Genomic DNA, 53687 nt, shown 5'->3' with positions numbered 1-53687 from the left:
CGATATCAATGCACGGTTGGCGCGGGGCGAGATGCCGCAGGGCAGCTGATCCCGAGCGTTAACGAAGAAGGCCCGCTTGATGCGGGCCTTTTTTTGGAGTTGGGTGTTTCTGCGCCGCATTTGCGTGTTCGGATGTATTGGGTTTCGCCCCCTCGGGCGAGTCACTTCTTTCAAACGCCAAAGAAGTAACCAAGAAGGCTTGCCCCGGACATCCGGTTTTTCGCTTAGGCGAAAAATTCCCTCGTTGCAACGAAGTTTCAGGGGCACGCTGCGAAGGGCCGTCCCTGGCCCATCGCAGCTCTCGCGACATCCATGTCGCTCAACCCCCGAAACTACGCTCCAACGAGGCCTCCTGAACGGGGCATTCGGCGTGTGCGGACATTTCTCTGGAAGACTTCAAAGCCAAAGCCAAAGCCAAAGCAGAGCCAGAGTGAGCATGGATAGCTCCCTCTCCCTTCAGGGAGAGGGTTGGGGAGAGGGTGGTTCAGCGTTCTTCCAGAGCGCTTGCGAGCAAGCCCACTCCCAGCCGTTACTTCCCCTGACCTAGGAGCAGACTTCGTCCGTGATTGCCTCGCCGACCTGAGAGGGCGGCTTGTCAGCGGGATTCAGTTCACGACGTTCCGCACAAACCGCACCAGCACATCCCCATGGTTCTGGTAGGAAAACGGCTGGTTGCTCTTGAACACATGAAACCCACCGGCCTCGACTTCCACCGTCTCCTCGGCGAGGACAATGGTCAGCCGGCCCTCGATGACATAGGCCATGTCATGCCAGCCTTCGGCGTCGGGCTCGGCGTTGTAGCGGTCGCCGGGGGCGAGTGCCCAGTGCCAGAGTTCCGCCTGGCGCGTGGCAGGTGTGCTGGCGAGGAGGGTGCCGCGGCTGTCGGGCTGCTGGCCGCCCCAGGCGACGGCGTCTACGCGGGTCAGGCCGCCGGTGGCCGGTGGGCGTACCAGGTCGGCGAAGGTCACGTGCAGCGCGGCGGCGATGCGGTCGAGGGTTGCGAGGCTGACGTTGTTGTCGCCTCCCTCGATGCCGACCAGCATCCGCCGGCTGACGCCCGAGGCCTTGGCCAGCGCGTCCTGGCTGAGACCGGCGCTACGACGGTGCGTCTTCACGTTATCGGCGACGTGGACCAGCACGCTGGGACGTTCAGAAGGGGTGGGCAGTATATTGCTCATTCTGGCCTTTTTGCGCATTATGTTGCGCATAACAGTCAATCAAGATTTTCCCACCGTTGCAACGCCTGTCCTGGTCCGCATCATGCCTCGCTCTCGCTTTCTTTCCACTGTCTTTCCCATCCTCATCCTGATCGTGTCCATGGCCTCGATCCAGACCGGTGCGTCCGTCGCCAAGAGCCTGTTCCCGGTGCTCGGCGCGGAAGGCGTGACTTCCATGCGCCTGATCTTCGCCGCCATCCTCCTGCTGGCGATCCTGCGGCCGTGGCGCACCTCCCTGCGCGGCAAGCCGCTCAAGCCGCTGTTCATCTATGGCGTGACGCTGGGCCTGATGAACCTGACCTTCTATATGGCGCTGCAGACCATCCCGCTGGGTGTCGCCGTGGCCCTGGAGTTCACCGGGCCGCTGGCGGTGGCGCTGTTCTACTCGCGCAAACCCATCGACTTCCTGTGGATCGCCATCGCGGTGGTCGGTCTCGGCCTGCTGCTGCCGATCGCTGACTTCGGCAACGGCATCGACCCCAAGGGCGCCGCGCTGGCGCTGGGAGCGGGGGTCTGCTGGGGGCTCTACATCATCTTCGGCCAGCGCGCCGGCAACGACCTGGGCGCCCAGGGCGCGGCGCTGGGCATCACTATCGCGGCGATCTGCGTAGCGCCGATCGGCCTCGCGCACAGCGGCATGGCGCTGTTCGATGTCAGCCTGTTCCCGGCGCTGCTGGGCGTGGCGATCCTTTCCAGCGCGTTGCCCTACACCCTGGAAATGGTTGCGCTCACCCGTTTGCCTGCACGTACTTTCGGCACCCTGATGAGCATCGAGCCGGCATTCGGTGCGCTGTCCGGGTTGTTCTTCCTCGGCGAGCAACTGACCTCGCACCAGTGGATCGCCATCTGCGCCATCATCGTGGCCTCCATTGGGACGACGCTGAGCAGCCGGCCGAAGCCGGCGCTGGTCGCTGACTGACGGCTCCTCAGAAGGTATCCGGCGAGCCGTTGGTAGGATGGGTGGAGCGCAGCGATACCCATGCTGTCCGTGCACGGGATTGATGGGTATCGCTGCGCTCCACACCATCCTACGCAGTGTTTTTCCTGCAGGACTCCCAAACGAAAAAGCCGCCCAAGGGCGGCTTTTTATGTTTCCGGCACTATCCCGCCACGCGCCTCTCGTTCAGCACGATCTGCCGCTTGGCGCTGCGTGACAGGCGGATGCACAGCATCACCGCCGCACAGGTCAGGCCGACGATCAGGCCTTCCCACAGGCCGCGCGGGCCGGTGGGCTCCTGCAGCCAGTGGGCCAGGCCGAGGCTGTAGCCCACCGGCAGGCCGATGCCCCAGTAGGCGAACAGGGTCATGATCATGGTCGCGCGGGTGTCCTGGTAGCCGCGCAGGGCGCCGGCGGCGGTGACCTGCACGGCATCGGAGAACTGGAACAGCGCCGAGAACACCAGCAGCGTAGCGGCCAGGGCCAGCACTTCCGGGTCCTGGGTGTAGAGCCCGGCGATGTGCTCGCGCATCAGCAGCATGCCGCTGGCGGAAATGCAGGCGTACGCCAGCGCCGCGCCCATGCCCACGCCGGCGGCGAAGCGCGCATCGCGCGGGGCGCCGGCGCCCAGCGACTGGCCAACGCGTACCGTCACGGCCATGGCCAGCGAGTAGGGGATCATGAATACCAGCGCGCTGAAGTTCAGCGCCACCTGGTGCCCGGCGACGACCTTCTCGCCGAGCTCGCCAATCAGCAGGGCGATCACCGAGAAGATGCTGGATTCGGCGAATACCGCGATGCCGATGGGCAGGCCCACCGCCACCAGGCTGCCGATCACCTTCGGCTGCGGCAGTTCCCAGTGGCTGAACAACTGGCTCGGCTGGTAGACCTTGGCCCAGTTCACCCAGAACAGCATGCCCAGCAGCATGAACCACATCACCGAGCCGGTAGCCCAGCCGCAGCCGGGGCCGCCCAGGGCCGGGAAGCCAAGGTGGCCGTAGATCAGCACGTAGTTGATCGGGATGTTCAGCATCAGCCCGCAGATGCCCAGCACCATGCTCGGCCGGGTGCGGCCCAGGCCGTCGCTGTAGCAGCGCAGCACGTGGTACAGCGCCACCGCCGGCAGGCCGCAGGCGATACCGCGCAGGTAGAAGCAACTGGGCTCGATCAGTGCTTCCTCGACCTTCATCGCCCGCAGTACCGGCTCGGAGAGCAGCCACAGCGTCGCGCCCGCCAGTGGGCCGACCAGCAGCGCCAGCCACAGCGCCTGGCGTACCAGCGGGCCGGTCCCGGCCTGATCGCCGGAACCGTAGCGCTGGGCCACCTTGGCGGTGGTGGCGAGCAGGGTGCCGGTCATCAGCAGGAACACCGGAATCCAGATCGAGTTGCCCAGCGCCACGGCCGCGAGGTCACGCGGGCCGACGCTGCCGGCCATCACCGCATCGACGAAGCCCATGGCGGTAGTGGCCAGCTGGGCGATCATGATGGGCGCTGCGAGGGTCAGCAGTTCCTTGAGTTCGGTGGCGGTGCGCCGTCCGCGGGAGACGGGCTGGGCGAGGCTGGTCACGGCTTTCCTTGGTGAAAGAAATTGGCGGGAAGCCGACCAGTTTAAGGGCTGACGGGCCAGTCAGGAAGTCTTGCCTGCGCCGCGCGGGACCGCGCGCAGGGCTGAAGGATCGGCGCTGACGCAGGGCGCATAACGCGCCAGCGTTATCCGCCTTTAGGGGAGCGGCGGATAACCTGTTCCAGGTTATGCGCCCTACATGGCTGTGCGGGACCGCGCGCAGCAGCGCTGGTAAAGTACCCGCAGCCGATTTCTGGAGTCAGCCCATGCGTATCCTTGCCGATGAAAACATTCCCCTGGTCGAAGCCTTCTTCGGTGCACATGGCGATATCCGCCGTCTGCCCGGACGCGGCATCGACCGTGCCGCCCTGGGCGATGCTGAAGTGCTGCTGGTGCGCTCGGTGACGGACGTCAGCCGCGAGCTGCTCAAGGGCAGCCAGGTGAAATTCGTCGGCACCTGCACCATCGGCACCGATCATCTCGATCTCGATTACTTCGCCGAGGCCGGTATCGCCTGGTCCAGTGCGCCGGGTTGCAATGCCCGTGGCGTGGTCGACTGGGTGCTGGGCAGCCTGCTGGCGCTGGCCGACGTGCACGGCGCGAAGCTCGCCGAACGCCGCTATGGCGTGATCGGCGCTGGGCAGGTGGGCGGTCGTCTGGTGGACGTGTTGCGCGGCTTGGGCTGGGATGTGCGCGTCTGCGATCCGCCCCGCGCGGCTGCCGAGGGCGGCGATTTTCGCAGCCTGGAGGAAGTGCTGCGTGAGTGCGACGTGATCAGCCTGCACACGCCGCTGACCCGCGACGGCGACAACCCGACCCGCCACCTGATCGACGCCGCGCGCCTGAAGGCGCTGCGCCCCGGCACCTGGCTGATCAATGCCAGCCGCGGCGGCGTGGTCGACAACACCGCGCTACGCGTTCACCTGGAATCCGGCGCGAATCTCGATGTGGCGCTGGATGTCTGGGAGGGCGAGCCGGAGGTCAATGTTCGCCTGGCCGAACTCTGCCGTATCGCGACGCCGCACATCGCCGGCTACAGCCTCGACGGCAAGCTGCGCGGTACGGCGCAGATCTACGAGGCGTTCTGCGCCTGGCAGCAGCGCGCGCCGGAAGTCGATCTCGACGACCTGCTGCCCGCGCAATGGCTGGCCGAACTGAGCCTCAAGGAAGAGTGCGACCCCGACTGGGCACTGGCGATGCTCTGCCGTGCGGTCTATGACCCGCGCAGCGACGACGCCAACTTCCGTCGCAGCCTGGTAGGCGATACCAAGACCCGGCGGGCGGCCTTCGATGCGCTGCGCAAGCATTACCCGCCGCGGCGCGAGATCACCGGGCTATGGGTGGACATCCAGGGTGATTCGCCGCGCCTGGAAAGCCTGCTGACCGCCTTGGGCGCCAACCGGGTCGGGGAGTAGGACGGACGCGCCGCCGCACCGACTGTCAGCGGCGTGGCTGCTCGCAGGTCTTGTCCAGTTCCTGGCAGGCGCGCTGGATCATGTCTTCGGTGATCGGGACCTCGCGGCCCTGGGCATCGATGATCGAGCCGCCGACCGGCTGCTGCGGGTTGCGCGGGGCGGGGCGGGGAGTGGGTTCACGGTGGGTTTGCAGGCTCATGGCCAATCTCCTCTACATCAGGTTCGTTGCAGTCTAGGCAGATCAGATGAAAGCCCGGTGACAGAGGCTGCGCGCGGCAGCGCCGAAGAACCGTCACCGAAGACAGACGACCAATGCCCTCGCAGATTGCATGCCAATCGCGTGGTCCCCGGTCGTTTGCTTGTCGTTATAGTGAGTGGAACCGTCGCTTCCCTGGTCCGACCCGGCATTGCGCCGGTGGTTCGAAGAAGTTTCCCTCGAGGTTGAGTATGGACAGGATTCGCATAGGGCTGATCATCAATCCGCTGGCCGGTATTGGCGGCCCGACGGCGCTCAAGGGCAGTGACGGGGTGGCCGATCTGGCCCTGGCGCGCGGCGCGCAGCCGCGGGCAGCGGAGCGCACCCGCGTGGCACTGGAGCATCTGTTGCCGGTGCGCGAGCGCCTGGAGTTCCTCACCGTTCCCGGCGCCATGGGCGCCGAGCTGCTGGCGAGCATGGGCTTCGGCCACCGCCTGGTCGGCGTGCTGGAAAAGCAGCAGAGCAGTGCGGCGGATACCCGTCACGCCGTACAGGCGCTGCAGGATGCAGGCGTGGCGCTGATCCTCTTCGCCGGTGGCGATGGCACCGCGCGGGACGTGGCCGAAGTGGCCCGCGAGGGCCAGCCGGTGCTGGGCATTCCCGCCGGGGTGAAGATCCATTCCGGCGTCTACGCCATCAGCCCGCGTGCCGCTGGGGAACTGGCGCGGCGGCTGGTCGACGGCGGCCTGGTGCGCCTGACCCAGGGGGAAGTGCGCGATCTGGACGAAGCCGCGCTGCGCGAAGGCCGCGTCGCCGCGCGCTGGTACGCCGAGCTGACGGTGCCCGAGGAAGGCCACTTCATGCAGCACGTGAAGCAGGCCGGCATGGAAACCGAGGAACTGGTGCTGGCCGATCTCGCCGCCTGGCTGGAGGACAGCTGGGATAACGACGTGCGCTACGTCTTCGGCCCCGGCTCGACGCTGCATGGGCTGGCTGCCGACCTGCACCTGGACACCACGCTGCTGGGCGTCGACGTGATCGAGAACGGTGAAGTGATCGCCCGCGATGTCACCGAGGCGCAGTTGTTCGAACTGGTGGATGGCCACCCGGCCTTCCTGCTGGTGACGGCCATTGGTGGCCAGGGGCATATCCTCGGCCGTGGCAACCAGCAGATCAGCCCACGGGTGCTGCACGCCATTGGCATCGAACGGCTGCGGGTGATCGCCACCAAGCGCAAGCTCGGCACTCTCGAAGGCCGGCCGCTGCTGGTGGATAGCGGCGACGCCGAGCTGGACGCAAGCTTCCCCGCGGCCGTGCGCGTGTGGGCCGGATACAAGGAAGAACTGCTCTATCCGCTGGGCTGGGGCAGCGAGGGCTGAAACCGCTCGAAGGCACGGTGGTGATTACCCGCGTTGCTGATCTAGACTCCTGCACTTCGTGAAAACGGGACGAGGGAGCAGGGCCATGCATTCGGGCGGTTGTCTGTGCGGCGCAGTGCGTTTCGAGATCGATGGCGAACTGGCGCCTGTCCAGGTCTGCCATTGCAGCCAGTGCCGCAAGGCCCAGGGCGGGCCGTTCGCCACCAACATTCCCGTGGACCGCGCGGCCTTCCGTCTGCTCAGCGGCGAGTCGCAGCTGGGCGAGTATCGCGCTTCCCCCGATAAGAAGCGCGTGTTCTGCCGCACCTGCGGCTCGCCGATCTACAGCGCCCGCGATGCCCTGCCGGAGACTTTGCGGGTGCGTGCGGGAACCCTGGACGAGCCGGTACGGACAAAGCTCGAAGCACATTATTACGTCGCGTCCCGCGCCAGCTGGTGGCCGCTGGAGGACAATCTGCCCCGTCACGAGGGTGCAAAACCAGGATGAATAAGCTGGCGCAGCCGCCAGCACTCAGGGAGTAGCAGGGTCAGTGGGAATGGAACGGAAATTTCGCGTGCTGGTGCTCGGTGGCTACGGTAACTTCGGCAGCCTGATCGTTCGGCGTCTGAGCGGTATCGAAGGAATCCGCGTACTGGTCGGCGGACGCGACCAGCGCCGCGCCAATGAACTGGCCGCGCAGGTGGGCGGCGAGGCGGTGTGCCTGGACATGAACCAGCCGACCCTGGCCGGCCGCCTCAACGAGCTGAAGGTGGACCTGGTGATCTCCACCGCCGGCCCCTTCCAGGGACAGGATTACCGCGTCGCCCGTGCCGCCATCGGTGCCCGCGCGCATTACATCGACCTGGCGGACGCGCGCCAGTTCGTCTGCGGCATCCATGAACTCGACCGCGCTGCGCGCAGCGCCGGCGTGCTGGTCTGCAGCGGTGCCAGCTCCGTGCCTGCACTGGCCGCCTCGGTGATCGACGAACTGCTACCGCGCTTCCAGCGGCTGGACAGCATCCACCATGGCATCAGCTCCTCGGCGAAGATTCCCGGCCAGGCCACCGTGTCCGCGGTGCTCGGTTACTGCGGCAAGCCGTTGCGGCAGTGGCGCCAGGGGCGCTGGCAGGACGTGCACGGCTGGCAGGGGCTCAATCGCCACCGTTTTCCCGCTCCCCTGGGCCAACGCTGGCTGGCCCATTGCGATGTGCCGGACCTGGACCTTTTCCCGCAGCGCTATGCCGGCGTGCAGGACGTGCGTTTCTCCGCCGGCCTGGGCCTGCGGCTCACCCAGTTCGGCACCTGGGGCCTGTCCTGGCTGGTGCGCGCCGGTCTGGTGAAGGATGCTGCGCGACTGGGCGCCGGCCTGCACCGCATGGCCGTGGCCATGGAGCCGCTGGGCGATGGCCGCAGCGGCATGTTCGTCCAGCTGCACGGCCTTGACGGCGACGGCAAGCCCCTGGCGCTGTGCTGGGAAATGCTCGCGCAGCGCGACCATGGCCCGAACATCCCCTGCATGGCCGCGGTGGCGCTGGCGCGCAAACTGGCCGCCGGGCAGCTGCGCCAGCGTGGCGCCACTCCCTGTATCGGCCTGCTCAGCAAGGATGAGTACGTGGCTGAACTGGAGGGCCTGGATATCTCCCACGGCCTGCGCGAGCTGGCCGCGCATTGAGCACCGGGTGTTGCCCTGGCAACAGTCGATCAGCAACGCTGTTGCCTGAGTGACATGGATTACCCCGGAAACCCCGCTCAAGTGCCCTGAAATCGCACATTTCCTTGTTGTTACGGCCCTTTCGGGGGTTGGTACGGCCCTTGCTCAAGGCTTCTGTACCTAGCGCAACAGTCAACAGGGAAAACCCATGACCAGCCCCATCAAAGTGGTCGCCGTTTCCGGCGGCACCTATCGCCCCTCGCGCACCCTGGTGCTCACCCAGGCCGTACTGGACGCTCTCGGCGAGCAGCTTCCGGTAGACGCTCGAGTGATCGAACTGGCCGACATCGCCCGCCCGCTGGGCGCCGCGCTGTCCCGCCAGGAACTCTCTGCCGAGCTGGAGGCCACCCTGCGCGAGATCGAGACCGCCGACCTGCTGGTCGTCGCCTCGCCGGTCTACCGCGGTTCCTATCCGGGCCTGCTCAAGCATCTGTTCGACCTGGTGGACATGAACGCCCTGATCGACACCCCGGTGCTGCTCGCCGCCACCGGTGGCAGCGAGCGCCACGCGCTGGTTCTCGACCACCAGCTGCGCCCGCTGTTCAGCTTCTTCCAGTCGATCACGCTGCCCATCGGCGTGTACGCCAGCGAGGCGGACTTCGCCAACTACCAGATCACCAGCGACACCCTGCGCGCCCGCATCCAGCTGGCCGCCGAACGTGCCGCACCGCTGTTCGCCCGCCCGCAACTGCGCAAGACCGCCTGAGGAGCCCTCCATGAACGTGTTCTGGTTCCTGCCCACCCACGGTGACGGCCACTTCCTCGGCACCAGCGAGGGCGCGCGCCCGGTGTCGCTGCCTTATCTCAAGCAGATCGCCCAGGCCGCCGATTCCCTCGGCTACTACGGCGTGCTGATTCCCACCGGCCGCTCTTGCGAGGATTCCTGGGTAGTCGCCTCGGCCCTGGCGCCGCTCACCGAGCGCCTGCGCTATCTGGTGGCGATCCGCCCGGGGATCATCTCGCCGACCGTCTCCGCGCGCATGGCGGCGACCCTGGACCGCCTGTCCGGCGGGCGCCTGCTGATCAACGTGGTCACCGGTGGCGACCCGGACGAAAACCGTGGCGACGGCATCCACCTCAGCCATGCCGAGCGCTACGAAGTCACCGACGAATTCCTGCGTATCTGGCGCCGTGTGCTGCAGGGCGAATCGGTGGACTTCGCCGGCAAACACCTGCAGGTGGAGAACGCCAAGGCGCTTTATCCGCCGATCCAGAAGCCCTACCCGCCGTTGTACTTCGGTGGCTCCTCAGCCGAGGCCCACGACCTCGCCGCCGAGCAGGTGGACGTCTACCTGACCTGGGGCGAACCGCCACAAGCGGTCGCGCAGAAGATCGCCGACGTGCGTGAGAAAGCCGCGAAGCAGGGCCGCACTGTGAAGTTCGGTATCCGCCTGCACGTGATCGTCCGCGAGACCGCCGAGGAAGCTTGGCAGGCCGCCGACAAGCTGATCGCCAACATCTCCGACGAGACCATCGCCAACGCGCAGAAGTCCTTCGCCCGCTTCGATTCCGAAGGCCAGCGGCGCATGGCCGCGCTGCACGGCGGCCGGCGTGACCAGCTGGAGATCTACCCCAACCTCTGGGCCGGCGTCGGCCTGGTGCGCGGCGGTGCCGGCACCGCGCTGGTGGGCGACCCGCAGCAGGTCGCCGAGCGCATCAAGGAGTACGCGGACCTGGGGATCGACAGCTTCATCTTCTCCGGCTACCCCCACCTGGAAGAGGCGTATCGCTTCGCCGAGCTGGTCTTCCCGTTGCTGCCCGAACCCTATGCGAGCCTCGCCGGGCGCGGCGTGACCAACCTTACCGGGCCCTTCGGCGAAATGATCGCCAACGACGTGCTGCCCGGACGCAAGGCCGGCTGAGCCCCACCCATGACGTGCCGGGCAGGAGCCCGGTACGCATTCAATCGAACAAAGAGGAAGCGAGCGTGAACGCCAAGACGCGTCTCGACGCACAGACACCCGGGCAAATAGCCCAACGCCTGGCCGCCGGTTTCGCCGAAACCGCCGCCGAGCGCGACATCCGTGGCGGCACGCCGAAGGCCGAGCGCGATGCGCTGCGCCAGAGCGGCCTGTTGTCGCTGATCATCCCCAGCGAGTACGGCGGCCTGGGCGCCGACTGGAGCACCACGCTGGACATCGTTCGCCAGTTCGCCGTGGTCGATAGCTCCATTGCCCATGTGTTCGGCTTCCAGCACCTGATGCTGGCCACCGTGCGCCTGTTCTCGCGCCCCGAGCAGTGGCAGCCGTGGTTCGAGCTGACCGCGCGCAACCAATGGTTCTGGGGCAACGCCCTGAACCCGCTGGACACCCGCACCGTGTCGCGCAGCTTCGCCGGCTGGCGCGAATTTTCCGGGCGCAAGAGCTTCTGCTCCGGCGCCCTGGATTCGGAAATGCTCATCGCCTCGGCGCTGGACGGCGAGGGTGGCAAGCTGCTGATCGCTGCGATTCCCACCGCGCGCAGCGGCATCAGCCTCGCCCACGACTGGGATAACATGGGCCAGCGCCAGACCGACAGCGGCAGCGCCACCTTCGAGCGCGTGCGCGTGGAGGAGAGCGAGCTGCTGCTCGATCCGGGCCCGCTGAGCACGCCCTTCGCCTGCCTGCGCCCGCTGATCGCGCAACTGATCTTCACCCATGTGTTCCTCGGTATCGCCGAAGGTGCGTTCGAAGAGGCGCGGCAGTACACGCTCAAGGAAGCTCGCCCGTGGTTCCGCTCCAACGCCGCCACGGTCAGCGAAGACCCTTACGTGCTCGCCCATTACGGCGAATTCTGGGTCGGCCTGGAAAGCACCCGCCTGCTGGTGCGCCGCGCCGCGCAACTGCTGGATGAAGCCTGGAACAAGGGCGCCGCGCTGGATGCCGACGAACGCGGGCGGCTGGCCGTGGCCATCGCCACCGCCAAGGTCGCGGCCACCCGCAACGGCCTGGAAATCTGCAATCGCCTGTTCGAGGTCACCGGCGCGCGGTCCACCCATGCCGCGCTGCGCATCGACCGCTACTGGCGCAACCTGCGTACCCAGACCCTGCATGACCCGGTGGACTACAAGGTCCGCGAGTTGGGTGACTGGGCGCTGAACCAGCAACTCCCGCAACCGACTTTCTACTCATGAATGCGACCACACCCGAGGGTTTGCTGACCCTGCCCAAGTCCCCCGCGCTGGCCACTTCCATCCGCGCCACCGCGCAGGTGTTCGAGGACCCGAAATCCCAGGCGTTGCTCGACCACCTGCAACAGGTCGCGCCCAGTGAGGCCAGCGTGCTGATCATCGGCGAGACCGGCACCGGCAAGGAATTGGTGGCGCGGCACATCCATAACCTCAGCGCGCGGCGCAGTGGCCCGTTCGTGGCGGTGAACTGTGGGGCCTTCTCCGAATCCCTGGTGGAGGCCGAGCTGTTCGGCCACGAGAAGGGCGCCTTCACCGGTGCGCTGGCGGCCAAGGCCGGCTGGTTCGAGGAGGCCAACGGCGGCACCCTGTTTCTCGATGAGATCGGCGATCTGCCGATGCCGATCCAGGTCAAGCTGCTGCGCGTCCTGCAGGAGCGCGAAGTGGTGCGCCTTGGCTCGCGCAAGAGCATCCCGATCAACGTGCGGGTGCTGGCGGCCACCAACGTGCAGCTGGAGAAGGCGATCAACGCCGGGCACTTCCGCGAGGACCTCTACTACCGGCTCAACGTGGTCAGCCTGGAGCTTTCGCCGCTACGCGAGCGCCCTGGCGACATCCTCCCGCTGACCCGCCACTTCATTGCCGAGTACAGCCGGCGCCTGGGCTATGGGCAGAGCCAGCTCAGCGCCGAGGCGGCGCAGAAACTGCGCAGCTATTCCTGGCCGGGGAACATCCGCGAGCTGGAGAACGTCATCCACCACACCTTGCTCATCTGCCGCGACGGCGTGGTGCGCGCGGAGGACCTGCACCTGTCCAACCTGCGCATCGATCGCAGCGACGAGCCACGGCTGGAATCGCTGGGCGCCGAGCAGATTCTCCAGCAGGCCTTCCAGCGCCTGTTCGAGGAGCAGGGCGGCAACCTGCACGCGCGGGTGGAGGATGCATTGCTGCGCGCGGCTTATCGCTTCTGCCACTGCAATCAGGTGCACACCGCCAACCTGCTGGGCCTGAGCCGCAACGTCACGCGCACGCGGCTGATCGAGATCGGCGAACTGGTGGTGAACAAGCGCCGCGGCGCGGCGGTGATCGACCCGGAGCGGGGCGTGCGGCTGTCGATCTAGGCCTGTCTATTTGGAGGTATTCACCGCGGGCAACTGATCCACGGCAACGAAACCGGCCACTGGCCAGCCTAGACTCCGGGACCGCCCATCCCAAGCGAAAGGAGTCACCCATGCACGTGGACATCGCCATCGTCGGCGCCGGCCCCGCCGGGCTTTGCCTGGCCCGCTCGCTGTCGGGCAATGGCCTGTCGATCCTGCTGATCGACCGCCAGCCGCTGGCCGCCGTGGCCGAACCCGCCGAGGATGGCCGGGAGATCGCCCTGACCCACGCTTCACGCGCCGAGTTGCAACGCCTGGGGATGTGGTCGCGGATCGACCCGCAGGAAGTCTCGCCGCTGCGCGATGCCCAGGTGCTCAACGGTCCGTCGCTGTTCACCCTGCGCATCGAGGCAGAACAGGCCGGGGCCGAACAGCTGGGCTACTTCGTGTCGAACCAGATGATCCGCCGCGCGGCCTTCGATGCAGTGCACGAGTGCCCGGATGTCTCGCTGGTCTGCGGGCGTGCGCTGCGCTCGTTGCGTGTCGAACAGAATGGCGTGGACCTGACGCTGGATGACGACAGCCGTGTGCATGCGCGCCTGCTGGTCGCCGCCGACAGCCGCTTCTCCGAGACGCGGCGGATGCTCGGCATCGGCGCGCATATGGAAGACTTCGGCAAGACCATGATGGTCTGCCGCATGGCCCATGAGAAACCGCACCACAACGTCGCCTGGGAATGGTTCGGCTATGGCCAGACCCTGGCGCTGCTGCCGATCAACGGCGACCGCTCCTCGGTGGTACTGACCCTGCCGCAGCGCGAGATGGCGCCGTTGCTGGAGATGGACGAGAACGCCTTTGCCCACGAGATGGAACGCCGCTTCGACCGCCGACTGGGCGGGATGGAACTGCTCGGCCCGCGGCACAGCTACCCGCTGGTGGGCGTCTACTCCGACCGCTTCGTCGGCCCGCGCAGCGCGCTGATCGGCGATGCCGCCGTCGGCATGCACCCGGTGACGGCGCACGGCTTCAACTTCGGCCTGCAGAGCCAGCGCCGGCTGGCCAATGAAATCCTCGCGACCCATCGCCGTGGCGGTGATATCGGCGGCGCCTGGCCGCTGCGCCGCTACGCGATGAGCCACCGTCTGGCGACCTGGCCGCTGTATCAGGCGACCCGATTGATCGTCGGCATGTATACCGACCCGCGCCCGCCGGTGCGCCTGCTGCGCAATGCCGGCCTGCGCCTGGCGCAGAACCTGCCGCCGCTGCGCACGGCCATCGCCAGGCACCTGACGCAGGGGGCCTGAGGGCCGGCTCGGCATCGCCCTCAGCGGTACGAGCCCTGCAGGGCTGGCCCAGAGAGAGCAAAAGCGTTCGCGAGCAAGCTCACTCCTACGGATGCCGGGATATTCGGTGCGCTTTTCGTAGGCGTGAGCGTGCTCGCGAACGGCTGAGCCTGATGTCTCAGGCTGCCTCGGTCTGCCGCGCCTTCTTCTGCTCCAGCTCCCGCACCAGCGGCAGTACCTTCTCGCCGAAGTAGCGCACCTCTTCCTGGAAGTGCAGGAAGCCCGCCAGCACCAGGTCCACGCCCACGGCCTTGAGCGCGACGATGCGTTCGGCGATCTGCTGCGGCGTGCCGATCAGGTTGGTCTTGAAGCCGTCGTTGTATTGCACCAGGTCTTCGAAGCTGGACTTGGCCCAGTTGCCTTCGCCTTCCGGTGACGCCGCCCCCGCCTGTTTCGCCGCATGGCCGAAGGCATTCACCGCTTCCGGGTCGGCCTTGTCGATGATCTCGGCGAGCACCGCTCGGGCTTCTTCCTCGGTGTCGCGGGCGATGACGAAGGCGTTCACCCCGATCTTCACCGAGTGGCCGTTGGCGGCGGCCTTCTCGCGGATGTCATCCACCTGGGCCTTGATGCCTTCGACGCTGTTGCCGTTGGTGAAGTACCAGTCGGAGACGCGCGAGGCCATGTCCCGCGCGGCCCGCGAGCTGCCGCCCTGGAAGATTTCCGGATGCGGCCGCTGGATCGGCTTGGGTTTCAGGGTGTAGTCGTGGAAGCGGTAGAAGTCGCCCTTGAAGGTGAAGTTGTCCTCGGTCCAGATGCCTTTCAGGGCGCGAATGAATTCCTCCGAGCGACGGTAGCGCTCATCGTGTTCCAGCCAGGGTTCACCAATGGCCTGGAACTCGCCCTTGAACCAGCCGCTGACGATGTTCACGGCGATGCGCCCGGCGGTGAGCTGGTCGATGGTCGCCAGCTGCTTGGCGGCCAGCGAGGGCGTCCAGGGGCCGGGGAGGATGGCGGCGATCACCTTGAGCTTTTGCGTGGCGCCCAGCAGTGCGTGGCTGAAAGCGACGGACTCGTGCTGGTTCTCGGCGCCGTAGCCGGCGGTGAAGCGAATCTGTGTCAGCGCGTAGTCGAACCCGGCGTCCTCGGCGATGCGCGCCAGTTCGCGGTTGTAGTCGATGTCCCAGTGGGTGCGCTGTTCGATCTTGCTGACGACCAGGCCGCCACTGACGTTGGGCACCCAGTAGGCGAAGCGGATCGGTGGTTGGCTCATGGCGCGACTCCTCGTTGCTGTACGGCGGCGAAGGTGCCGCAACGTGATCAGAGCGAAAGCCGTGCCACGGGGGGAAATTCCAGCCTGATCAGCAGCTTGCTGATTCGTTTGGACAGCAGCCGGTGTTTTGCCGGGAGCAATGCTGCTGGCCAGGTGTTGGCCAGGCAACAGTGACGGGTGCGACAACCGGCCCCTGAGCAGGCTTGGGGAAGGCTGTCAGAATTCCCCGTTCACCTGCTCCCAGAAGCGGGGACCTCCTGCGTGCGAATCCACAACAGAAGAAATCCAGGGGGCACCATCATGGCCATCACTTCCAGCGATATCTGCAACGCCGCCGAGGGCCTGTCCGGCTTCGTCGGCTTCAACCTCAAGACCGGCAAGTACATCGTGCGCTTCAGCGAGGATTCCTTCGGCATGGACGTGGCCGAGGACAGTATCCGTCCGGCGTGCGAGTTCGTCTGGGCACCCAGGAGCGGCGAGGTGATGACCTTGAGCAGAGAGTGCCTGCAGATCCTCGCCGAGCAGAATATCCACGACAGGCTGAACCTCAGCGAGGCGTTGCTCACCTATCTGCGCCGCACTGATCTGCCGGAGATCGCCGCCGAGCGTCGGCTGAAGTGATCACCACGCCTGGGCGCCGGGCGTTCGCAGGGGCGGGGAGCGCCGGGTTGCGCGAAGCCGGGGAGGGGTTCGCGGGCTCGCTCCTGCAGGGTACGAAATAGCAGGATACGCAGGAGCGGGCGCCGTCCGCGATAGGTCCGCATCGCGCGGAGTCCATCGCGGAAGGAGTCCGCTCCTACGCTCATTGCACCTTACTCAGCCAGTTCCTTGCGCAGGTCCGCCACCTGGCTGGCGGTCACCGGTGTCGCCGCGTTGCCCCAGGTGTTGCGCACGTAGGTCAGCACCTTGGCGACCTTGTCGTCGTCGAGGTTCCAGGCGAACGAGGGCATGGCCGGCGCCGTCGGGGCGGCGTCGGTGCTTCCGGCGCGGCTGCCGGCCAGCACCACGCGGATCAGCGAGGTGGGATCGTCGTTGTTGACCAGGGGGGCGGCGGCCAGGGTCGGGAACAGGTTCTTCACGCCCTGGCCGTTGCTCACATGGCAGGCGGAGCAGCGGTCCGCGTAGATCGCCTTGCCCGCCACCATGGCGGCGGCGTCCGCCGCCATGGGTGGGGGAGCGGCCTTGCCGGGGGCGCCATCCTTGAGATACACGGCGACCGCCATCAGGTCCTCGTCGCTCCAGTGCTGGGTGGAGTTCTCCACCGCTTCGGCCATCGGGCCGGAGGCGATGTCGAAGCGGTTGGCACCGGTTTTCAGGTACTGCACCAGGTCCTGCGTGCTCCACTGGCCGATGCCGCTGTGCGGGTTGGCGGTGATGTCCGGGGCGACCCAGCCCTGCAGGTTGGCACCGGTGAGGAAACGGTCGTTGTCATCACCGCCGATCAGGTTCTTCGGCGTGTGGCAGGTGCCGCAATGGCCCAGGCCCTCCACCAGGTAGGCACCACGGTTCCACTGCGCTGACTTGTCTGGCTTGGGAACGAACTCGCCCTGGGTGAAGTTCAGCCAGTTCCAGCCGATCAGGCTGGTGCGCACGCTGAAGGGGAAGGGCAACTGGTTGGTTTCCACCGGGTTGCGCACCGGCTGCAAGGTCTGCAGGTAGGCCCAGAGCGCCCGGTTGTCCTCGCGGTGTACCTTGGTGTACGCGGTGAACGGCATGGCGCCGTACAGGCGTTTGCCGCCCCAGCTGTGACCGGTGGACATCACCGCCTGGAAGTCCTCGAAGCTCCAGCGTCCCAGGCCGGTGTCTGGGTCCGGGGTGATGTTGGCACCGACCAGTTTGCCGAACGGTGTCTCGATGGCCACGCCGCCGGCGAACGGCGCGCCGCCGGGCAGGGTGTGGCAGGCGGTGCAGTCGCCGACGACGGCGAGATAGCGACCTTTTTCCACCAGGTTGTAGGAGTCCGCGCCCGTTCCTGCACTGGCTTGCTGCAGGTTCAGGCCCAGCAGGGCGAGGGTGCCGATGCGAAGGAGAGTCTTCATGCGCTGATCATCTCCCCGGGGCGTTTCAGGTATAGCCGGCGGATTGCATCGGCGGCCTTGAAGGCCAGTGCGCCGACAGTGCCGGTAGGGTTGTAGCCGGGGTTCTGCGGGAAGGCCGAGGAGCCCACCACGAACAGGTTGGGTACGCCCCAGACCTGCAGGTGCTTGTTCACCGAACTGTTCTTCGGATCGGCGCCCATGATGAAGCCGCCGACGATGTGCGACGACTGGTAAGAGGTATTCGACCAGGGGCCTTTGCGCGGAGCCGGGACAATCTGCTGCGGGTTCATGCTGCGGGCGATCTCTGCCACCTTGTCGGTGCAGTACTGCGCCATCCGCAGGTCGTTTTCCGGGAAGTCGAAGGTAATGCGCAGCAGCGGGCGACCGTGGGGGTCGTTGTAGTTGGGGTCCAGCGACAGGTAGTTGCTGCGCGTTGTGTAGCTGCTGGCCTCACAGCCGATGGACATGTTGCTCAGGTAGCTTTCTACCGTGGCTTTCTTCCATTGGGAGCCCCAGGCAGGCGTGCCGGGCGGAACCGGCCGCGAGTCGATCGGGGCGGCGCCGATCGGGGTCACGCGGGTGCTGCCGCCGCCGACGAACCCCAGTCCGGAATGGTCGAAGTTGTCGTTGTTGAACTCGTCGATGCCCATGCCGATGGCGCCGCCACCGATGAAGGGATTGAAGTTCTTGTCCTTGAAGAACAGCTTGACGCTGTTGGCCGTCTGGTAGGCGAAGTTGCGCCCGGTGGTGCCGGAATTGGCGATCGGGTTGTAGGGCTCGCCGACGCCCGAAAGCAGCATCAGCCGCACGTTCTCGAAGATGAACGCGGCGACCACCACGATGTCCGCCGGCTGTTCCCATTCCTCTCCGCTGGAGTCGACGTAGACGATACCGGTGGCACGGGAACCGCTGCTGTCCATGGTCACCTTGAGCACTTCGGAGTTGGTCCGGGCGGTGAAGTTGGGTTTGCGGATCAGCGCCGGCAGGACGTTGACGATGGCGCTGGCCTTGGAATAGTTGGCGCAGCCGTAGTTGGTGCAGAAACCGCAGAAGGTGCAGGGCCCCATGGTCACGCCCAACTGGTTGGTGTAGCCCTGGGAGGCCAGTGCCGAGGGCACCGGGAAGGGTTTGTAGCCCAGGTTGCGCGCCGCTTCGGCGAACAGCGTCGGGGCGTAGGTCTGCGCGGTGGGCGGGTTGGGGTACTCGCGCGAGCGCGCGCCCTCGAAGGGATTGCCGCCTTCGACGAGGGTGCCGCCGAGGTTGCCGGCCTTGCCGGAAACGCCGGCGAGCCGCTCGAAGGCGTCGTAGTGCGGCTCCATTTCCTCCCAGGTGGTGCCCCAGTCCTGCAGGGTCAGCTCTTCGGGCACTTCCTTGCCGTAGCGCTCCTTCAGGTGGCTGGCCAGGCGGAATTCCTCGGGCTGGAAGCGGAAGGTGATACCGGCCCAGTGGTTGCCCGCGCCGCCGGTGCCGTTGCCGGGGTGGAACGAGCCCCAGACGCGCATCGGCAGGGCGGTCTCCGACTCCTTATTGCGCATCGTGCAGGTGTTCTGCCGGGTGCGCAGCATCAGCTCCTGGCGGCGGTTGTAGCGCAGTTCGTCGGCGGCCGAGGCGAGGTTGAAATCGCTGGCGGTGTCGCGCCAGGGGCCGCGTTCGAAGCCGATCACATCGAGGCCGGCGTCGGCCAGTTCGTGGGCGATGATGGAACCCGCCCAGCCGAGCCCGACAACCACGACGTCGGTGGAAGGTAGTTTCTTGGCCATGGCGTTGTTAACCCTTCTTGGTCCAGGCGGAGCTGCCGACGATGGAGAGCGGCACGAGATTCAGCTTCTGGTTGTGCAGGCTGATGTAGTCGCGGTAGTCGTAGCGCGCGCCGGGGAAGCCGAGCATCTTCCACGACACCATGTCGCGATTGCCGCCATAGATGGGGTCGGCGAAGAAGCCTTCCATGGTGTTGTCCAGCACCTGCTGGAAGAACGCCTTGGCGTCGATGCCGTCGAGGGTGATGGCGCCTTTTTCCAGGTCGGTCAGTACCTGGTCGCGCTGTTCGCCGGGCAGGGCGCTGAACGGCTTCTGGAACTTGCCCTGGCAGTACTTGCCCAGCGCGGCCAGGCCGATGCGGTAGCGCTCGCGCGGCACCAGTGGCGACTGGTCGGCCTGCGCGGGCGTGCCCGGCGTGAAGGGGCCGGTCATGTACAGGCGGCCGAAGTCGCCGTAATCGCTCACCAGCTGGCGGTCGATGAACACCGCGCAACCGGCGTCCTTGCCGCTGACGCTCAGGTCATCGGCGGGAATCAGTTGCTCGACAATGGCCTCCACCTCGGTGGCTTCCTCGGCGGTGAAGAACTGCCAGCCGGGGCTGTCGTAGTGCAGCGGGCCGTTATGGTCGAAGGGCAGCCATTTCGGCGTGCCGATCACGGTGGCGGCCTGGGTGCTGGCGGCGGCGCCCACGGCCAGGGAGGCGGCGGAAGACTTCAACAGCTGACGCCGGGTGAATCCCTTGGGGTGTTCGGTCATTTCGGCTCCTGAGGCAGTACCCGTCCGCTCGTTATCGAGGTGGCAGGGACGGGTAGTGCCAGGTCAGTTCACGGTGATCTGCGCTCGCGGCAGGTGCCGGATGAGCGGAGCGAGGGTGCGAAGTCGCCCCGTCGGGGCGCTGTGCAGATCGGCTGAACGGGTCCTTCGCCCAGGCGGAATCTGCGATTCGTCTTCTCCACGCGCGTTTTTAGACTAGAGGCCGTAACAGAATGTTGCAGAAATTTTCGCGGTAAATGTTTATTGCGGAATTCGAGAAAATACGCGGAATAGAGCGGTTATCTGGAGACGATGGGTTGCAGCTTCTTGTAGGAGCGAGCTTGCTCGCGAACCACCCCACTGTGGGGCCTGTTCGCGAGCAAGCTCGCTCCTACGAAGAGCAAATCGGCGCGAGGGGCGTCAGAGGAACATGCCGCCCGAGGCTTCCACGCGCTGGCCGTTGATCCAGCGGCCGCCCTCGGAGAGCAGGCTGGCGATCACTGCGCCAATGTCGTCTGGCAAGCCGACCCGGCCCAGGGCGGTGTTGCTGGCGATCTGCTGGTTCAGCTCGGCGTTGTCGCGCACCCGGCCGCCACCGAAATCGGTCTCGATGGCGCCGGGGGCGAGGATGTTCACGGCAATGCCGCGCGCGCCCAATTCTTTCGCCTGGTACTTGGTCAGCGTCTCCATGGCGCCCTTCATGGTCGCGTAGGCGGCGTAGCCGGGCAGGGAGAAACGCGTCAGGCCGCTGGAGACATTGAGGATGCGGCCGCCGTCGGCAATCAGCGGCAGCAGCTTCTGGGTCAGGAAGAACGGGCCCTTGAGCTGGATGTTCATCAGTTGGTCGAACATCTCCTCGCTGGTCTCGGCGAAGCTGGCGTAGAGGCCGATGCCGGCGTTGTTCACCAGGAAGTCGAAGTTCTGGCGGCCAAACGTCTCGCCCAGGGTGGCGCGGATCTGCTCGGCAAAGGCGGCAAAGCTGGCGCTCTCCGCTACGTCCAGGTGCAGCATCACGGCGCGGCCGCCGTGCTGTTCGATCTCGGCGGCGACGGCCTGGGCTTCGTCGGCCTGGCTGCGGTAGGTGCCGATGATGTCGACGCCCGCGGCGGCGAGGTGCAGGGCGGCGTTGCGGCCAAGGCCACGGCTGGCGCCGGTGATGAGAGCGATCTTGCGGGTCATGGCGAAGCTCCTTGTTTGCGGTAGCTGGCGGGTGGGATTAAGGGATAGCTTATTGTTCGATTGGGTGGTGATAAACCGGCTGAAATCGGAAATACTGGTCGGTATGAGCGAACAATGATCCGCGAACAACAGGCCTGCCCATGATCCGCCCCGACCTCCTGCGTACCTTCGTCCGCGTTACCGAACTGGCCAGCTTCACCCAGGCTGGCGAGCAACTCGGCCTGCCGCGCTCCACCGTCTCCGAGCACGTGCAGGCGCTGGAGGAGCTGCTGTGCACGCGCCTGCTGCAACGCACCACCCGGCGCGTCACCGCAACCCAGGACGGGCTGGTGCTCTACGAGCGCAGCAAGGACATGCTGGCCCAGCTGGACGAGTTGCAGGGCCTGTTCCGCCAGGACGACGAGGCCCTTGGCGGCCGCCTGCGGGTGGACATGCCGACGGTGATGGCGCGCAAGCTGGTAATGCCGCGCCTGGGCGAGTTCCTCGCGCGGCACCCGGCGCTGGAGCTGGAGGTGAGCTGCACCGACCGCCGAGTCGACCTGGTGCGCGAGGGCTTCGATTGCGTGGTGCGGGTCGGTGCGGTGAACGATCCGTCGGTGGTGGCGCGCACCCTCGGGCAGTTCCCGCAGGTGACCTGCGCCAGCCCGTCCTACCTTGCCGAGCGCGGCGTGCCGCAGTCGCTGGACGACCTGGCGGGGCACCAACTGATCCACTACGTCACGGTGCTGGGCGCGCGGCCGCCGGGCTTCGAGTACCTGCATCAGGGCGAGGTGCGCTACATACCGATGGGCGGAGCGTTGTCGGTGAACAACGCCGAGGCTTACGAGAGCGCGGCCATGGGTGGGCTGGGGATCATCCAGGTGCCGGTCCATGGCGTGCTGGATGACCTGGAGGCGGGGCGTCTGGTGCAGGTGCTGGGGCACATCCCGCTGCCACCCATGGAAATCTCCCTGCTCTACGCGCATCGCCGTCTGCCGCAGCGGGTTCGCGCCTTCATGCAGTGGCTGACGCAGCTGCTGGGCGAGCCCGGTGTGCTGGGTTCGCCCGTGATCGCCAGGCCCTAGCTGGCCCAGTCGGAATTCAGGATCACCTCGCAGAAGTTGCCGCGCACGAAGTCCGCATCCTTCATGGCCAGCACGTCGGCCTTGACGTTGCCGAAGGTGGTTTGCGGCTTGGCTTTGATGCCGTCGTAGAAGGCCTGCAGGATGTCCTGCTTGAACTGCCCGCCGCGCGGGTGGGCGGCGACCACGGCGTCACGCTGGGCGTCGGGGAACTGCTGATAGGCGATGCCCAGCACGTCCATCTCCACGCCGGCGGTGACCAGGGCGATCTCCGGCTTCATGTGCTGCGGGATGCCCGGCGTGGTGTGCAGGGCGATGGCCGTCCACACGGTGTCGATGTCGCTTTCGGCGATGCCATGGCTGCGCAGGAATTCGGCGGCGCAGTCGGCGCCGTCCACTTCGAAACGTTCGCACTGGCTGCAATAGCGCGGCATCAGGCCCATGTCGTGGAACATCGCGCCGGCGTAGAGCAGTTCGGCGTCGAACTTCAGGCTCTTGCGTGCGCCGGTCAGCGCGCCCCAGTAATAGACGCGGGAGGAGTGGTGGAAGAGCAGCGGGGTGGCGTTGTCGCGGACCATCTCGGTGATGGCCTTGGCGAGGCTGCTGTCGGGGACTTTGACGCCGTTCAGGTCGAGGCTCATGGCGGGCTCCGGGGCTGGGTTTCCAAGGTGCGGCGCGGGCTGCGTCGCGGTTGGTTCCATTGGAAATCCACGGCCATGCGCGGACAACGAGAGCGAGGGAGCGAATCCGGACAGCCAGCGTTCGTTTGCTGCCAAGGGGTGTCATGGTCTCGTGTCGGTGCCCCTGTTGCCCTCTCCCTAACCCTGGCTACGCGTCCCGCTCCGAAGGGCGAGGGACTGGATCGGCGCAGAGTCATACCGATACGTCAGCCGGCACGAATAGCTCCCTCTCCCTTCAGGGAGAGGACTGGGGAGAGGGAGCTTCGAACAAGAGTTTCAGGAAGCTCGATGTTTTCTCTTCACGCTCTGCTTCGAAGGCAGGAGCGCTTGATCAATCCTCCAGAAAACTTGTCGTTTTTCATCAAGAGCCGCCGCAGGCGTGCCCCTAGATTTGTCCTCGAACCGAGCCGCCGGACCATGAGCCGGCCACGCCAGAAGAAGCCGAGGAGAGTCGAACATGTCGTCCATCGAGAGCCTGAAACTGCGTACTTCCATCGACGGCTGGGACCGCCAGGACCCGGAGCAGGCCTTCACCCTGCCGTCGCGCTATTTCTTCGACGAAGCGCTGTTCAAGGCCGAGCGCGACAACATCTTCCTTCGCTCCTGGCACGTCGCCGGGCACCTGAGCGAGTTCGCGGAGGTTGGGCAGTACGTGGTCTGCGACCTGTTCGACCAGAGCATTGTCATCGCCCGCAGCCGCAGTGGGAACATCCGTGCCTTCCACAACGTCTGCCAACACCGCGGCAACCGCCTGCTGGAGGAGCGTCGCGGCAACACCGGCGGCATCGTGCGCTGCGCCTACCACTCCTGGTGCTACGAGATGGATGGCGCGCTGCGCAGTGCGCCGCGCTGCGAGCGCATCAAGAACTTCGACAAGGAAGAATTCGCCATCCCGCAGGTGCGCCTGGAGGAACTGGGCGGCTTCCTCTACTTCAACCTCGACCCGAACGCGCCGTCACTGGCCGAGCTGTTCCCTGGCGCCGACGAGGAGATGCACCGGGTGTTCCCGAACCTGGCCGACATGCGCCTGATCGAGGAGGCGGACGTAATCGTCCCGGCCAACTGGAAAGTGATCATGGACAACTCCATCGAGGGCTATCACTTCAAGCTCTCCGGGCCGTGCCACATCGACCTCGCCAAGCTGATCGACTTCAAGGGCTACCGCCTGACCAAACGCGACAACTGGTGGACCTACATCGCCCCGGCCAACCTCGAAGCAGGCGAGGCTTACGGGGTGAAACTGCGCAGCGACCTGAACCCCGACGAGTGCTTCTTCAACATCGGCATGTGGCCGAACAACACCTTCTACACCTTCCCGTTCTCCGAGTTCCTCGGCACCTTCATCATGATTCCGCTGGACGCCGAACGCTCGCTGCTGCGCTTTGGCTACTACTCGGCGAACGAGCAGACCGCCGAGGTGAGCAAGGCCTGCATGCGCTGGATGAACGAGGAGCTGGGGCCCGAGGACATCGCCCTGAACATCAGCGTGCAGAAGGGCCTGCATTCCATGGGCTACGACCAGGGCCGCTACATGATCGACGCCGAGCGCAGCAACGAGAGCGAACACCTGGTGCACCACTTCCACCGCCTGGTGTTCCAGGGCATCCACGGCGCGCAGCTCTGAGGAATGGCCATGGACTACGACTACGTCATCGTCGGCGCGGGCTCGGCCGGCTGTGTGCTGGCCAACCGCCTGGGCGCCGATCCGGCCGTGCGCATCCTGTTGCTGGAGGCGGGGCCGGCGGACAAGAGCTGGACCATCGACATGCCCTCGGCGGTGGGCATCGTGGTCGGCGGCACACGTTACAACTGGAGCTACAGCAGCGAGCCGGAGCCGTACCTGGATGGCCGGCGGATCGCCACGCCGCGCGGGCGGACCCTGGGCGGGTCGTCCTCGATCAATGGCATGGTCTACATCCGTGGCCACGCCCGCGACTATGACGGCTGGGCGGCGCAGGGCTGCGAAGGCTGGGATTACCAGCGTGTGCTGCCGTACTTCATTCGCTCGGAGAACCATGCCAGCGGCGCCGACGATTACCACGGCGCGGCCGGGCACCTGCACGTCACTCCCGGTGATATCGACACGCCGCTCTGCGCGGCATTCGTCGCGGCGGGCGAGGAGGCGGGCTATGGGCGCAGCAGCGATCTCAACGGTCATCGCCAGGAGGGCTTCGGACGGGTTGATCGCACCACGCGGCAGGGCAAGCGCTGGAGCACGTCACGCGGGTATCTGAGCGAGGCATTGGGGCGCGGTAATGTCACCGTTGCCACGGGGGCATTGGCGCTGCGGATTCTGTTCGAAGGTGAGCGTGCCGTGGGGGTGGAGTACGAGCAGAACGGCCAGGCACTGACCGCCCGTGCAAGCCGCGAAGTATTGTTGACGGCGGGGGCGATCAATTCGCCGCATCTGTTGTTGCTCTCGGGCATCGGCCCGGCGGACGAACTGCGCCAGTTGGGCATCGCGGTGAAGCACGACCTGCCCGGCGTCGGCCGGCGCCTGAACGATCACCCCGACAGCGTTGTGCAGTTCATCTGCAAGGCACCGGTGTCGATCTACCCCTGGACCCGCGCGCCGGGCAAGTGGTGGATTGGCGCGCGCTGGTTCGCCACCCACGACGGGCTGGCGGCGAGCAATCATTTTGAGGCGGGCGCTTTCATCCGCTCCCGCGCGGGTGTCGAACATCCCGATCTGCAGCTGACCTTCATGCCGCTGGCAGTACAGCCGGGCAGCGTGGCGCCGGTGCCGGACCACGCCTTCCAGGTACATATCGACCTGATGCGGCCCACCAGCCTGGGCAGCGTCACCCTGCGCAGCGCCGAGCCCCGGCAGGCACCGCGCATCCTCTTCAACTACCTGCAGACCGAGCAGGACCGCGCCGACATGCGCGCCGGCGCCCGTCTGGTGCGCGAGCTGATGCGCCAGCCGTCGATGCGCGGGCTGGCGGGCGAAGAGCTGACGCCCGGCCCGCTGGCCCACAGCGACGCCGAGCTGGACGCCTGGGCGCGGCGCGTGACCGAGACCGGCTACCATGCCAGCGGTACCTGCAAGATGGGGCTGGCCAACGATCCCGAGGCAGTGGTCGATCCGCAGCTGCGCGTGCACGGCCTGCAGGGGTTGCGTGTGGTGGACGCGTCGATCATGCCGAGCATCGTCAGCGGCAACACCAATGCGCCGACGGTGATGATCGCCGAGAAGGCCAGCGATATGATCCGGGGAATGCCGCCGCTGCCGGCGGCCAATGTCCCGGTGTGGCTGCATCCGCAGTGGCAGCACCAACAGCGCTAAGGAGAGTCGATGGCCAGTGTTGCACCGCCTTCCCGGTTCCGCCGCGAGCCTTTGCGCGTGGGCTTGCTGTTGCTGCCGTCGTTCCCTGGCCTGGGGCTGGCGGCGGTGGTCGAGCCGCTGGCGATCGCCAACTGGCTGGGCGGCGAGGCGCTGTTCGAGTGGCAGCTGCTGTCGCTGGACGGCGAGCCGGTCACCGCCAGCAACGGCCTGACCAGCACGGTCCACGAGGCCATCGACCCGGAGCGGGGCTGGGATGCCTGCTTCGTCATCGCCAGCTTCGACGTGCACAAGCATGCACGCAATCGCCCGCTGAAAAGCTGGTTGCGCCGCCAGGCAGCGTTCGGCGCGACGCTGGCGGGCATCGAGACCGGCACCGAGCTGCTGGCCGCGGCGGGAGTGCTGGATGGCTTTCCCGCGGCGGTGCACTGGGACAACCTGCAGGGCTTCCAGGAGAGTTACCCGAAGGTCCAGGCCCGCGCGCAGCTCTACACCCTCGACCGCCAGCGCCTGACCTGCGCGGGTGCCAGCGCCATCCTCGACCTGATGCTCGGCTGGATCGCCCAGCGGGTGGACGCCGACCTGTCGCGGGAGATCGCCATGCACCTGTTGCTGGGCGAAACCCGCGAGCCCGGCGCGCACCAGTTGCAGGGCCGGCAAAGCGACGCCCACGCCCACGGCGGTAAGGTGCGCCGCGCCATCGCGCTGATGGAACAGGCGCTGGAAGAACCGCTGGAATGCGACGCCATCGCCGAGCGTGTCGGCCTGTCGCGCCGCCAGCTGGAGCGACAGTTCAAGCAGCACACCGGGTTGTCGCCGCTCAAGTACTACATCGTCCTGAGGCTGGGCCGCGCCCACAGCCTGCTGCAGCAGACGCGCCTGAGCGTGGCGCAGGTCGCCGCCAGTTCCGGCTTCGGGTCGCTGGAGCATTTCTCCCGCGCCTACCGCGCGCATTTCGGTTGCCCGCCCAGTGCGGACCGCACCCAGACCTATACCGCACCGGTGATGCGCCAGCCGCTGGGGCGCGATAGCTGACGGCGGCATGCAATGACGCTTTTATAGGAGCGGAATGGCCTAGAGTTTCCCTCTGGAAACGGGGCAGGCGTCGCGAACAGAGCCGGTGGCTTTCCTAGGCAGGCGTCGACAGGTTCCTGCGCAGGTCCGCCGGGCTCATGCCGTAGGCGCTCTGGAAGTACTGGCAGAAGCGCCCGACGTTGCTGAAGCCCAGGGCCAGGGAAATCTCGCTGACCGATTGCGAACCGTCCTGCTGCAGCGCGTCATAGGCGCGCTGCAGGCGCACCTCGCGCTGGTAGGCGACGATGGAGCTGCCGACGAAACGGCGGAAGCCTTCCTGCAGGGCGCGCAGGCTGACGTTGGTCAGCTCGGCCAGGTCGCTGCCGCTGACCAGGGCGTCCGGATGTTCCTGGATGTAGTCCATGGCCAGTTTCACGTGGCGCGGCGCGATCTGCGGGGCAGGGCGCCTGAGCGCGTCGCTGTAGTTGTGCGGCCAGATTTCCAGCACCGAATCCACCAGCATTTCCTGCAGGCGTGCCGGCATCAGTGCGCTGGAATTGATCAGCAGGTCGAACTCGTTGCCGGTGGCCATGGCGACGATCGCCTTGATGCCCTGGAAGGCCTCGTTGCTCAAATCCACCCGTGGCTGGAAGCGCACCTTGTGGCTGATCGGCCGGCCCAGCAGCGTTGCCAGCCGGCGCGCGAACAGCGAGCGGCGCACCGACAGGCCGTGGTGTGCGTGGCCATCGATGAAACCCACCGAACGCACCGAGGCCTTCTCGATGGCGAGGCCGACGCGCGGTGTACCGATGGCTTCGTCGGACTGGTTGAAGACCACGCGCCCGGCGCTGGGAAAGATGAAGGTGATCTCGTCGTCGAGGTCCGGCATCTCGGTCAGCAGGTCGCCGCGAAAGCTCAGGCGGCGGAAGCTCACGCCCTCGTAGCGGCCGTAGACGCCGCCGATGGCGATGGGGCGTTCGGGGCGGGGCATGCCCGAATAGAGGTTGCCGAACAGGCGCGTGTAGAGATCGCCGAAATCGTCGGCGCTCATGCTTTCCGAACGGATCAGGAACTGCTTGCGGGAAGTGCTCGTGTCTACCGTCATGATCCGTCTTCTGGCAGCGCCGTGGGAGCCGCTCCGGCCTGGGGGCCGGCGTGCGGAATGTGGGCGAGCAAGTTAGCGGTCGCGGGTTACAAATCCGTGATGCCGGAGCGCTGCCCCTCACGCCGTATCCACCGAGGGACGTTGTCTGCGTAGCGCGCCTGACGCCAGCGGCGTTATTCGTCCTGCTGGCCGGCGGATAACCCGTTCCGGGTGATGCGCCCAGCGGGGCTTACGGTACCGCCCGCAAACAACTCCCGAGGTCGCAGGGCGCCGGCAGCGAGCGCTGGGCCGCCAGTCGCATCTGCTGCGAGCGCTCGTGGATTTCCAGCATCAGGTGGGCGGTGAACAGGCAACTGCCGATGGTCAGCGCCACGAACAGCGGAATGAGTCTGGACATGCTGGCGACCTCGTCGACCAACTGGGGTTGCCCCACGTTAGTCGCCGCAGTCGCCCGGCAAATCGTCCGCTCGGACTAGCCCAGGGTCGCCACGCTGCGCAGGATCAGGCGCACCAGCATGGTCTGCCGGGTCACCCCGGTCTTGGAGAAGGTCGAGCGCAGGTGGGCGCGCGCGGTGTTGCGGCTGATGCCCAATTCCTCCGAGGCTTCGTCCAGCGTCAGGCCGTTGGCCAGCAGCATGGCCAGCTGCGCTTCGGCCGGGGTCAGGTCGAACAGCGCCTTGACGATTTCCTGCGGGGCGCGGGACTCCTGTTCCGGGTCGCTGACGAAGATCACCACGGAGGGGCAGTGCTTGCCCTCGTTCCATTCGCTCAGTGGCACCGAGCGCACGATGATGCCCAGGTCCGCGCGGCCGGATGGGCGCTGCACGCGCATCGCCTCGACCACCGAGGGTTGTGCGCCTTTCTGTGATTGCAGCGCCTGCTTCACCAGACGGCGGAATTCCTGGCAGTCGCGCGGGGTGCCGACCTGCAGGCTGTCCGCGCTGATCTTCAGGCCATCCTTCTCGCGCAGCAGGTTCTCCGCCACCTGGTTGGTCTGCAGGATCTTGCCGGCCTCGTCGAGGATGATGGTGCCGACGGCGAACTGGTCCACCGCGCCGGCGTAGAGGTTGCGCTCGGTCTCGATGCGGTTGATCTGCGTATGCAACGCCACCGAGCGCTCCAGGTGCGGCACGAAGTAGGCCAGCAGGGCCTTGTCGTTCTCGGTGAAACCGGGCGACTCCACGCCACGGCTGACACGGATGCGGCACAGCGCGCCGTCGCTGGTGCGGATGTCGGCGCCGAGGATGTGGAACACCCCGACCGGTTCGAGGAAGTTGCGGTAGAACTCCGAGGCCAGCCACTGCTCCTTGGAGACGAACTCCTCGAGTATCACCACCTGGCCGCTGGGCAGGTCGACGAAGGGGTCGAGGTTGAAATAGTACTGGTTGTACGAGGCCACGACCTCGGCCGAGCTGCCGTTGGTGTTGACCATCAGGCCTTCGCTCTGGTCGCTGGGCGGTCGCAGGATGAAGGTGACGTACTTGGCTTCGAGGAACTGGTTGAGTTCGTTGAGGAAGGATTGCCACGGCGTACTCTCCAGGGGGCCCTGGTAGAGATTGCCGAGCATCCCGCTGAACCGGACGAGATCGAGCGACTGTGCCATCGGTAGAACCATTCTTATTGTTGTTGTAGGAAAGCGCCGAGGAGATTAATAGGCGCTTTCCGCAAAAGGCAATCGGTCCCGCAAGGCAGGGGACCGGTGGATCAGGCGGGTTCCTCCTCCAGCGCCCGCACCACGAAACTCTTGCGTTCGGCGAGGCCCGCCGGCAGCTCGGCGACGTCGGTATAGAACTGTTCGTACCACTTGCGCAGCTGGTACACCGGGCCGTCACCGTCGCACAGCAGCGGGTTGTCGACGCGGGTCTTGCTGTGCCAGATGGCCACGTCCTCGTAGAAGGCGGCGCGTGCCTGCTCCACGTAGGCCAGGGCCATGGCGCGGTTGTCCTCGGCGGACAGGCCCGGCACCTTCTTCACCAGCACGCCGTAGCGCAGGGTGAAGCTGTTCTGGTCGATGGGCACGTGGCAGTTGAGCAGGATCGATTCGATCGGCTGGCCACCCATGGCGCCGGTCATCCAGGTGATCTGGTAGGCCGGGCCGTAATAGGTGGCCACCGTGCGCAGCTCGCTGTCGCCGGACAGTCGCGCACTGCGGCCGCGCATCACCTGGGAGGCGGTGTGCGCCTCGAAGTGGTTGCTGAACTCGTCGATGGGCGCGCCGTGCACGCTCTTGAAGTGCGCCATGTCGGAGACGTTGTCCACCAGCTCGCGGCAGTTGGTCTCGATCTTCAGCTCGGCGACTTCCCACTCGGCCCAGGCCTCGTCGTAGCAGGCATCGATACGGGGAATGGCCTGTTCGGCGATGGGCGGGTTGCCTTCGGGGTCGTTCCAGACGAACAGCAGGTGGTTCTGCTCCATGACCGGCCAGGACTTGATCTTCGCCCGTGGCGGAATGCGCTTGGCGTAGGGAATGTCGTTGCACACGCCATCGGCGCCCCAGCGCCATTCATGGAAGGGGCAGCGCAGGCTGTTGCCTTCCACGCAGCCGTCGCTCAGGTCCGCGCCCATGTGCGGGCAGTAGCCGTCGAGGATGTGCAGCTGGCCATCCTCGCCCTGGAAGGCCACCAGGCGGGTGCCGAACACGTCCAGGCGGTGGGCCTTGCCGTCGCGATACTGGCTGGCCAGCCCCAGGCAGTGCCAGCCGCGCGCGTAACGGTCCTCGACTGGGCGCACTTCGATACGGTGCAACGTACTCATCTTGTTGTTCTCCCATCAGGTTGCCGCAGGCAGAAGGGCGGCACGAGCCTTGGGTGGATTCTGCAAGCCAGAGCGCTCGCGGCATCGTCTGAACGGACGAGGCCCGCTGCCTAGTCCGGGTGGACGATGCCGGCGCCGCTGTGGCCGGCGATAACGGCGGCACCGACCGACAACAACGACAAACGGTGGAACGATGAGCGAGCAGCAAGGCCGCGTGGCGGTCATCACTGGCGCCGCCAGCGGCATTGGCCGTGGCCTGGCGCAGCACGCGGCAGGCCTGGGCATGCGCATTGCGCTGGCCGATCGCGACCGCGCCGGGCTGGACGAACTGGCCGCCGAGCTGACGGCCGGCGGGTGCGAGGTACTGGCGCAGGTCACCGATGTCAGCCGCGAGCAGGACCTGTTCGCCCTGCGCGATGCGACCCTGGCGCGCTTCGGCGGCGTCGACCTGCTGTTCAACAACGCCGGCATCATGCAGACCGGCGCCAGCTGGGAGCTGAGCGAGGCGCAGTGGCGGCGCATGCTCGACATCAACCTGCTGGGCGTCACCCACGGCCTGCGCGCCTTCGTCCCGACGCTGCTGGTCCAGCAGCGGCCCGCGCATATCGTCAACACCGCATCGCTGGCCGGGCTGCTCGCCAGCCCGTTCTTGGCCGCCTATACGGTCACCAAGCAGGCGCTGGTGGCGCTGTCCGAGGTGTTGCACCACGAGCTGGTCGCCTCGGGCGCGGCCATCGGCGTCTCGGTGCTCTGCCCGGGGCCGGTGGCCAGCCGGATCATGGACTCGGACCAGGCCGGCAATGCCGCCGGGTCGCTCCTCGGCGCGCAGCTGGAGCAGAGCATCCGTGCCGGCATGCCGGCCGACGAGCTGGCTGCGCGGGTGTTCGCCGCCATCGACGAGAAGCGCTTCTGGATCCTCCCGCACCCCGACTTCAAGCCCGCGCTGCAGGCGCGCACGCAAAGCATCCTCGACGAGACCAACCCGGTCTTCCTGCTGGCCGACGTATAAGGAGTGAACATGGCCCTCGATCCCCACATGCAGGCCCTGCTGGAGCAGTTCGCCGGCGCTTTCGCGCTGGATTTCGCACAACTGGACGCCGCCACCTACCGCGGCTTCGCCGACCAGAGCCTGGTCGCCGGCGAGCCGCTGACGCTGGCCGAAGTGCGCGAGCTGCGCCTGCTGGATGACCTGCCAGCGCGGCTGTACCGGCCGAGCGCCGCGGCTGGCCTGCCACTGCTGGTGTTTTTCCACGGCGGTGGCTTCGTCGCCGGCACTCTCGACACCCACGACGACCTCTGCCGGCGCATTGCGCTGGGCAGTGGTGCGGTGGTGGTGTCGGTGGGCTATCGGCTGGCGCCGGAAGCGCCGTTCCCGGCCGCACCCAATGACTGCTGCCAGGCCGTGGCCGAACTGGTGGCGCGCGCCGCCGAGCTGGAGGTGGATGCCACGCGCCTGGCCCTGGCCGGCGACAGCGCCGGCGGTAACCTCGCCATCGCTGCCGCGCGGTTGCTCAGCCAGCGCGGCGGGCCCATCCCCGGCGCGCTGTGCCTGCTCTACCCGGTGACCGACCAGAGCTGCGGCAGCGCGTCCTACCGCGAGTTCGCCAGCGGCCACTTCCTCGAAGCGTCGATGATGCACTGGTTCTGGCGGCAGTACCTGGGGAGCTGGCCGGCGCCGCTGGATGTGCTTGCTTCGCCACTGCATGCCGCTGACCTGGGCGCGCTGCCGCGGACGTTGCTGATGAGCGCCGAATGCGACCCGTTGCGCGACGAAGGCGAAGCCTTCGCCGAGCGCGCCCGTGCGGCCGGCGCCGATGTCGAATGCGTGCGAGCCGAGGGCATGCTGCACGGCTTCGCCAGCTTCGCGCCCTTTGTGCCGCGCGCCCAGGCCTACCTCGACGACGCTGCCGCCTGGCTGCGCGACGTGCTGCGCTGAGGTGCCGGGGATGACGCTGGACAGTCCGCTGCACCTGATCGAAGCGCTGCGCCAGGGCCGGCCGGTGATACTGGTCGACGGCGAGGAGGAGGGCGGCGATGGCATGCTGGTGCAGGCTGCCGAATTCATCGATGACGCCGCGCTGAATTTCTTCGCCGTCGAGGCGCGCGGGCTGGTCTGCCTGGCGCTCACCGATGAACGCTGCGCGGCGCTCGGCCTGCGCTCGATGACCGACAGCCCGCGGCGCGACAGCCTTGGCTTCATGGTCTCGATCGAGGCTGCGCAGGGCATCAGTACCGGCATCTCCGCCGCCGACCGCGCACGCACCGTGCAGGTGGCGGTGGACCCGGCCAGTACCGCGGCCGACCTGGTCAGCCCCGGCCACATCTTCCCGCTGCGCGCATTGCCCGGCGGGGTGATGAGCCGCGCCGGGCATGCCGAGGCGGCCTGCGACCTGGCTCGGCTGGCCGGGCTGCAACCGGCAGCGTTGCTCGCCGGCATCCTCGACGAAGCGGGTGAGAATGCCCGCGGTGAGGTACTGCGTGCGTTTGCCCAGCGCCACGGCCTGCCCATCGGCGGCATCGCCGAACTGATCCACCACCGTATCCTCCATGAAGGCACCATCGCCCGCGGTGCCGAACACCGTATCGATACCCGCCATGGTCCGTTCCGCGTGTGTACCTACCACGATGCCTTCAAGGACGTGGTTCACCTCGCCCTGGTGCGCGGCCAGCTCGATTCGACCCGGCCGGTGCTGGTCCGCGTGCAGGCAGTGGAGACCCTGCGCGACCTGCTCGCCGGCGAGCCGCCGCGCGGGCCGCAGCAGTGGAACCTCGACCGCTCGCTGGCACGCATCGCCGCCGAAGGCAGCGGCGTGCTGGTGCTGCTGGCCCAGCAGGAAAGCGCCGCCGCCATCCTTGACCAGTTGGCGCGCGGGCCGGGGCTGCAGGCACCGAAGTTTGCCCAGCGCACCCTCGGTGTCGGCGCGCAGATCCTGCGCGACCAGGGCGTCCGCAAGATGCGCCTGATGAGCTTCCCGGTACCCTACAAGGCGGTCTCGGGATTCGAGCTGGAAGTCGCCGAATTCGTCCCGTTCACCCAGCCCGAGGAGGCCTGAGATGACCCCGCAGGAAGCAATCGACAAAGTCCTGGCCCCCACTCGCCTGGCCGGCCTCGCGCTGCGCAACCGGGTGATCAAGACCGCCACCTTCGAGGGCATGTGCCCGGCCGGCATTCCCGGCGCCGACCTGGCCGCGCACCACGCGCGGATGGCTCGCGGCGGTGTCGGCCTGACCACGGTGGCCTATTGCGGCGTATCGCCGGACGGCCTGACCTTCGCCGACCAGATGTGGATGCACGAAGGCATCTTCACCCAACTGCGCGGGTTGGCCGACGCGGTGCACCGCGAGGGCGGCGCCATCTCCGCTCAGCTCGCGCACTGCGGCTTCTTCAGCCGCACGCGGCCGCAGAACATTCCGCGCCCGCGTGGGCCCAGTGCCGGGATCAACCAGTACGGGCTGTTCACCGGGGTGCCGTTCGCCGGGGCAATGGGCCCGGCGGACATCCGCAAGACGCTGGCCGAGTACCGCGATGCGGCAGCGCTGGTGAAACGCGCCGGCTTCGACGCCGTGGAAATCCACATGGGCCACGGCTACCTGCTCAGCCAGTTCCTCTCGCCGGCCACCAACCGCCGCAGCGATGCCTACGGCGGCAGCCTGGACAATCGCCTGCGCCTGCCGCTGGAAGTCCTGGCGGCGGTGCGCGAGGCGGTGGGCGAGGACTTCCCGATCCTCGCCAAGCTCAACCTCAGCGATGGCTTTGCCGGTGGGCTGGAGATCGATGACTCCTGCTACGCCGCCAGGCGACTGGCCGAGCACGGGCTGAATGCGCTGGTGATGAGCGGCGGCTTCACCAGTCGCTCGCCGATGTACCTGTTCCGCGGCGAGAGCCCGCTGGCGCAGATGATCCCGCTGGAGCCCAACCCGCTGCAGCGCACGGCGATGAAATGGTTCGGCGGGCGGCTGTTCTCCAGCCTGCCGTACGCGGAGATGTACTTCCTCGACCAGGCGCGCCGGGTACGCCAGGCTACCGATATGCCGCTGGTCTACCTGGGCGGCGTGAGCCAGCGCGACAGCCTGCAGCGTGCGATGGCCGAGGGCTTCGATTTCGTTGCCCTGGGGCGAGCGCTGTTGCGCGATCCGGACCTGGTCAAGCAGGTGCGCACCCAGGGCGAGGCTTACGAAAACGGCTGCAACCATTGCAACCAGTGCGTGGCGAGCATGGCCTTGCCGGGCGGCATTCGCTGCGTGCTCAACCAGCCGGACAGCTTCGCCCACCTGTAGGCGCAGGGTTGCTTGCGAACCTGAACGTCCGGCGCCAGCCCATTCGCGAGCAAGCTCGCTCCTACAAAATCACGAGCCCCTCTCCCGCAAGTGGGAGAGGGGCTCGTGTGGTGCAGGATGAATCTTCGGCGTCAGCCGGCGCGATCTGCCCCCTCTCCCTGAGGGAAGGGCTGGGATGAGTGGAAACACAGTCACGGGTTTTTCCAGGAATAGACAGTTGCTCCTGCATCGGCTGGCTGGTACTCGCGCCTCCTTTCAGGGACACGCTGCACCGGCCCGGCCTGTAGGAGCGAGCTTGCTCGCGAACCTGTTTGAGCGGGTACTGCGACTGGCCAGTCGCGGACTGATGCCGTGTGAAAGGCAGCTGCTCCTGCGAGAGGCTTCTGCACCTGGGCTGGCCCCGTGCTCTCCCGCGTCCTGCGCCGCACTCCGCGCATCCTCGGCAGCCGCCGACCTCAGGGTTTCATGGCCTTCAATATTTCCTGTACCTGCCGCACACCCTCACGGCTGCCATTGAGGTCCGTCCCCACCACGCTCAACACCGCATACCCCTGGGTCAGCAGGTAGGCATCTTCCCGGCGCTGTCGTTCGTTCGGTGCTTTCGCGGCGCTGAGGTTTACGCGCGCGCCGCCGTCCGCGTCCGCCTGCACGGCGAAGACGATGGGCGACCAATCGCTCACCGGCGCATACACCAGTCCGCGCACCTGGGCCGCAGGGCGCGCCGGGTAGTTGAGGTTCAGACCTTGGCCGGCGGGTAGGCCGAGCAGGTTGAAGTCGCACGCTTGCTTCGTTCCGCATGCCTTCTGCACAGCCTGGCCGGCTGCGAGTGCGTGGTCGAGTACGCGCACGGCGAGGCGTGCGCTGTCGTCCAGGGCATCACGGGTGCGCTGCATCCCCGCCTGGGGATCGCGCTGCATCAGCGGCAGGTCGATCGCCGTGGACACCGCCATCGCCGGCACGCCCCGGCGCATGGCCCAGAGCGCGGCGTTAAGTGTGCCGGACATCTGGATCAAGGGACCTGCGTTGTCGCCGAAATTGCTGCCGGAGACCAGCAGGTCCGGCGGATTGTCTTTGAGCAGCAGGTCGAGCCCGGCATTCACCGCATCCACCGGTGTGCCGATGGCCATGTTCTTGCCCGGCGGCAGGGCAAAGCCGGCGGGAGCGCCGACGCAGTACTGCTGGTCGGCGAGGCGGCTGATGGCCAGCGCCTGCCCTGGAGCGACCACGCTGGCGGCGCCGATGCCGCTGTTGTCGGTGTCCGGCGCGACCAGGGTGACGCGGTGCCCCGCGGCACTCAGTTCGCGGTACAGCGCCTGGATGCCCGGTGCGCGGCAGCCGTCGTCATTGGTGAGCAGGATATTCAGCGCACTGGCCTGCTGGGCGAGGCTCAGGCCAGCCATGGCGATGGCGGCGCGGAGGAGCTTGTGCATGGAGCTTTCCTTGTTCTGCGGAGCAAAAGACAAAGCCCGCGCGGTGTCCCGCGCGGGCTTTCGAAGGCGGCCTTACTGGCCGAGTTTGCGCATGTTGGCGGCGGTGAAGTAGTTGGCGTCGTAGTCGGCGCTGTTGAGCTTGGGCGCTGGCTGTTCGTTGGCCATGCGGTCGGCCAGGTAGGAGCCGGCGATGAGGTCGTGGAATAGCGCCACCCGCGCCTGGTTCACCTGGATGTCGTAGGCGTAGACGGTGGTCTGCATATTGGTGCGCCACAGCTGGCCACGGGAGTCGTAGTTGTCGGCCAGCGCGGCGGACCAGCTGTCCTCGTCGAGGTACAGGGTGCGCTTGCCGTAGATGTGCCGTGCGCCCGGTTTCAGCGTGGCTTCCACCACCCACACGCGGTGCAGTTCGTAGCGCATGAAGTCCGGGTTGACGTGGTTGGGCGTGAGGATCTGCGAGTACTTCAGCGCCGGGTCATCGAGCTTGTAGTTGTTGTAGGGGATATAGATTTCGCGCTTGCCGAGCATCTTCCAGTCGTAACGGTCCGGTGCGCCGTTGAACAGGCGGTCCTCGTCGATGGTGCGGAAGCCGCCCGCACCTGTGGGCGTGTCATAGCCGACGGTGGGCGCACGGCGCACGCGACGGGTTCCGGGCAGGTACTGCCAGCTCTGGCGCGGGCTGGCGACCGGGTCGAAGAACTCGTTGCCGCCGATGATCTCGCCCTTGGAGCGTACCGGCTTGAGCGTGGTGATCATGAAGTGGCTCATCACGCCGCCGTCATAGCTCTGCAGCGAGCCTGTCGGCGAGCACCAGGGCGCGAGGATCTGGTAATGCACGGTCTGCAACGCCTGGTTGCCGTTGGAGTAGATCACCGCCTGGTCGTAGGTGGCTTCCTCGCTGTTGGCGCGGGCCTGCAGGGCGTGGTTCCACATCAACTCGTAGCCGTCCTTGGGGATCGGGAAGGGCGACGCACCAAAGGCGTTGCGCACGGCGTTGCCGCCGTCCACCAGCTCGGCGCTGGTGGCATTGGCCTTGATGTTGGCCTCGATCTTCTCGCTGAAGCGGAAGTCGCGGTGCGAGGGGTAGACCGGCATCTTGAACGTGTCGGGATAGCGCTTGAACAGGGCGCGCTGGCCATCGGTGAGGTGCTTGGAGTACTGCTGCATGTTCTGCGCGGTGATGACGAACAACGGCTTCTCGTCGGCATAGGGATCGGCATAGCGGCTGCCGGGGCCGTCGTACTTCACCTGGGGCGGCGCGCCGCGCCACTTGCCGGTCCACGCGGGGATGGTGCCCTCGGCATTACCGGCTTTCTCGGCGCCCATCGGGGTGAGGTCCTGGCCGAGGCGCGCGGCCTCTTCGGGGCTGACCTTGGCCTGGGCCTGGGCGGACAGGCAGGCGAGTCCGGCGGACAGCAGCAGGGCGGGCAGATAAGTCTTGCGGTTCATGGTCTGGCTCCTTGGGCTGGGTCAGAAGCTGTATTTCGCGGTGAGCGAAAGGTTGTCGCGGTCCGCCAGCGTGGTTTCGCTCGGGTTGCCGAGGAACATGTTGTAGCGGGCTTCGAGGCTGAAATTGTTCAGGTAGCGCCAGGTGGTGCCGACGGCGAAGCGGTCGTCGCCTTCGCCCAGGCCGAAGCTGCCGGGCATGGACGAATTGCCGTTGACGGCCTGGCTGAAGATGATCGGCACGCTCAGGTCCCAGCCGTTGAACACGTTGTTGTAATCCAGCGTCAGGTTGAGGGTGTAACCCCAGGCGGAGCGGTCGTAGTAGAGCTTGTCGGTGTTGGGCGTGCGGATCTGCGCGACCCCGGCGCCGGTCGGGACGAACACGTCGAAGCTGGGCGCCTTGTCGTTGTCCATCACGCGGTTGTAGCCGACCTCGCCGGTGAGCGTGGTGTTGTCGGCGAAGGGCAGGGCGCCATAGGAGTGGATGAAGGACACCAGCGCCTGGGCGACATTGGCGCGCACCGGTTGCGGCGTCAGGCCGGTGTCGACCAGCACCGGCTGGCCGTCGCGGTAGCTGATCTCGCCGCTGACGTTGGTCTCGCCGAGCATGCTGGAGAAGCTCGCGCCGTAGAGCTTGATGTCGTCGTAGAAAATCGCCCGGTAGTTGCCGGTGTTCCAGTCGCTGAGGAAGTCCAGCTGCGGGCTGTGGTCGCTGAAGCGCAGGTAGTACAGGCCGAACTCGGTGTTGTTGAGCTGCTCCACCGTGTAGGTGAGCGCGGCACCGTACTGGCCGCTGTTGCCGGGCGTGTCGTCGCCCAGGCGGCGCTGCTGGCCGGTGGAATCGTTGAAGCCGCCTTCGTCGATGTAGTCGGTGGTGGAGAAGAAGTGCCCGACCGGGGTCAGCTCGTTGCGCTTCCACTGGTACTGGTAATACAGCTGCACGCCGAGGTTGTCGGTCAGGCTGTACTGGGTGAAGACCTGGCCCACCGGCAGGAACAGCTCCTTCACCTCGATGCCCGGCGTGTTGGCCTTGGTGGCGTCCACCGGGCTCATCGCACCGGAGATGCCGAAGCCGTTGAACAGGCTCTCGCCCCAGGCCACCACCTGGTTGCCGGCGCGGGCGTTGAGGGTATGGCCGTTCAGGTCCCAGGTACCGTAGGCGTAGGTATCGAGCAGGCGCAGGTCGTCGCCGGCCTGGTCCTCGGTCTCGCCGGAGAAGTGGTCGGGCTTGGAACAGCGGCCGCCGGCGAAGCAGTTGGAGGTGCCGAAGTCGTTGTCGTTGCCGCGCTGGTAGACATCGTCATAGAAGCCGGTGGCGCGGACGAACAGGCCGTAGTCCTGGCGGAACTTGAAGTCCGCCTCGGTGAGGAAGCTGGCGCGGTTGTTGATCAGCGCGCCACGGTCGAAGGCGTTGTCACCGTCATCGCCGTTGGCGATGGCCGCGTTGCTGCCGCCGTTGGACAGCGCATGGGCGCGCTTCTCGGTACGCCACGCCAGGCTGTAGCTCAGGGTGGTATCCCAGTTGACCTGCAGGTCGTCGTTGAACTGGTAGGACAGCGCCTGCGCCTGGCTGGCGAGGAGCAGTCCGCTGGTGCTGATCGCAAGGGCAAGGGGCAACGGCGGGAAGGCGATTCTTATTCTTGTCATCTCGTCCTCTGCTCGGGCAGGCGCTGTCGGCCAGACCCGGAAACGGTGTTGGCGGGAAAGTGGCGGGGCTGACTATGTGGTCACCCGAGTGCGTCAACATCGTCCAAAAAGACTAAGCCGGCGGGACGGGGCCGGGCCGCTCTGGCGCTAGTCCCATCGGACGATGCCGGGGCTTGGCGCGGGCGCGAACAATCGCCGGGCGAGCGTGGTTTTCCGCCACGCCAGATCCCGGAGAACAAGCGCATGAACGCAAGGGCGAGCGGCCAGCGAAGCCGCGAGTGGGACATGGAATGCGACGTCCTGGTGGTGGGCAGCGGCGCCGGCGGCATGACCGCCGCACTGCGCGCCCGCGACCTCGGGCTGGAGGTCCTGCTGGTGGAGAAGAGCGACCGCTACGGCGGCACCACGGCGGTATCCGGCGGTGGTATCTGGATTCCCTGCAACCACCGGATCGCCGCCCTGGGCGGGCAGGATTCGGCGCAGGAAGCCATCCGCTACATCCGCACCGTCAGCCACGACCTGGTGGATGACGGCCGCGTCGAGGCCTATGTCGAACACGGCCGGCGGATGGTCGAATACCTGGAGGGCAGCAGCCGGGTGCGCTTCGAGGCACAGGCGGAGTACGCCGACTACTACCCGGAAGTGCCCGGCGGCAAGCCTGGCTACCGCTCCATGGACCCGCTGCCCTTCGATGCCCGCGAACTGGGCGAGGAGTTTGCACGGATGCGCGAGCCATCCCCCGGCACCCTGATGATGGGCCGCGTCGCCATGACCATGAAGGAAGCCCGCGTGCTGCTCTGCCGCGGCCCCGGCTGGGTCGGCCTGACGATGCGCATCCTCTGGCGCTACTGGCGCGACCTGCCCGCGCGACTGAGCTCGCCCCGCGATCGCTTCCTCACCCTGGGCAACGCACTGATTGCCGCGCTGCGCCGTTCGCTGCTGGATCGCCAGGTGCCGCTATGGCTGAACACCTCGCTGCAGGAGTTGATCGAGGAAGACGGCCGGGTCATTGGCGCGGTGCTGCAGCGCGAAGGTCGGGTTCTTCGGCTTCATGCGAGACACGGCGTGGTCATCGCCGCCGGCGGCTTCGAGCGCAACCAGGCGATGCGCAGCCAGTACCATCCGCAGCCTTCGAATACCCAGTGGACTGCCACGCCGCCGTACAACACCGGCGACGGCATCCGCGCCGGCCAGCAGCTCGGCGCGGCCACCGCACTGATGGAGCACAGCTGGTGGGCGCCCAGCTCGCAGGTCGCCGGTGAGGAAAAGGCCCGCGTGCTGTTCGTCGAACGCAACCTGCCCGGCTGCGTGATGGTGGACTCCGCCGGGCAGCGCTTCGTCAACGAAGGCGCGCCCTACACCGACATCGTCTACGCCATGTATGCCCATGACAGCGAGCAGGCGCGCAGCGTGCCGTGCTGGATGATCTTCGACGCCGAGTTCCGCCGCAAATACCCCTGCGGCGCGCTGTTGCCGGGCTACGCGCAACCGGACAGCCGGGTGCCGAAGCATCTGCAGGGCTACTACCACAAGGCCGACAGCATCCAGGCGCTGGCCGGCGAGATCGGCGTCGATGCCGCCGGGCTTGCGCGCACACTGGAGCGTTTCAACCGCTACGCCGCGCTCGGCCAGGACCCGGACTTCCACAAGGGTGAGTCCCTGTTCGACCGTTACTACGGCGACCCGCACGTGCAGCCCAACCCGTGCCTGGCGCCGTTGCTGAAGGCGCCGTTCTACGCGGTGAAGATCGACGCCGGCGACATCGGCACCAAGGGCGGCCTGCTCACCGACGTGCATGCCCGCGTACTGCGCGAGGACGGCAGCGCCATCGACGGCCTCTATGCCATCGGCAACTCCGCCGCCTCGATGATGGGCGCCACCTATCCCGGCGCCGGTTCCACCATCGGCCCGGCGATGACCTTCGGCTTCCTCGCCGCCGAACACATCCAGCAGCAGGCCGGGCAGACCCGCGCCCAACCGGAGGTATCGCGCAATGCCTGAGTCCACTTCCCGCATCGCCCTCGTCACCGGCGCCAGCCGTGGCGTCGGCAAGGGCATCGCCGAGGCGTTGGGCGCTGCCGGCATGACCGTCTATGTCACCGGGCGCTCGGTCGAATCGGGCAACGCACGCCTGCGCGGCCAGGTGATGCACGGCAGCATCCACGAGACGGCGGCGGCCATCGACGCCGCTGGCGGAAAGGGCATCGCCGTGCAGTGTGACCACGCCGATGACGAGCAGGTGCGCGGGTTGTTCCAGCGCATCGACGCCGAGCACGGCCGCCTCGACCTGCTGGTGAACAACGTCGCCTTCATCCACGAACAACTGATCGATCCCGGCCCGTTCTGGGAGAAGCCGCTGGAGCTGGTGGACATCCTCGACATCGGCCTGCGCTCGGCCTACGTCGCCAGCTACCACGCCGCACCCTTGCTGCTGCGCGCACCGAAGGCCCTGGTGGCGTTCACCTCATCCTTCGGCGCCGGCTGCTACATGCACGGCCCGGCGTATGGCGCGCAGAAGGCCGGCGTGGACAAGCTCGCGGCCGACATGGCCATCGACTTCGAAGGCACCGGCGTGGCGGCGCTGTCCCTCTGGCTCGGCCCGCAACTGACCGAGCGCACCGCCATTGCCGGCCAGGCCCGCGCCGAGCAGTACGAAGCCTTCCTCGCCATGGCCGAGACGCCGCAGTTCAACGGGCGGATCATCCAGGCGCTGCTCGCCGACCCGGAGCTGCCACAACTCTCCGGGCAGACCCTGGTCAGCGCCGAACTGGCGTTGCGCTACGGCATCCAGGAAGCCGACGGCCGCCAGCCACCGTCCTGGCGCGAGCAGCTCGGCGCGCCACGGGTGCAGCATCCGGCACGGGTGATCTGAACCGAGTAGTTGCGCGGCGGTAGAAAACGCCGCGGGTGTTGTGCGCCCCACGCCGGGATCCGGCGTGGGGCGTTTGCGTTCSTGGGCGGCATGCTTTTCGGGACAGSGGTTCGCGAGCAAGCTCGCTCCTACAGTGGCCACCTGTATCAGGCGTGGCTCTTTCGTAAGAGCGAGCTTGCTCGCGAACAGAACCCGCTCGCTGCGGGTGTTGTRCGCCCCACGCCGTGACCCGGCGAGGGGCGTTTGCGTTCGGGGGCGGCATGCTTTTCGGTACAGGGGTTCGCGAGCAAGCTCGCTCCTACAGTGGCCACTTGCATCATAGCGCTGCTCTTTGTAGGAGCGAGCTTGCTCGCGAACAGAGCCTGCTCGATGCCAATGCGTAGGACGTACAACGCCCGGTGTTGCACGCCGTCTGCCCGCTGCCGGTTCCGGCGATGATTGGCCAGGTGGGCTCTGCGCGCCAAAACAAAACGGGCCCCGAAGGGCCCGTCCTGGTGATGCCGGTTCCGCCTCAGGCGATCTGCAGCTTGTCGCGGAAGTAGGGGATGACCTTCTCGCCGATGTTCTTCAGCGTCTCGATCTGCGCCCACTGCGGCACGGTGCCCATCTGGCAGATGAACAGGATCTCGTCGGCGCCGGCGTCGATCAGGCGCTGCACGTAGCCGATGCAGTCGTTCACCGTACCGTAGGCGTGGTTGGGGTTCATCATCGCCATGGTCGGGTCGGAGAAGTCCACGGTCACTTCCTCGGAGGCGAAGCGCGAGCGGATCACCGCCTGGCCGTTGCCGTCGACGAAGGTGTCGTCCTGCCACTTGGCCGGGTCCGGGCGCTCGCCGCCGGCGTACCAGTAGGCGAGCGATTCCATGAAGTAGCGCTGGCCACGGACGCCGATGGCGCGGGCCTTCTCGTTGTCGTCGAGGACGATGGCCGGGCACAGCGCGGCGATGTGGCGGTTCGGGCGGAAGCCGACCTGGTTGGCCTCGTCACGGTTGTCCCAGGCCTCGTGGTAGACCGCGACCTTCTTGGCGATCTCCTCCGGGCCGCCGAAGCCCAATACCAGCGCGCCCATGCCGCGGCCGCCGGCGTTCTTCAGCGACTCGGTGTTGGTGCAGGCCAGGTACATCGGCGGGTGCGGGTCCTGGTAGGGCTTGGGATGGATCGGCCGTCGGGGAATCTTCACGTACACGCCGTCGTGCTCGATCTCGTCCTGCACGAACATCTTCGGGATCAGGTACATGGCTTCGTCGATCTGCGGCTGCAGGGTCGCCAGGTCGTAGCCGAAGGTGCCGGCTTCCTGCTGGGTGCCGCCCTTGCCGACGCCGAAGTGCACGCGGCCGCCGGACAGCAGGTCGAGGGTGGCGATGCGCTCGGCGACCTTCACCGGGTGGTTCATCGCCGGCGGCAGGCAGACCACGCCGTGGCCGATGCCGATGCGCTGGGTCTTGCCGGCGACGAAGGCGAGCATGGTTTCCGGCGCGGACATGTGCGAGTAGTTGGTCAGCGCGGTGTGCTCAACGCACCAGAAGGTGTCGAAGCCGAGCTGGTCGGCCAGCACGGCCTGTTCGACGGTTTCCTCGAAGATGCGGCGGTCGCCTTCGCGGGTGCTGTCCAGCGTCTGCGCTTCGTAGATCAGAGAGAATTTCATGGGATGCGTCCCTTGTCAGGTTTGGCGGGCCGACGGGCTCTGCCTCGTGGCCATGTTCGATGTTCGCCGGCGCCGCGGAATCGCCCGAACGGACTACGCCGAAGCGCCGGGGTGGCGGGGGAGCCGGGACGCAGGATGGGTGGAGCGAAGCGATACCCAGGCTGCTGGAACTCACCAGACCTGACCGCATGGGTATCGCAGGTTCCACCCGTCCTACGGGTGCTCCTGGGCCGGGCTCAGAGGAAGAAGTCCGTGGAGTCCTGGCCCATGCTCACGCCGCCGAGGTTCCAGGCATACTTGGCCGGGCTGTTGGCGACGTGGGCGCGGCCGGTGTGGATGTCGCGGAAGGCGCGGTTGATCGGGTGCTCGCGGAAGATGGTGGCGGCGCCGCTGTTGAACATCAGCGTGCTCGCCGCGCGGGCGCATTTGTCCGCGACCAGGGCGGAGTCGTAACGCATCTTCACCCGCTCGGGCATGCTCAGCGGCTCGCCGTCGCGGGCGCGTTGCATCATCACGTCGAAGTTGCGCAGCAGCACGGTGCGGCACTCGTCGGCGACCACCATGGCATCGGCCAGCGCCTGCTGTGCGCCGGCGTCCTGGCCCATCCTGCGGCCGTCGTTGACGCCTACGCGGGCGCGGTTGTGCTCGATGAACAGGTTCACCGCGCCCTGCAGCGCGCCGATGGCCGCCGAGGACACCGCGCGGACGAATATCTGCCCGAACGGCAGGCGGAACAGCGGTGCGCTGTTCACCGCATTGCCTGGGCTGTTCTGCATGAAGCCGTCGAGGGCGCGGTGCGTGCGGTACTCGGGGACGAAGGCGTCTTCCACCAGCACATCGTGGGAGCCGGTCGCCTCCAGGCCCATCACGTTCCAGTTGTCGAGCACCTGGTAGTCACTGCGCGGTACCAGGAAGGTGCGGTAGTCCGGCGCGCCGCCCGGCTCGCTCGGCGGCACCAGCGCACCGAGGAATGCCCACTCGCAATGCGTGCTGCCGCTGGAGAATCCCCAGCGCCCGGAGAGGCGGAAGCCGCCCTCCACCGGTGTGACCTTGCCCACCGGCATGTAGGACGAGGAGATCAGTACGCTGGAATCCTTGCCCCACACATCCTGCGCGGCGCGGTCGTCGAACAGCGCCAGCTGCCAGTTGTGGATGGCTACCACGCCGAGCACCCAGGCGGAGGACATGCAGCCCTCGGCGAGGGTCATCTGCACCTCGAAGAAGTCTTTCGGCTCCAGCTCATAGCCTTCCCAGCGCGCCGGCTGGAGGATGCGGAAGAACCCGGCTTCATGGAAGTCGCGAAGGGTTGCCTCCGGCAGTTGTCCTTCACGGGCGGCGCCGGCGGCGCGTTCGCGCAGCACCGGTACCAGCTCGCGGGCGCGCTGGCGCAGGCGCTGACGGATCAGGTCGTGGTCGAGCATCTTGTTGTTCTCCTGTGGTCGCCCGATGGGGCGGTGCTCGGTCTCCCGCGTCGGATCGCAGGGGCCTTCGCGGGCATTTGAACAACGCGGGAATTCGCCCACATCCCACAAACGGACCATATCGGCGCGCTGCTCGGGCGCGGCACCGACTAGTCCCCTCGGACGATGTTGCGCAGCGGGCACCACCACAGAATCCATCGCACTACACCTCAGTCCAACAAGAACCAGCGAGGCCCCGTGCGATGAACCAGGACACTCTGAAAGCCGACATGCTCCAGGCCATGCGCCGGCTCGCCAAGTCGGTGACCATCATCACCACCAGCGATGGCCGCGAGCGCTACGCCATGTCGGCCACGGCGGTGGATTCGCTGTCCACCGAGCCGCCGTCGCTGCTGATCTGCGTGAACCAGACCGCCTCGCTGCACCGCGTGCTGGAGGCCGGCGCGGACTTCTGCGTGAACATCCTCGGCCAGGAGCAGGAACACCTGTCGCACCTGTGCAGTGGTCCGGTGAAAGGCGAGGGGCGCTTCGCCAGCGGCGACTGGCGCACCTCCGAGTGCGGCGTGCCGTACCTGGCGGACGCGCAGTCCAGCGTGGTCTGCGAGCAGGACGGGCGCTTCACCTACGGCACCCACACGGTGTTCATCGGACGCATCCGCGAGGTTCGCAATACCCCGCGCATCACCCCGCTGATCTACGTGAACGGCACCTACACCACCGCCGTCGCCGTGCAGGCGCCGAGCGTGGCGGCGGCGGGCTGATCGCCATGACCGGCACACTGCCGATCGCCCCGCTGCGCCTGGAAGCAGGCGAGCGCCTGGCCTGGCACGCCGAGACCGACCTGCTGGTGGTCGGCTTCGGCGGCGCCGGCGCCTGTGCAGCCCTGGAGGCGCGCGAACGCGGCCTTGAAGTGCTGGCCCTGGACCGCTTCGCCGGCGGCGGCGCCACCGCGCGCAGTGGCGGGGTGGTCTATGCCGGTGGCGGCACGCCCTACCAGCGCCAGGCCGGATACGCCGACGACGCCGAGGCGATGTTCCGCTATCTGCAGGGCGAGGTGGCGGACGCCGTACAGAGTGCGACGCTGCGGGACTTCTGCGAGCGCAGTGTCGACCAGCTCGCCTGGCTGGAGCGCCAGGGCGCACGCTTCGAAGCCAGCGTGCCACCGCAGAAGACGTCCTATCCCAGCGACCGTTTCTACCTCTATTACTCGGGCAATGAAGCCGTGCCGGCCTACGCCAGCCTGGCGCAACCGGCGCCGCGCGGGCACCGCACCAAGGGCCGCGGCATGTCCGGCGCTGCGCTGTTCGCGGCCTTGCGTGCTGCGGCGCGGGAGAAAGGTGTGCAGCTCTACCGCCAGTGCGAAGTACGTCGGCTGGTGCAGGACGCCAGCGGTGCGGTGGTCGGCGTCGAGGCCTGGCGCCTGCCGCCGGGCAGCTTCGCCGCGCGCCGACATGCCTGGCTGAGCCGCCTGGCCACCGGCCTGCACCCCTATGCACCGCCGCTGGCCGAGCGATTGATCGCTGCCCTGCGCCGCATCGAGGCGCGTCATGCGCGGCCGCTGCTGATCCGCGCGCGCAAGGGCGTGCTGCTCAGTGCCGGCGGTTTCATTTTCAACCGCGAGATGCTCGCCGAGCATGCGCCGCAGTACCTGGCCGGTCTGCCGCTGGGGACGCCGGGCTGCGATGGCAGCGGCATCCGCCTGGGGCTCGGCGCCGGTGCCGCGACGCAACGCCTGGACAAGGTCAGCGCCTGGCGCTTCATCAATCCGCCGCTGGCCTGGGCCCGTGGCGTGATCGTCAATGCACGGGGCGAGCGCTACTGCAACGAAGAGGTCTATGGCGCCACCCTCGGCCACGCCATGGTGGAAGAGCAGGGCGGCCGCGCCATCCTGATCCTCGACCGTGCGCTGCTCAGGGAGTCGCTGCGCCAGGTCGGGCCGGGCAAGGTCTGGTCGTTCCAGCGCCTGCCGGTGCTGCTCAACCTGCTGTTCAACCGCCGCCGGGGCGACACACCCGAAGCGCTGGCCCGCGCCATCGGCGTGCCGGCGCAGAACCTGAAGCACACGCTGGAGGAGTACAGCCGCGCCGCGCGGGGTGAACACACCGACGCCTTCGGCAAGTCTGCGGCGATGCTTGCCGATATGGACGACGGCCCCTGGTACGCCCTGGACCTGTCCTTCGACAGCACGCTCTTCCCCTGTCCAGCCATCACCCTCGGCGGGCTGCGCGTCTGCGAGCGCAGCGGTCGCGTGCTGGACCCTGCCGGTGCAGCAATTCCGGGGCTGTACAGCGCCGGCCGCAACGCGGTGGGTGTTGCTTCCAACCTCTACGTATCCGGCCTGTCCATCGCCGACTGCGTGTATTCCGGCCGCCGCGCCGCCGTCCACGCGGCGTCCCGCGCGGCAGCCGTCATCCCCGAAACCGCCTGAAGGAAAACAAGCATGAATCGAGTACAAGGCAAGGTCTGCATCGTCACCGGCGCCGCCAGCGGCATCGGCCGCGAGGACGCGCTGCTGCTGGCCGGCGAGGGCGCCCGCGTGGTCCTCACCGACCTCAACGAGGAGGCCGGCCGCGCGCTGGCCGAGCAGATCGGCGGCGACGCGCTGTTCATCCGTCACGACATCGCCAGCGAGAGCGACTGGCAGACTGTGGTGAAGACCACCCTGGAGCGTTTCGGCCGCCTCGACGTGCTGGTCAACAACGCCGCGATCCTCGCCCTGGGCAGCATCGAGGACACCAGCCTGGAGCTGTGGCGCAAAGTGCAGACCATCAACGGCGAGGGTTATTTCCTCGGTTGCAAGTACGCCATCGCGGCCATGAAGGAGAGCGGCGGCGGTTCCATCGTCAACATGTCCTCGGTGGCGGCGCTGGGCGGCATGCCGGCGTTCTGCGCCTACTCGGCATCCAAGGGCGCGGTGGCAGCGATGACCCGTTCCATCGCCCTGCACTGTAAGCAGCAGGGCTACCGCATCCGCTGCAACAGCGTGCACCCGGACGGCGTCAACACGCCGATGACACAGGCCCTGGCCGGCGGCCAGCCGATTCCGCAGGAGGCGCTGGACGCCGACCCGATGAACCGTATGTGCGCGCCGCAGGATATCGCCAACGTGGTGCTGTTCCTCGCTTCGGACGAGTCGCGCTTCATCAATGGCGCCGAAATCCGCGTGGACAACGCCCAGCTGATCAGCGGTATCTAAGATGGGTAGCGCGCAGCCCCTGGCGCCCCAGGCATCGTGCGCCGCCGGCAGCTTCCAGCTGGAGGTGGCCGAGGTCATCGAGGAAACCGCCGATGCGCGCTCGCTGGTGCTGCGCGTACCGGCGCAACTGGCCGAGCGCTTCGCCTACCAGGCCGGGCAGTTCCTCGGCTTCCGCGTCAGCGTGGCGGGCAAGCGCCTGCTGCGTTGCTACTCCATGTCCAGCGCGCCGGGGCTCGACTCGGCGCTGCGGGTCACGATCAAGCGCGTCGAAGGCGGGCGTGTATCGAACTGGATGAACGACAGCGTTCGCCCCGGCGATTGCCTGGAGGTGCTGCCGCCTGCGGGACACTTCCACCTGGGCGCGGAGCAGCGTGACCTGCTGCTGTTCGGTGGCGGCTCGGGCATCACGCCGGTGTTTTCCATCCTGCGCGAGGCACTGGCCAGCCGCGATTGCCGCATCCGCCTGGTGTACGCCAACCGTGATGCCGATTCGGTGATCTTCCGCGAGGCGTTGCGCAGCCTGCTGCGCGAGCATGGCGAGCGCCTGCAGGTGATCCATGTGCTGGACAGCGTGCAGGGCTTTCTCGCCGCCAGCGATCTACGTCATCTGCTACGTGGCTGGGAGGATGCCGAGTGCTTTATCTGCGGTCCCGGCCCGTTCATGGATACCGTGGAGAACGGTCTGCTGGCGGCGGGTGTGCCGTCGGCGCGGGTTCACGTCGAACGCTTCGTCTCGCCGCCCGATCCGGACGAGCTGGAAGCCGCCGACGAGCAGGCCCGGCTCGCTACCGCGGGTCTGCAGGTGGAGCGGCTGACCGTCAGCCTCGACGGCGCCGAGCACGAGATTGCCTGCGCCGCCGGTGAAACCCTGCTGGAAAGCTGCCGCCGTGCCGGGCTGGCGCCACCGGCGTCCTGCGAGGAGGGCTTCTGCGGTGCCTGCATGTGCCGGGTGGAGCAGGGCGAGGTGCTGCTGCCGCGCAACGATGTGCTCAGCGCCGCTGAGCTGGCCGAAGGCTGGACCCTGGCTTGCCAGGGCCGGGCGGGCAGCCGCGAGGTGCGCGTGCGCTTCCCCGATTGAGGCCGGATAGAAGGCCGAACCGAAAGATTGCTCTCGAGTGAGGGGCGGTGCCTGCCCCCTTTTTCGCCCGGCTCTGCCGGGCTTTTTTTCTTCCTGCAGGAGCGAGCTGGCTCGCGAACGCACTCTGCCGCCTGTCCCGGTGTGTGCGGGGTTCGCGAGCAAGCTCGCTCCTACAAAAAACGGTACTGGCTGAATCTCGTGTGGGCGCCAGCGTTCTTCTCCGTGTGGGTGCCGACGGATGACCCGTTCCAGCCTGTGCGGTCTGCTCGCTCCTAGGAAAAACGGGGCTTGCGCAGCGGCTAGTCCCAATGGACGATTTGCCGCCGCCGCCGGCTCGCTAGTCTGCGGCGCAGAGCAAACCGACAACAACAAGCAGAGGTGTGCGAATGAATCGACTGCAAGGCAAGATCGCCGTGATCACGGGTGCGGCATCGGGTATCGGGCTGGCCTGCGCCCGTTGTTTCGCCGAGGAGGGCGCCCAGGTCGTCGGCCTGGACGTGGGCCAGGCGCCGGCGGACTTCCCCGGCCTGTTCATGGCCCTGGACGTGCGCGACGAGAACAACGTACAGCAGGTGATGGGTGAAGTCGTCTCGCGCCATGGTCGCCTCGATGTACTGGTCAACGCCGCGGGCGTCGCCAGCCAGGGCAGCGTTACCGCGTCGCCCACCAGCGAGTGGCAGCGTGTGCTGGACATCAACCTCACCGGCACCATGTACACCAGCAAGCACGCGGTGGCGCAGATGGTCGAGCAGCGCAGCGGCTCGATCATCAACATCGGCTCGATCTTCGGTCTGCAGGGCTGCGATGGCAACACTGCCTACAACGTGGCCAAGGGCGGCATCAACCAGCTGACCCGCTCCATGGCCATCGACTACGGCCACGCCAACGTGCGGGTCAACGGCCTCTGCCCGGGGCTGATCGAAACCCCGATGACGCAAATGGTCCGCGAGCAGGAAGCCTTCCACGCCTTCTTCGCCTCGCAGCACATGCTGTGCCGCGCCGGGCAGCCGGAGGAGGTGGCCAAGGTGGCGCTGTTCCTGGCTTCCGACGACGCGTCCTTCGTCAGCGGGCAGATGATTGCCGTCGACGGCGGCTTCTCCGCGGGCCGCCGTTTCGCGCCGCCCCAGGCCTGAGCCCGGCCATGCCAGCGGGCCGGCCCGGTGCCGGCCCACTCTCGATTCCCGTTCGTCCTGAGCTGCCCGCCATGAACTGCCCGCCGTCCGCCCTGACCATTCCCCAGCTGCTTGCCGCCACGGCGTGCACCTATGCTGGCCTGCCGGCCATCGAGGACGGCGACGTCCGCCTGAGCTACCGCCAGCTCGACGACGCACGCCGCCGCGCCGCGCGGGCGCTTCTGGCACTGGGTGTCGGCCATGGCGAACGGGTGGCGGTGTGGGCGCCGAATGTCTGGGAATGGATAGTCGCGGCGACGGCGCTGCAAAGCGTCGGCGCCGTGCTGGTGCCGCTGAACACCCGGATGAAGGGCGCCGAAGCTGCCCTGGTGCTGCGCGAAAGCGGTGCCAACCTGTTGTTCGTGATGAGCGAGTTCCTCGGCATCGACTTCCCGGCGTTGCTGGACGACGAGGAGCTACCGGCGCTGCGCCAACGCGTGATCCTGCGTGGCTCTCGGGAGCGCGCGCTGGACTGGCCAGCCTTCCTCGCGCTGGCCGATGACGTCGACGACAGCGCCCTGGAGCAGCGGCAGGCAGCGATTCACGCTGACGACCTGTGCGACCTGCTGTTCACCTCCGGCACCACCGGCAAGCCCAAGGGCGTGATGACCGCCCACGGGCAGAACCTGCAACTGGTGCGCGACTGGAGCGAAATGGTCGGCCTGCGCGAAGGTGACCGCTACCTCATCGTCAATCCGTTCTTCCACAGCTTCGGCTACAAGGCCGGCTGGCTGGCGGCACTGATGCGCGGGTGCTGCATCCTGCCGCAAGCGGTGTTCGATGTTCCCCTGCTGCTGGAGCGCGTGGCCGCCGAACGGGTGACGGTGCTACCCGGCCCGCCGACGCTGTACCAATCGCTGCTGGCCCATCCGCGCCGTGGCGAGTTCGACCTGTCCTCGCTGCGGGTGGCCGTTACCGGCGCCGCCTCGGTGCCGGTTGAGATGGTCCGGCGCATGCGCAGCGAGCTGGGCTTCGAGACCATCGTCACGGCCTACGGCCTCACTGAAACCTGCGGCTTCGTCACCATCTGCCGCCCCGGCGACGACGCCGAGACCATCGCCACCACCAGCGGCCGGGCCTTCCCCAACGTCGAGGTGCGCTGCGTCGACAGCCAGGGCTGCAGCGTGGCCAGCGGCGAGCCGGGCGAAGTGGTGGTGCGTGGCTACAACCTGATGCGCGGCTACTTCAACAATCCCGAAGCGACCGCCGAGGCAATCGACCGCGACGGCTGGCTGCACACCGGCGACGTCGGCGTGCTCGATGAGCGCGGCTACCTGCGCATCACCGATCGGCTCAAGGACATGTTCATCAACGGCGGCTTCAACGTGTACCCGGCGGAGGTCGAGCAGACCATCCTCGGCTACCCCGGCGTGGCCCAGGCCGCGGTGATCGGCATCCCCGACGAGCGCCTGGGGGAGGTGGCCATGGCGTTCCTGTTGCCGGCCTCCGGCCAGGCGATCGACCTGGACGCCTTCCTCGCCTGGTGCCGCGAGCGCATGGCCAACTACAAGGCGCCGCGCCGGGCCATGCTGCTCGATGCACTGCCGCTCAATGCCGCCGGCAAGGTGACCAAGGCAGCGTTGCGGGAGTTGGCTGCGCAGCACGCCTGAACCGCTTGTTCCCGGATATCGACGGCCCGCTTGCGGGCCGTCCTGCATTCTGCCGCGAGCCACGCGCGAGGGGCTTTTTGCGCTAGTCCCATTGGACGATGTTGGCCACCGCCCGCGCTGTTTGAATCCTCATCACCAGCCGATCCGCACGACGCATCGGCGATGACGATGAGGAGAACACCATGGATATCCGCGGACTGGGCTACGTGACCGTCCTGGCCAGCGACCTGGAGCGCTGGCGCAGCTACGCCAGCGACGTGCTGGGCATGATGGTGGACGCCGCCGCTCCCGAGGGCGCGCTGTACCTGAAGATGGACGAGCGCCATTACCGCCTGCTGGTGCTGCGTGACGAGCGCGACGGCTACGGCGCCAGCGGCTGGGAAGTGGCCGGCAAGGCCGCCTTCGAGCAGGCCGTCGCCGAGCTGGCCCAGGCGGATGTCGAGGTGGCCCGTGGCAGCGCTGCCGACTGCGCGCTGCGCAAGGTCCAGGAGCTGGCGCTGTTCCGCGATCCGGACGGCAATCGCCATGAACTGTTCTGGGGGCCGTGCCAGGACTTCCGCCCGTTCGTCTCGCCGGCGGGCGTCAGCGGTTTCGTCACCGGCGCCATGGGCATGGGCCACGTGGTGCTGCCGGCGCCGGCCTTCGAGCGCTGCCGCGACTTCTACGAGCAGGTGATGGGCTTCGGCCTCTCCGACCTGATGAAGGTGCGCTTCACCCCTGACCCGCAGGAGCCGGAGAAGCGCATCCACTTCCTCCACTGCAACAACGCCCGTCACCACTCCCTGGCGATCTTCGAGTGCCCGATCCCCAGCGGCTGCGTGCACCTGATGCTGGAAACCGCCGCCCTCGACGACGTCGGCCGCGCGCTGGATCGCGTGCACGCCAGCGGCGTGAAGCTCTCGGCGACCCTGGGCAAGCACACCAACGACCAGATGGTGTCGTTCTACATGCAGAGCCCCGGCGGCTTCGACATCGAGTACGGCCATGGCGGGCTGGAAGTGGACTGGGCGGCGCACACGCCGTTCGAAAGCACCGTGGTCAGCCATTGGGGCCACGACTTCAGCGTCGGCCGCCAGTAAGGAGCGCAACATGGACAAATGCATGA

At 67.2% G+C, this 53687-nt stretch carries 48 protein-coding genes (1 of these 48 running past the window's edge); 30 read left to right on the top strand and 18 right to left on the bottom strand.

The window, feature by feature from the left end; all coding sequences use genetic code 11:
• A partial coding sequence (locus A6723_RS32280) for a hypothetical protein (protein WP_218188779.1) occupies window positions 1-189 on the top strand: 189 nt, incomplete at its 5' end.
• A 416-nt stretch (window positions 190-605) separates the two neighbouring features.
• On the opposite strand, the gene A6723_RS08715 is transcribed toward A6723_RS32280, so the two are convergent.
• Window positions 606-1208, bottom strand: coding sequence for a helix-turn-helix domain-containing protein (locus A6723_RS08715; RefSeq protein WP_054909546.1), 603 nt, complete (start codon window positions 1206-1208; stop codon window positions 606-608).
• 52 nt (window positions 1209-1260) lie between these two features.
• On the opposite strand from A6723_RS08715, the gene rhtA reads away from it, so the two are divergent.
• Window positions 1261-2136, top strand: coding sequence for a threonine/homoserine exporter RhtA (gene rhtA / locus A6723_RS08710; RefSeq protein ID WP_054909545.1), 876 nt, complete (start codon window positions 1261-1263; stop codon window positions 2134-2136).
• Window positions 2137-2317: 181 nt separating this feature from the next.
• Here rhtA and A6723_RS08705 read toward each other — a convergent pair whose 3' ends face one another.
• Entirely contained in the window at window positions 2318-3721 is a 1404-nt protein-coding gene (locus A6723_RS08705) for an MATE family efflux transporter (RefSeq protein ID WP_054909544.1), read from the bottom strand.
• 263 nt (window positions 3722-3984) lie between these two features.
• On the opposite strand from A6723_RS08705, the gene pdxB reads away from it, so the two are divergent.
• Complete coding sequence (pdxB, locus tag A6723_RS08700) at window positions 3985-5133, top strand: 4-phosphoerythronate dehydrogenase PdxB (RefSeq protein WP_054909543.1); 1149 nt, start codon at window positions 3985-3987, stop codon at window positions 5131-5133.
• A 25-nt stretch (window positions 5134-5158) separates the two neighbouring features.
• Here pdxB and A6723_RS32085 read toward each other — a convergent pair whose 3' ends face one another.
• The gene (locus tag A6723_RS32085; protein ID WP_164488251.1) at window positions 5159-5332 is read right to left on the bottom strand and encodes a PA1571 family protein; all 174 of its coding nucleotides are present in this window, start codon (window positions 5330-5332) and stop codon (window positions 5159-5161) included.
• A gap of 248 nt (window positions 5333-5580) precedes the next feature.
• On the opposite strand from A6723_RS32085, the gene A6723_RS08695 reads away from it, so the two are divergent.
• The 8 genes from A6723_RS08695 (at window position 5581) to ubiM (ending at window position 13909) form a co-directional block, all read left to right on the top strand.
• The gene (locus tag A6723_RS08695) at window positions 5581-6708 is read left to right on the top strand and encodes an ATP-NAD kinase family protein (RefSeq protein ID WP_054909542.1); all 1128 of its coding nucleotides are present in this window, start codon (window positions 5581-5583) and stop codon (window positions 6706-6708) included.
• 85 nt (window positions 6709-6793) lie between these two features.
• Window positions 6794-7195 carry a GFA family protein gene (locus A6723_RS08690; RefSeq protein WP_054909541.1) on the top strand — a complete coding sequence of 134 codons (402 nt, stop codon included), beginning with the start codon at window positions 6794-6796 and terminating at the stop codon, window positions 7193-7195.
• Between the two features lie 49 nt (window positions 7196-7244).
• Window positions 7245-8360, top strand: a complete 1116-nt coding sequence (locus A6723_RS08685) for a saccharopine dehydrogenase family protein (protein ID WP_064979608.1) — start codon at window positions 7245-7247, stop codon at window positions 8358-8360.
• Window positions 8361-8547: 187 nt separating this feature from the next.
• The gene (gene msuE / locus A6723_RS08680) at window positions 8548-9105 is read left to right on the top strand and encodes an FMN reductase (protein ID WP_064979607.1); all 558 of its coding nucleotides are present in this window, start codon (window positions 8548-8550) and stop codon (window positions 9103-9105) included.
• Window positions 9106-9115: 10 nt separating this feature from the next.
• Window positions 9116-10261: an FMNH2-dependent alkanesulfonate monooxygenase gene (gene ssuD, locus A6723_RS08675; protein WP_054907199.1), complete on the top strand. Its 1146-nt coding sequence runs from the start codon at window positions 9116-9118 to the stop codon at window positions 10259-10261.
• A gap of 65 nt (window positions 10262-10326) precedes the next feature.
• Window positions 10327-11511 (top strand): acyl-CoA dehydrogenase family protein, encoded by a 1185-nt coding sequence (locus tag A6723_RS08670; RefSeq protein WP_054907198.1) that lies wholly within the window; start codon window positions 10327-10329, stop codon window positions 11509-11511.
• Window positions 11508-12626, top strand: coding sequence for a sigma-54-dependent Fis family transcriptional regulator (locus tag A6723_RS08665; protein WP_054907197.1), 1119 nt, complete (start codon window positions 11508-11510; stop codon window positions 12624-12626). Before A6723_RS08670 ends, A6723_RS08665 begins: the two co-directional genes overlap by 4 nt.
• Before the next feature lie 110 nt (window positions 12627-12736).
• Complete coding sequence (ubiM, locus tag A6723_RS08660) at window positions 12737-13909, top strand: 5-demethoxyubiquinol-8 5-hydroxylase UbiM (RefSeq protein ID WP_054907196.1); 1173 nt, start codon at window positions 12737-12739, stop codon at window positions 13907-13909.
• Between the two features lie 157 nt (window positions 13910-14066).
• Here ubiM and sfnG read toward each other — a convergent pair whose 3' ends face one another.
• Window positions 14067-15161, bottom strand: a complete 1095-nt coding sequence (gene sfnG / locus A6723_RS08655; protein ID WP_054907195.1) for a dimethylsulfone monooxygenase SfnG — start codon at window positions 15159-15161, stop codon at window positions 14067-14069.
• 300 nt (window positions 15162-15461) lie between these two features.
• On the opposite strand from sfnG, the gene A6723_RS08650 reads away from it, so the two are divergent.
• A complete protein-coding gene (locus A6723_RS08650; protein ID WP_054907194.1) occupies window positions 15462-15782 on the top strand; it encodes a DUF2025 family protein in 321 nt (106 codons plus the stop codon).
• 191 nt (window positions 15783-15973) lie between these two features.
• Here A6723_RS08650 and A6723_RS08645 read toward each other — a convergent pair whose 3' ends face one another.
• The 4 genes from A6723_RS08645 to A6723_RS08630 form a co-directional block, all read right to left on the bottom strand.
• A complete protein-coding gene (locus A6723_RS08645; protein ID WP_054907193.1) occupies window positions 15974-17200 on the bottom strand; it encodes a cytochrome c in 1227 nt (408 codons plus the stop codon).
• Window positions 17197-18960 (bottom strand): GMC family oxidoreductase, encoded by a 1764-nt coding sequence (locus A6723_RS08640; RefSeq protein WP_054907192.1) that lies wholly within the window; start codon window positions 18958-18960, stop codon window positions 17197-17199. Before A6723_RS08640 ends, A6723_RS08645 begins: the two co-directional genes overlap by 4 nt.
• 7 nt (window positions 18961-18967) lie before the next feature.
• Complete coding sequence (locus A6723_RS08635) at window positions 18968-19714, bottom strand: gluconate 2-dehydrogenase subunit 3 family protein (protein ID WP_054907191.1); 747 nt, start codon at window positions 19712-19714, stop codon at window positions 18968-18970.
• Window positions 19715-20131: 417 nt separating this feature from the next.
• Window positions 20132-20890 carry an SDR family NAD(P)-dependent oxidoreductase gene (locus A6723_RS08630; RefSeq protein ID WP_054907190.1) on the bottom strand — a complete coding sequence of 253 codons (759 nt, stop codon included), beginning with the start codon at window positions 20888-20890 and terminating at the stop codon, window positions 20132-20134.
• A gap of 140 nt (window positions 20891-21030) precedes the next feature.
• Between A6723_RS08630 and A6723_RS08625 the strand changes: the two genes are divergently transcribed.
• On the top strand, window positions 21031-21954 hold the full coding sequence (locus A6723_RS08625; protein ID WP_054907189.1) for a LysR family transcriptional regulator: 924 nt from the start codon (window positions 21031-21033) through the stop codon (window positions 21952-21954).
• On the opposite strand, the gene A6723_RS08620 is transcribed toward A6723_RS08625, so the two are convergent.
• On the bottom strand, window positions 21951-22592 hold the full coding sequence (locus tag A6723_RS08620; protein WP_054907188.1) for an HD domain-containing protein: 642 nt from the start codon (window positions 22590-22592) through the stop codon (window positions 21951-21953). The genes A6723_RS08625 and A6723_RS08620 overlap by 4 nt on opposite strands.
• 496 nt (window positions 22593-23088) lie before the next feature.
• Between A6723_RS08620 and A6723_RS08615 the strand changes: the two genes are divergently transcribed.
• The 3 genes from A6723_RS08615 to A6723_RS08605 are packed head-to-tail and all read left to right on the top strand — an operon-like array spanning window position 23089 to window position 26949.
• Window positions 23089-24255, top strand: a complete 1167-nt coding sequence (locus tag A6723_RS08615) for an aromatic ring-hydroxylating dioxygenase subunit alpha (protein ID WP_054907187.1) — start codon at window positions 23089-23091, stop codon at window positions 24253-24255.
• Between the two features lie 3 nt (window positions 24256-24258).
• Window positions 24259-25917, top strand: coding sequence for a choline dehydrogenase (locus A6723_RS08610; protein ID WP_054907186.1), 1659 nt, complete (start codon window positions 24259-24261; stop codon window positions 25915-25917).
• A gap of 9 nt (window positions 25918-25926) precedes the next feature.
• On the top strand, window positions 25927-26949 hold the full coding sequence (locus tag A6723_RS08605; RefSeq protein ID WP_054907185.1) for a GlxA family transcriptional regulator: 1023 nt from the start codon (window positions 25927-25929) through the stop codon (window positions 26947-26949).
• Between the two features lie 94 nt (window positions 26950-27043).
• Here A6723_RS08605 and A6723_RS08600 read toward each other — a convergent pair whose 3' ends face one another.
• The 4 genes from A6723_RS08600 to A6723_RS08590 all read right to left on the bottom strand — a co-directional run bounded on the left by A6723_RS08600 (window position 27044) and on the right by A6723_RS08590 (window position 30787).
• On the bottom strand, window positions 27044-28033 hold the full coding sequence (locus tag A6723_RS08600; protein WP_054907184.1) for an AraC family transcriptional regulator: 990 nt from the start codon (window positions 28031-28033) through the stop codon (window positions 27044-27046).
• A gap of 229 nt (window positions 28034-28262) precedes the next feature.
• A complete protein-coding gene (locus A6723_RS32080; RefSeq protein ID WP_156356592.1) occupies window positions 28263-28430 on the bottom strand; it encodes a hypothetical protein in 168 nt (55 codons plus the stop codon).
• Between the two features lie 75 nt (window positions 28431-28505).
• Window positions 28506-29636: a helix-turn-helix transcriptional regulator gene (locus tag A6723_RS08595; RefSeq protein WP_054907183.1), complete on the bottom strand. Its 1131-nt coding sequence runs from the start codon at window positions 29634-29636 to the stop codon at window positions 28506-28508.
• A gap of 101 nt (window positions 29637-29737) precedes the next feature.
• Window positions 29738-30787 (bottom strand): Rieske 2Fe-2S domain-containing protein, encoded by a 1050-nt coding sequence (locus tag A6723_RS08590; protein ID WP_054907182.1) that lies wholly within the window; start codon window positions 30785-30787, stop codon window positions 29738-29740.
• Between the two features lie 193 nt (window positions 30788-30980).
• On the opposite strand from A6723_RS08590, the gene A6723_RS08585 reads away from it, so the two are divergent.
• The 4 genes from A6723_RS08585 to A6723_RS08570 are packed head-to-tail and all read left to right on the top strand — an operon-like array spanning window position 30981 to window position 35065.
• Window positions 30981-31796 (top strand): SDR family NAD(P)-dependent oxidoreductase, encoded by an 816-nt coding sequence (locus A6723_RS08585; RefSeq protein WP_054907181.1) that lies wholly within the window; start codon window positions 30981-30983, stop codon window positions 31794-31796.
• Window positions 31797-31805: 9 nt separating this feature from the next.
• Window positions 31806-32723: an alpha/beta hydrolase gene (locus A6723_RS08580; protein WP_054907180.1), complete on the top strand. Its 918-nt coding sequence runs from the start codon at window positions 31806-31808 to the stop codon at window positions 32721-32723.
• A gap of 10 nt (window positions 32724-32733) precedes the next feature.
• Complete coding sequence (locus tag A6723_RS08575; protein ID WP_054907179.1) at window positions 32734-33840, top strand: 3,4-dihydroxy-2-butanone-4-phosphate synthase; 1107 nt, start codon at window positions 32734-32736, stop codon at window positions 33838-33840.
• Between the two features lies 1 nt (window position 33841).
• Window positions 33842-35065 (top strand): NADH:flavin oxidoreductase, encoded by a 1224-nt coding sequence (locus A6723_RS08570; protein WP_054907178.1) that lies wholly within the window; start codon window positions 33842-33844, stop codon window positions 35063-35065.
• 455 nt (window positions 35066-35520) lie between these two features.
• Here A6723_RS08570 and surE read toward each other — a convergent pair whose 3' ends face one another.
• The 3 genes from surE to A6723_RS08555 all read right to left on the bottom strand — a co-directional run bounded on the left by surE (window position 35521) and on the right by A6723_RS08555 (window position 39588).
• Window positions 35521-36495, bottom strand: a complete 975-nt coding sequence (surE, locus tag A6723_RS08565) for a 5'/3'-nucleotidase SurE (RefSeq protein ID WP_054907177.1) — start codon at window positions 36493-36495, stop codon at window positions 35521-35523.
• 72 nt (window positions 36496-36567) lie between these two features.
• On the bottom strand, window positions 36568-37944 hold the full coding sequence (locus A6723_RS08560) for a DUF1329 domain-containing protein (RefSeq protein ID WP_054907176.1): 1377 nt from the start codon (window positions 37942-37944) through the stop codon (window positions 36568-36570).
• A gap of 21 nt (window positions 37945-37965) precedes the next feature.
• Window positions 37966-39588, bottom strand: a complete 1623-nt coding sequence (locus tag A6723_RS08555; RefSeq protein WP_054907175.1) for a DUF1302 domain-containing protein — start codon at window positions 39586-39588, stop codon at window positions 37966-37968.
• Between the two features lie 285 nt (window positions 39589-39873).
• Here A6723_RS08555 and A6723_RS08550 point away from each other — a divergent pair, with 285 nt between their 5' ends.
• Window positions 39874-41589, top strand: a complete 1716-nt coding sequence (locus A6723_RS08550; protein WP_256233629.1) for an FAD-dependent oxidoreductase — start codon at window positions 39874-39876, stop codon at window positions 41587-41589.
• A complete protein-coding gene (locus tag A6723_RS08545) occupies window positions 41582-42460 on the top strand; it encodes an SDR family NAD(P)-dependent oxidoreductase (RefSeq protein ID WP_054907173.1) in 879 nt (292 codons plus the stop codon). Before A6723_RS08550 ends, A6723_RS08545 begins: the two co-directional genes overlap by 8 nt.
• 511 nt (window positions 42461-42971) lie before the next feature.
• Here the strand turns inward: A6723_RS08545 and A6723_RS08540 are convergent.
• Window positions 42972-44105, bottom strand: coding sequence for an LLM class flavin-dependent oxidoreductase (locus A6723_RS08540; RefSeq protein ID WP_054907172.1), 1134 nt, complete (start codon window positions 44103-44105; stop codon window positions 42972-42974).
• Between the two features lie 236 nt (window positions 44106-44341).
• The gene (locus tag A6723_RS08535; protein WP_054907171.1) at window positions 44342-45526 is read right to left on the bottom strand and encodes an acyl-CoA dehydrogenase family protein; all 1185 of its coding nucleotides are present in this window, start codon (window positions 45524-45526) and stop codon (window positions 44342-44344) included.
• A gap of 242 nt (window positions 45527-45768) precedes the next feature.
• Here A6723_RS08535 and A6723_RS08530 point away from each other — a divergent pair, with 242 nt between their 5' ends.
• From A6723_RS08530 to A6723_RS08495, 8 genes are all read left to right on the top strand, one after another.
• The gene (locus tag A6723_RS08530; protein ID WP_054907170.1) at window positions 45769-46287 is read left to right on the top strand and encodes a flavin reductase family protein; all 519 of its coding nucleotides are present in this window, start codon (window positions 45769-45771) and stop codon (window positions 46285-46287) included.
• 5 nt (window positions 46288-46292) lie between these two features.
• The gene (locus A6723_RS08525; RefSeq protein WP_054907169.1) at window positions 46293-47954 is read left to right on the top strand and encodes an FAD-binding protein; all 1662 of its coding nucleotides are present in this window, start codon (window positions 46293-46295) and stop codon (window positions 47952-47954) included.
• A gap of 12 nt (window positions 47955-47966) precedes the next feature.
• The gene (locus A6723_RS08520) at window positions 47967-48722 is read left to right on the top strand and encodes a glucose 1-dehydrogenase (RefSeq protein ID WP_054907168.1); all 756 of its coding nucleotides are present in this window, start codon (window positions 47967-47969) and stop codon (window positions 48720-48722) included.
• Window position 48723: 1 nt separating this feature from the next.
• Window positions 48724-49800 carry a ferredoxin--NADP reductase gene (locus tag A6723_RS08515; RefSeq protein ID WP_054907167.1) on the top strand — a complete coding sequence of 359 codons (1077 nt, stop codon included), beginning with the start codon at window positions 48724-48726 and terminating at the stop codon, window positions 49798-49800.
• 386 nt (window positions 49801-50186) lie between these two features.
• The gene (locus A6723_RS08510) at window positions 50187-50933 is read left to right on the top strand and encodes an SDR family NAD(P)-dependent oxidoreductase (protein ID WP_054907166.1); all 747 of its coding nucleotides are present in this window, start codon (window positions 50187-50189) and stop codon (window positions 50931-50933) included.
• 71 nt (window positions 50934-51004) lie between these two features.
• Entirely contained in the window at window positions 51005-52582 is a 1578-nt protein-coding gene (locus A6723_RS08505; protein ID WP_054907165.1) for a FadD3 family acyl-CoA ligase, read from the top strand.
• 182 nt (window positions 52583-52764) lie between these two features.
• Entirely contained in the window at window positions 52765-53661 is an 897-nt protein-coding gene (locus A6723_RS08500) for a VOC family protein (protein WP_054907164.1), read from the top strand.
• A gap of 10 nt (window positions 53662-53671) precedes the next feature.
• A protein-coding gene (locus A6723_RS08495; protein WP_054907163.1) for a CoA transferase subunit A crosses the window boundary here: on the top strand, window positions 53672-53687 show its beginning. Its footprint extends 866 nt past the window's final position; the window shows 16 of its 882 coding nt (coding positions 1-16); the start codon lies at window positions 53672-53674; the stop codon falls past the right edge of the window.

Origin of the sequence: Pseudomonas sp. AU11447 (assembly GCF_001672555.2) — a bacterium.
Classification (GTDB): Bacteria; Pseudomonadota; Gammaproteobacteria; order Pseudomonadales; family Pseudomonadaceae; genus Pseudomonas; species Pseudomonas nitroreducens.
Note: the sequence above shows the minus strand (reverse complement) of the source record. Positions and strands in the feature narration are given on the sequence as shown.

Coding starts and splice junctions, on each gene's coding strand:
- sfnG (WP_054907195.1), bottom strand. CDS start 15,161: ATGAGCCAACCACCGATCCGCTTCGCCTACTGGGTGCCCAACGTCAGT.
- A6723_RS08690 (WP_054909541.1), top strand. CDS start 6,794: ATGCATTCGGGCGGTTGTCTGTGCGGCGCAGTGCGTTTCGAGATCGAT.
- A6723_RS08640 (WP_054907192.1), bottom strand. CDS start 18,960: ATGGCCAAGAAACTACCTTCCACCGACGTCGTGGTTGTCGGGCTCGGC.
- A6723_RS08500 (WP_054907164.1), top strand. CDS start 52,765: ATGGATATCCGCGGACTGGGCTACGTGACCGTCCTGGCCAGCGACCTG.
- A6723_RS08530 (WP_054907170.1), top strand. CDS start 45,769: ATGAACCAGGACACTCTGAAAGCCGACATGCTCCAGGCCATGCGCCGG.
- A6723_RS08630 (WP_054907190.1), bottom strand. CDS start 20,890: ATGACCCGCAAGATCGCTCTCATCACCGGCGCCAGCCGTGGCCTTGGC.
- A6723_RS08540 (WP_054907172.1), bottom strand. CDS start 44,105: ATGAAATTCTCTCTGATCTACGAAGCGCAGACGCTGGACAGCACCCGC.
- rhtA (WP_054909545.1), top strand. CDS start 1,261: ATGCCTCGCTCTCGCTTTCTTTCCACTGTCTTTCCCATCCTCATCCTG.
- A6723_RS08550 (WP_256233629.1), top strand. CDS start 39,874: ATGGAATGCGACGTCCTGGTGGTGGGCAGCGGCGCCGGCGGCATGACC.
- ubiM (WP_054907196.1), top strand. CDS start 12,737: ATGCACGTGGACATCGCCATCGTCGGCGCCGGCCCCGCCGGGCTTTGC.
- A6723_RS08615 (WP_054907187.1), top strand. CDS start 23,089: ATGTCGTCCATCGAGAGCCTGAAACTGCGTACTTCCATCGACGGCTGG.
- A6723_RS08520 (WP_054907168.1), top strand. CDS start 47,967: ATGAATCGAGTACAAGGCAAGGTCTGCATCGTCACCGGCGCCGCCAGC.
- A6723_RS32080 (WP_156356592.1), bottom strand. CDS start 28,430: ATGTCCAGACTCATTCCGCTGTTCGTGGCGCTGACCATCGGCAGTTGC.
- A6723_RS08505 (WP_054907165.1), top strand. CDS start 51,005: ATGAACTGCCCGCCGTCCGCCCTGACCATTCCCCAGCTGCTTGCCGCC.
- A6723_RS08620 (WP_054907188.1), bottom strand. CDS start 22,592: ATGAGCCTCGACCTGAACGGCGTCAAAGTCCCCGACAGCAGCCTCGCC.
- A6723_RS08650 (WP_054907194.1), top strand. CDS start 15,462: ATGGCCATCACTTCCAGCGATATCTGCAACGCCGCCGAGGGCCTGTCC.
- surE (WP_054907177.1), bottom strand. CDS start 36,495: ATGCACAAGCTCCTCCGCGCCGCCATCGCCATGGCTGGCCTGAGCCTC.
- A6723_RS08685 (WP_064979608.1), top strand. CDS start 7,245: ATGGAACGGAAATTTCGCGTGCTGGTGCTCGGTGGCTACGGTAACTTC.
- A6723_RS08555 (WP_054907175.1), bottom strand. CDS start 39,588: ATGACAAGAATAAGAATCGCCTTCCCGCCGTTGCCCCTTGCCCTTGCG.
- A6723_RS08570 (WP_054907178.1), top strand. CDS start 33,842: ATGACCCCGCAGGAAGCAATCGACAAAGTCCTGGCCCCCACTCGCCTG.
- A6723_RS08515 (WP_054907167.1), top strand. CDS start 48,724: ATGGGTAGCGCGCAGCCCCTGGCGCCCCAGGCATCGTGCGCCGCCGGC.
- A6723_RS08695 (WP_054909542.1), top strand. CDS start 5,581: ATGGACAGGATTCGCATAGGGCTGATCATCAATCCGCTGGCCGGTATT.
- pdxB (WP_054909543.1), top strand. CDS start 3,985: ATGCGTATCCTTGCCGATGAAAACATTCCCCTGGTCGAAGCCTTCTTC.
- A6723_RS08625 (WP_054907189.1), top strand. CDS start 21,031: ATGATCCGCCCCGACCTCCTGCGTACCTTCGTCCGCGTTACCGAACTG.
- ssuD (WP_054907199.1), top strand. CDS start 9,116: ATGAACGTGTTCTGGTTCCTGCCCACCCACGGTGACGGCCACTTCCTC.
- A6723_RS32085 (WP_164488251.1), bottom strand. CDS start 5,332: ATGAGCCTGCAAACCCACCGTGAACCCACTCCCCGCCCCGCCCCGCGC.
- A6723_RS08525 (WP_054907169.1), top strand. CDS start 46,293: ATGACCGGCACACTGCCGATCGCCCCGCTGCGCCTGGAAGCAGGCGAG.
- A6723_RS08605 (WP_054907185.1), top strand. CDS start 25,927: ATGGCCAGTGTTGCACCGCCTTCCCGGTTCCGCCGCGAGCCTTTGCGC.
- msuE (WP_064979607.1), top strand. CDS start 8,548: ATGACCAGCCCCATCAAAGTGGTCGCCGTTTCCGGCGGCACCTATCGC.
- A6723_RS08665 (WP_054907197.1), top strand. CDS start 11,508: ATGAATGCGACCACACCCGAGGGTTTGCTGACCCTGCCCAAGTCCCCC.
- A6723_RS08535 (WP_054907171.1), bottom strand. CDS start 45,526: ATGCTCGACCACGACCTGATCCGTCAGCGCCTGCGCCAGCGCGCCCGC.
- A6723_RS08635 (WP_054907191.1), bottom strand. CDS start 19,714: ATGACCGAACACCCCAAGGGATTCACCCGGCGTCAGCTGTTGAAGTCT.
- A6723_RS08510 (WP_054907166.1), top strand. CDS start 50,187: ATGAATCGACTGCAAGGCAAGATCGCCGTGATCACGGGTGCGGCATCG.
- A6723_RS08645 (WP_054907193.1), bottom strand. CDS start 17,200: ATGAAGACTCTCCTTCGCATCGGCACCCTCGCCCTGCTGGGCCTGAAC.
- A6723_RS08600 (WP_054907184.1), bottom strand. CDS start 28,033: ATGACGGTAGACACGAGCACTTCCCGCAAGCAGTTCCTGATCCGTTCG.
- A6723_RS08610 (WP_054907186.1), top strand. CDS start 24,259: ATGGCCATGGACTACGACTACGTCATCGTCGGCGCGGGCTCGGCCGGC.
- A6723_RS08545 (WP_054907173.1), top strand. CDS start 41,582: ATGCCTGAGTCCACTTCCCGCATCGCCCTCGTCACCGGCGCCAGCCGT.
- A6723_RS08575 (WP_054907179.1), top strand. CDS start 32,734: ATGACGCTGGACAGTCCGCTGCACCTGATCGAAGCGCTGCGCCAGGGC.
- A6723_RS08580 (WP_054907180.1), top strand. CDS start 31,806: ATGGCCCTCGATCCCCACATGCAGGCCCTGCTGGAGCAGTTCGCCGGC.
- A6723_RS08560 (WP_054907176.1), bottom strand. CDS start 37,944: ATGAACCGCAAGACTTATCTGCCCGCCCTGCTGCTGTCCGCCGGACTC.
- A6723_RS08715 (WP_054909546.1), bottom strand. CDS start 1,208: ATGCGCAACATAATGCGCAAAAAGGCCAGAATGAGCAATATACTGCCC.
- A6723_RS08595 (WP_054907183.1), bottom strand. CDS start 29,636: ATGGCACAGTCGCTCGATCTCGTCCGGTTCAGCGGGATGCTCGGCAAT.
- A6723_RS08590 (WP_054907182.1), bottom strand. CDS start 30,787: ATGAGTACGTTGCACCGTATCGAAGTGCGCCCAGTCGAGGACCGTTAC.
- A6723_RS08585 (WP_054907181.1), top strand. CDS start 30,981: ATGAGCGAGCAGCAAGGCCGCGTGGCGGTCATCACTGGCGCCGCCAGC.